This window comes from Thermococcus cleftensis (genome assembly GCF_000265525.1).
Classification (GTDB): Archaea; Methanobacteriota_B; Thermococci; order Thermococcales; family Thermococcaceae; genus Thermococcus; species Thermococcus cleftensis.
This window is the reverse complement of record NC_018015.1, coordinates 435398-488569: the sequence shown is the minus strand read 5'-3', so window position 1 is coordinate 488569 and position 53172 is coordinate 435398. Positions and strand designations below refer to the sequence as shown.

Below are 53172 nucleotides of genomic sequence, written 5' to 3'. Positions count from 1 at the left end.
TTCACATTCACTTTAACAGTCGTCATGCTCTCACCGTGCTCTCTTTTGCTTCTGGGATAGATTAAGGTTTTGGTGTGGAGAATTCTTCCGTTTTCTTCATTTTTCTGGTTCAGTGCTTAAATCCTCCTGGCGAGTAGGGTGAAATTGGGGGATTCACCAAAAATCCCCCGGTGAAATCAGGGGAAAGGTGGTGAGACTGGTGGAGGACGCGAGCGGGAGGAAGCTGTACGTCTGCCTTCGCTGTGGGAACAAGTTCTGGAGCCGTGCTAAAAAGCCTCAGTGTTCAGTCTGCCGTTCTAAGAGGGTGGTCCTATACGAGGAGTTTTTGAAATTGCCGGAGGAGGAGCGTGAGCGGATTCTCGGGAAGAGGAGCGAGAAGAAAGATGAAAAGCCGGCTGAGGAAGCCAAGGAGGTTACGGCGGAGGTTGAGGAGCGGGGAAGTGAGGTGAAGAGCGAGGAGCCGGAGAGGGTGAAACCTGTTGAGGACCGTGAGGGTTCACCCAAAATCACCGGGGTGAAGAAGGGTGAAAAGCCGGGTGAGAAGGTGAAGGGTGAAAGGGTGAAGAAGGGGTTCCGCGTTCCAAGGCCGAGGTTGAGCTGGAAGGCGTGGAGCGTTATCTTTGCGCTGGCGTTCCTGTACTACCTCTATAAGGTCGGCTGGTTCGATGAGATGTTCAGGCAGTTGAAGCGCCTGGCTGGAAAGGACGAGGAGCCGGTGAAGGCTTACGAGGAGAGGCGTTCCCCGATTCTTGGGAAGATTGAGAGCAACCTGAGGGGGTGAGAGTGTGGGAAAGGTCAAGGCTGCTTTGGCGATGATGAACCCGGCCACTCAGGTGAAGATGGGGAGGATTTTCGGCTGGGTTGATGACCTGGTAGAGGCCATTAAGGCGACTGGTATCGAGGTCGGCGAGGTGAACGGTGAGGAGGACCTTCAGGAGGTCCTGCTGAAGCTCATCGGCAAGGCGAAGGTCAGGCATGTGAGGGAGAAGAACGCGCTGGTCCTGGAGCTGGGGAAGGAGAAGAGGTTGAGGCTGACTTTGAGCTTCAAGGAGGTTGAATGATGGGGGACCCGCTTATGGCTGAGAATGCTGCGAAGGCCGTCGTGGACAGCACCATTGACGAGCTGGACGAGAAGGACATCACGAGCCTGGTCGAGGACGTGGAGAGGGACCTTGAGGAGATTGATGAGCTGGTCGAGGAGGAGGAACTGGAGGAGGTTGGCGGGACTGGCGGCCTGATGAGCGAGGAGGAGTTCAACGCGAGGCTTGACGAGTTCCAGGAGCGGGACCACAGCCTGACCATCTTCGCAAACTACTACGTGAAGATGCTGGAGAAGAAGGCGAAGGAAATCGGTGCGGACATTGACTTCTCGATTTGGTGGGACGTTGGGAGGCCGAGCTTCAACGCGGGATTGTGGTACATGGAGAAGGTGGAAGGCCAGAGCCTGCAGGTGAGCGGGAAGTTCGGCCTTCTCATTGGAGCGGGGTCCCTGCTGATGCTGACGTGGATGTACCGGAAGGCGGCGAAGGAGGCGAAGGGGAGGAAGTCAAGCGGGAATAAGGCCGACCTGAGCACTTATGCGGGATGGGGACATTACGGCAAGGATTTAGAGGAGGAGAAAGGGGAGACCGGGGAGAATAAGCCGGTTAAAACCGAGGCCGAGAAGCTTCGCGAGAAGGCGAAGCCAAAGGAGCCTGAGCCGCCGAAGAGCGAGATGCTGGCCAAGATTGCAAAGAACCTCGGCTCTTGACTTTTCTTTTTGGAGGTGAGGCTTATGGGGATCCTGGACATTGACATTCCGGCCTGGAGTATTGACCTCATTTATGGAAACACTGGTTCGGGGAAGAGCTACTTTGCCGGCTGGCTGGTTGAGCAGGCGTGGGAGAGGGGGAGGCGATTCATCGTTCTCGATACCAAGGTGAAGAACCACCTCGGCCTGGTCCAGCTCAAGGGGGTCAGGCTTCTCAAGATTAAGGTGGGGACGCGGTACAACTGGAGGAAGCTTTTGGACTTCGACCAGGTGCTGGTGGTTCCGACGCGGGGGACCATCAACAGGATTGGAGTGGAAGGCCTGGTCGAGCAGTATTACAAGCCTCTCCTTGATGAGATTTTCAGGCGGGACAGGGACCGGATTATCGTGGTGGAGGAGGCGCACAGGTTCAACCCGTCCTCGAGGAGGCCGGGGAAGGAGCTGGAGCAGTTGTTTAGGGAAGGCCGTGACGGGAAGCTCTACACGGTTGCCATAACTCAGTCCATCGCGGACTTCCCGAAGCTTCTCTTCCGCCAGGCGCAGAGGCACTTCATCTTTCAGCATTACGTGCCGAATGATGTCATTTACCTCAACCGTATGGTTCCCGGCTTCTCGGAGCTGAACGACCAGCTGAGGGAGCATGACCTCATCGAGTTCATCCCGCCGGCAAAAACGAGGATCATCAAGCGTGAGCTTGTCGTGAGGAGGACGAGGCACTTCGGGTGATGGCCTTGGCGAGGCTGTACCTCTACGATGATAAGCGCTCGGTGTTCCACACGATCCTTGGCTTTGCCTCGGCCTTCCTCCTTGTTTATGGCCTTCTTGTCCTGGTCATCTACCTGGTCTATGAGGTCCGCGAGAAGGAGTACCCTGTGGCGACGGTGGGTGATGTTGTGGAGTTCCTGGTCGGCTACGTCTGCGGCCTGGCAGTCGTGATCTGGCTGGCGTTATGGTTTTATACTTAGGCGAGAACGAAAAGCGAGGGGGTTTCATGGGAGCGACCAGGAGTGAGATTGTGATTGAGGTCCCACGAGGGACGAGCATTAGCGAGATTCGGAAGATGGTGAGGGAAATCGTCCTCCGTTATCTCCGTGAGAAAGGCGTGAGTGAGGAGGAGCTGAAGAAAGTCAGGGTAAGGGTGGAGGTGCTTGAAAAGTGAAGGTTAGGGTCAGGGTTTACGGGGGTTCAATTCCAGAGAAGGTCCTCGCGAGGGAGATAAAGCGCGCGCTTGAGGTTAAGAAGACTGCGAGAGAGTTGTATGAACTTCTCTCGGAGGAGGAGCTTGATGAAATCGAGAAGGAAGTCTCAAAAAGGAGGCTCTCATTCAGAGAGTTCAAGGATATTGATTGACACGAGCGTTCTAATCGACTTGTACAAGGCCAGAAAGCTTGAAGATTACGCAGGCTCGGCAATTTCAGTGGTTACTCTCTTCGAGTTCGTGAGGGGAATACGCAGTGAGAGAAAGAGAGTAGCGGTTCTAAAACGACTGGAAAAGCTGTTTAGAGTGGAGCCTTTGGACAACGTGGTAATTCTGACAGCCTCAAAGATATATCGCGTGTTAAAGAAAAGGGGAGAACTAATAGAGGATGCTGACATAATCATCGGCGCTACTGCAATTGCAAAGGGTTATATGGTCTGGACTGAGAACACCGGCCATTTTAAGAGAATGTCTGATTTCGGGTTGAAATTGTATAAGCCTCGGAAGAGGTGAGCGGGATGGGTGTTTATCTCGACCGTGAGGCGAGGGAGATAATTCAAACCGTGCGTGAGAAGCTTGCGAGGCAGTTGGGAGTGAGCGAGAAGCACATTTCGGCGAGCATGGTCGTGAAGTACCTGTACTCCCAGAGCAGGTTAAAAATGGAGAATTCTTCCTGATTCTTTCCTTTTCCCCACTTTTCTGGTTCAGTGCTTAAATATTCAAGGTGCTCTATTCTTTACCGAGGCCTCACGGCCTCAAAAGCGAGACAAGGTGAGAGGTGAGGGAGATGGACTGGAAGGAGATCTTTACGGGAGACTTCCTCGTGAACATGCTGAGCGTTCTGGCAGCGCTGTACATCTGGAACAGGTTCCTGGCCAAGAGGGTCTGAAGGCGAGGCAGTAATCAGGAGGTGAGACTGGTGTATAAGGTGAAGGAGACCCTTGATGATGTTTTGACCCTTCAGGTGAAGAGCATTGACGTGCCGAGGAACGGCGTCATTGACAGCATTGCACTCCTTGCTAAAATCACCCTCTCCAACGGGGGGACTTCTGACGCGAGCGTCAGCATGGAGGACGTTCTCAAGGCGATAAATGAGATCCGCGTCGTCAGCAACGGCAACGTTGTCCACTACGCGCTTAGGGGAACTGACATCGCTTACCTGAACGTTTATGACACTCACGGGAAGGCGCTTAGCCTCACAGACACGGTTGCCGTTCCAGCTGGCGGGACGAAGGACGTCAGCTTCCTCATCATGCTTGATGCTGGCCAGATCCATGCACTCATAAAGGACCAGCTGCAGATCAGGGTGGACTGGCAGACCGACCTCGGGAACAGTATTACCGTCAGTGATGCTTCAATCAAGGTGACCCTTGATAAGGAGGTTTACGAGAGCGCCGAGGATTACGTGGCTGCATACAGCGGTGCTGAATATGGTGAGGTCTTCATCGAGGAGCCGAAGGTTTACGCGATTGAGAAGGCCTTTAACGCGCTCGGTGAGCTTACCGAGGTCTTTGAGCTTCCTGTCGGTTCAGTCCTCAAGCGTGCACTCCTCGTCTTCTACGATGACACTGGAGCAAGAGCCGACATTGTGGACAAGTACGCGCTTGTTAGAACCAGACCGGCGAGGATACAGCTTTACAAGATTGACTATGAGACGAGCAGGGAGCTGGACAAGATCCAGTACAAGCTTCCGAGCGTTCCGACCGGCATGACCATGTTCGACTACGATATGGAGGTTGTCGTTGGAGGCCTTGACCTCCGCGAGGAAGCGAGCGGAACCTTCAAGATTGCGCTTAAGACCACTGCCAGCGGCAAGCTTCGCTACATAAGCCACGAGGTTGTTCCTCAGGCAATCAGGCTCTAACCTCTTTCCTTTTCATTGAATCAGTGGGTCAAATCAGCTGCTTAAATCAGTTTTTGAGGTGGTTTAAATGGTCGTCACTCGGACCTACAGGCCTTCGGACGTGAGAGCTGTAGAGATTTTGAATCAGATAAAAGCGCAGCTGGGGATTTCAGGAAAGATAGATACTCTCGAAGAGCGCAGGAAGGCGTACTATTATCTCAAAGGGAAAGGCTGGAACATGAGCATGCTGGCCTGCAACCCTGACGCTTATCCGGGGGACCCTGAAAAGAAGGCGCTTTGCATGTTGTTTAACGAGATGCGTGGGTATCAAATCGAGGAGAGCATAAGGGGAAACGAGGCGCAGTTGAAGAAGTACGGGAGTGCGTTTAGAAGGACCTACGAGAGGAACAGGAAAATACTTGAGGTTCAGAAGAAGGCTGTTGAGAACGCTTACAAGCAGCTCGAGAAGAAGACTGGAGTAAAGACTGTTCCAAGGCCACAGCTGAAGCCAGATGTCATAATTAAGCCGTTACCCTTGCCATCTCCACGTCCTGTACCAGAAAAGATCAGCATAACCTCGACAACTCCAAGGCCACAGCCGAAGCCGGCCACCGTGCACGTTCCACAGGCGAAGAGGGAAGAGTCAGGTAGAAACATCGGCCTCCTCCTCGGCGCAGTGGTGGCTTTCCTGGTTCTCAAGAAGGTTCTGGGGTGGTGAGTATGGCAGTTCCAGCAGTCATCGCGTTCAAGGAGAGGGACAACATCATACAGCTGGCGATGTACGCTTTCTTAGCAATTGTAGTTCTTTACACGCTTTACAAACTCTTCGGCGTGTTCAAGGAAGTCGGGGAGAAGGTGGAGAATTTCATGAACGACCTCAAAAACGACCTTGAGCAGGCGCCTGAGAAGTTCACCCAGACCGGAAAAGACATCTCGACCATAGCAAAGGGGACCCTGACAGGCAAGCAGAACACTGGAGAGTACAACGAAGCCATGACCCGCCTTCACTATGGGGGACCGGAGTGGAAGCCTGGCGGAGGTGGCGAGATAAACAGAAAAACTGGAACCATCAGAAAGTATGGGACTCCCGTGAGACCTGGACAAGAGGTCCTCTTTGACGGTGAGTGGTACGCCAACCGCTTTGTAAACAACCTGGTGAAGTCCCCGGACAGCAATGAATACATCTCTAAGGAAGACGCGCTCGCGAGGAAGTACGGATTCAGCACTTACGCGCAGTTCAACGCATGGCTTTCTGGAGTCAAGGCTGCACTCAAGGCGACAGGAAAAGACCCGAGCCAGATGAGCCTTGACCAGATCGTGAAGTACGGCCGGGAGCTTGAGAGGAAGAAAGAGGAGTGGAAGAAAACCCACAAAGCGACGCCGAGGCTGGAACCCCGCAAAGATGTAAAGCGTCCCTGGCTCAAACCGCTTCCACTTGAAAAACAGGACGAGCTTCTCAAGAAGGTGTACCCGCGCACTCCCGGCGGCGGGGTGATAATCGGAGGAAGCACTCGGGTCCCAGGGTTAAATCCCAAACCAAAACCAATACTCGATCAACCAAAACGCGTTCTTCCTGTGAGAGTACCGATCTTTGCGAGGTGAGAGCATGAAGCTCGACCGCGAGACCCTCTTTCACGGCCTCGTCCTCTTCATTTTGTGGATGGCCTTCCAGATCGAGTTCAAGAAGTTCCTGGACAAGGTGAGGTGAAATGACAGGAACCGAAGTCTGGAGTTCACTCATCACGATCATTGGCACCGCACTCCTGACAGCCTACGCTACCGCTAAAGCAAACGAGCGGGTCCTCAAGACCATCATGGACCGCGTTGACGAGCTTGAGGACAGGATCTTCAACCACGAACAGCGCCTCAGCCGCCTCGAAGGGAAAGTGGCAAAGGAGGCGGGAGCATGAGCAGGAAGAACAGGAACATCTACCTCGGCAGGCGCGTGAAGGACACAGGGAAGAAAGGCCTCGACAACCTCAGGGAAGTTGAAGACATCTGCAAGGCCATACTCGCCGATTACCAGAGAAGAAGAATCTCCTACGCCAAGGCCATGAGACGGCTCGTTTTTCTCCGCACGACCGTCATCAAGCGGAGTGAGAAGCTGGTTGGGAAGAAGCGGAAGGCCTACGCTATCGTGCAGAGGTATGAGGAAAAGCTGAGGAGGATGAAGAAATGAACGGTGTGAACCTCATAGACTTCACAATGCCTTCCCCGGTCCCGGCTCCAGCCGGTGGGAAGGCCAAGACCAGAAACTTAGGAGGAATGAAGCTCGTCCTCCCGAGGAAGAAACCGGAGCAAACCGAGGTCGAGAAAGAGGAACAGGTCAGGAGAAGAAACTGGTGGAAGGCACTCCTACCACTCCTCGGCATCATCATCGTGATTAAGCTCGCCACCTGGTACGCGAGGAGGTATGGAAAATGAGCGAGATGAAGGTGAACGCGTACTTTGAACCTGCTGACAATAAAGTCGTTGAGCTGACCGACGGCGAGAGGAGCCAGGAAGTGGACTTCGGAACGCCGAGCCACATCACGGCCATAAGTGTTAGTCACGGGAACGATGATTACGTCATAATCAGGCTGAGGAAGGTCGAGGACACGAAGCCGTTCTGGTCGGCGAAGTTCTACAAGGGACTGAACGGCCAGGTGTTCATCCAGCCGATTCCCGCCAACCCACTAAGAACGGTCGTGGTTGAAGCCGAGCCTGGCGGGAGCCTCACCGCGATAGGTGACAGCGTCCTCGTTAATATAAGCTACATTCAGGGGTGAGAGCGTGCTGTTGATCAAAGGAGTCGGCGGAGGAATATTACTCGAGGGGAAATTTGTTGCGTATGGGATTGGAAATGAGATGTCAAGCACGTCATTCAACTCAGGTCCAGGGAACTCCCTCAACGCAGTTTCCTTGAGTGTCGGAGCCGGAAACTCCATGACTGGTGTCTCTGTGAGCGTTGGAGTCGGAAACTCCGTACATGGTGTCTCGGTGAGTGTCGGAGTCGGAAACTCATACACCCCGGGGGTGTGATGAATGGCGACGTATAACCTGAACCTTGCATTTGTGAAATACTACGTTGAGAGCGTGCCTGACTACAATCAGAAACTCCCTATCACCATAAACAACCCGAAGGATACTCCCACCTACGTGAAAGCAACGATCCTAAATCAGGGAGCGCTGGGATTCACTTTTGACGATGGGACGACTGAAAAGACTTATACGGTCAATGCAAATAGCTCTTTGAGCGTAACGGAGCTTCTTGTTCCGGCAACGAACCCAGCCGAAACGATGAAGGACAGCATACAAATCAAACTTGAGTATTACAAAGACGACGCTTATACTAAGCTATTTGGCGAGGACGTCCTCAACGTCCAACTGAACTACTATATCGAGAATGCTGACGGGACATGGACGAGTTCAACATACACCGATGAGAACGCATTTATCTGGGACAAGTGGCCAGCCTCTACAATTGCAACAGTCACACTTCAAGACAAAGCGACGGTTCCCGGAGTAAATGGGAAGCCACTGATGGTGAGATATACCGGGGGAGCTTACTCTTCCAGTGCAACCGTAACGTCCGGAGTAATATCCTCTGAGAGCGCATTGTTCTACATAGACCCAACATACCATACAACGGTGGCACTGGGGTTCATGGCAGTTCAGGACGCTAATACTCCAGCACCGGCTGGGTTCTTGGCTACGGTGCTCCGTTATGCTTCAGGAACTAACGCAATGATATATGGGGGATATAACCTCATTACTGGCGCGTTTAATGGGGTGACATGGGATTGGAAGACTTTCGCATCAGTTTCAACCGTTGGAGGCCTGCTAAAGATTGTTGGAATAAACTGGGGAACAGGTGACGTCCCCTTTGCAGGCCTGAAATGGTATGATACACCAGCAGAATTGACCATCGACGACGTTATTTACTTCCTTCCACTACCATAAAATAGAGATGCTAAAGCTCCAGAATCCCCAGCTCTTCTTTTAATTTGTCCACCATGTAATAGTAGATCCTTGCAGCATTCTGCACGTTCCAGCGGTAGTTCCTCCCGCCGACGTTCTTCGGTGCTCTCCCCTGGAGGAACTCAATTAGGTGCATCGCATCGGCCGGTGGGTTTGGAACGGCGCTCATCACGTGGTCGTTCATGAAGTTCTGGAAGAACTTTCTCAGCAACGCGAGGTCCTTCACTTTCTTATAGTCCCTGAACATCTTATGCTTGCTCGAATTGTCCGCCGTTAGCTTGTAGCCTGTGCTCTTAAACCACTCCAGTTCAGGAACCAGCTCGGCAGGGAAGACGGCAACGTAACCCCTTTTCGTCCCGTGTTTCCTGGTCGGGAGCTTCACCCGCTCCATGTCGTAAACTGCGATCTTCTTCCTCCACTCTTCGGGAAGGCCGAAGGCCTTGAAGGTGTCGTCAATAACTCCCGGCTCGAACTGGTTCATCAGCTCTCTAACTTCGTCGCCACGAAGGCCGGTGAAGGCGAGAAGCTTGAGGTAGAGCTTCCGTGCTCTGAGAATTGTCTCGTTCTTCGCCTTGAGCTGGTTGAACATTTCCCTTATGTCCTTGACCGTGATGACTTTCGCAGACTCAGCGCGCGAGGTGGTTTTAATGTTCGGGACGACTGCCTTAAAGTCGATTGCCTCGCTTTTCCTAATCTTCCCCGTATCGACCAGGAAGTTAATGTAACTCCTCACGGCAAGGTAAGCATGGCGGTTTGGGTTCCCGTTCTTCGTCGGTGGGATTGCTTCAACTATACGCCTCAGCTCTTCGGGAGTGTTTGCCTTCTTCCCCCAGAGGAATTTATCAAGCATTGGGATGTACTTCCTCGCCATTGAAGGCGTGCGCCGTTTCAGCCATTCGACGTATTTTTGCCGGTCACGACCATAATGGATTTTGGCTGTTGAGTCCACCAAAGCCTTTCCTGTAAAAACGTTATCGGCGCTCGGCTCTTTATTATCGTCATTCTGACCAGAGAGGCCTTCATTCGGCGAAAAGCGACTATCTTGAGTCCACCGCCTTTGACCAGGCTCGGCAACCCCCGCGCACTGCGGGTCAAGGGAATAACCAGGTTCGAAGTTTATAAATTTATTTGTTCGCTCCGGTGGCACCTGGTAGGGGTAAAAATTGGGTCAGACCCTGATCGGCGCCCCAAAGGCCCTGTCGCCCGCATCGCCGAGGCCGGGCAAAATGTAACCCTTCTCGTTGAGCTCCCTGTCTATCGCTGCAACGAACATCTCAACGTCCGGGTGGGCTTCCTTTATCCGGCTTATCCCTTCCGGCGCTGCCAGAACTCCAACTATGACGTAGCGCTTGGCCTTCCCGTACTTCTTGACCTCGTCGAGAACCCTGATGAGCGTCGAGCCGGTCGCTATCATCGGGTCTGCTATGATGACCGTGTCCTCCGGCTTTACCTGCGGCACCTTGACGTACTTCATCTCTATCTCGAACTTCGGCGCCTTTCCGCGAGATGCAGAGACGATACCCACCCTCGCGTGGTCGAGAACCTTGATGAGGCCCTCCATGAGCGGTATCGCCGCGCGGAGGACGGTTATTATCACGACGTTCCGCCGGTCCTTTATGAGCACCCCCTCCGTCTCCTCGAGGGGCGTCCTGACCGGAACCTTTTCGGTTTCCATCGTCTTGGTCAGCTCGTAGGCCATGTAGCGGCCCAGCTTGACGAGTCCCTTCCTGAACGGTATCGGCCCCGTTCTCTCGTCGCGAAGCTCCGTCAGGATCTCCATAATGAATGGGCTGTCCTCGAAGGAGTAAACACCCTTCCAGCGCCTGTCCTCTATCATTGCTCTCACCGGTGGTGGGTCGGGGAAAGGGTTTATTAGCCTTCCGGCTGTTAAGCAGTGGCTTTCTCGGGGACAGTTTTTGATTTCTCCTCGATTATCCGTTTCATCCATGTGCCGCGCATGAACCAGGCGAGAGCGACCACAGCCGCTATGAAGTTGCTCATCCCCATTCCAAAGAACACTCCCCTGCTCGTGAAGTTGAATATTTCAGCGAGGGGTATCGTGATCCCAAGAACGGTTATCGCTCCCACGTAGCCGAAGGCGTAGCTCAGCGGAATCCTCAGGCCCCAGAGGCGGAATATCCCGAGGGCCATGCTCTTCTTTGTGTGGCCGGCGGAGCTGAAGGTTCTGTTGACGACTATGAAGATTCCGTTGAAGAATGGAACCGAGATGAGGAAGTACTTTAGGACAATCTCGCTCTCCTCAATCACGGCCGGGTCGTTCAGGAAGAAGCGGAATATCTCGACGCGGAAGGCACCTATCACAAGCACCGCGAGGCTCGCTATGGCGAAGTTTATTACCATCGTCCTCTCGGCTATCTTCTTCGCTCTTTCGTAGTTCTCGGCCCCGACGTTCTGGGCTATCATCGTTCCCATCGCCATGCTTATGCCGCGTGATATGCTCGTTAGGAAGTTCACGAGGCGGGTGGTTATGGTGTAGGCCGCGTAGGTGACGTCGCCGAAGCCGAAGATTATCCTGGTGAGTATAACGAAGCCGAAGCTGTTGGCGGACTGGCCTACGCTCGAGGGCAGGCCCACACGGAAGAGCTTTCCGTAGAATTTGAGGTCCGGTTTGAGGCTCTCAAGGCTCAGGCTTATGCCGACCTTTCCTTTGAAGAGCAGGTAGAGGCCGATGAACGCTCCGACGGAGTTCGCTATGACCGTGGCCAGCGCCGCCCCGGCCACTCCAAGCTCCGGAAAGCCCAGCCAGCCAAAGATGAGGAGCGGGTCAAGGATAACGTTTATTGCAACCGTGAGGAGGGTTATTTTTACCGGCGTCTTCGTGTCTCCCGTAGCCCTCACGAGGGCCCCGAAGGCCATGAAGGCGAAGGAGAAGGGAAGGCCGAGGAAGACGACGGTGGCGTAGGTTAGCGAATAGGGATACACGTTCTCGCTGACGCGCATGAAGCGGAGCGCGTAGGGGAGGACCAGGAGGGCCACCACCGCTGTCACCACGGAGAAGAACGTCATGAGTGAGTAGAGTGCCCCGGCGGAACGGTTCGCTTTCTCGTACTCCTCCGCACCGATGTACTGCCCGACGAAGGCGAAACCGGCCGTCGTGAATCCCATGCCGAGCGCCATCAGCGTCCCTATTATCGGCCACACGGTCCCGGGGGCGGAGAGGGCCTCCCTTCCGAGTTTTCCCAGCCAGAAGGTGTCGGTTATGTTGTAGACAACCTGGACTAGGTTGTTCACTATTAACGGGCCTGCCAGTAGGAGAAGGGTCTTCTCTATCGGCCCGCTCAGTATCTGCTCGCGCATCTCCCTGATCCTTCCGTCCCTCATCTGCGATCAGACCGCAATCGAAACGGTGATATATAAAGCTACCCTTTCTCCTCTATGATGCGGCTCATCCAGCTCCCGGTCAGGAACCAGGCGAAGGCCACTATAGCGCCGAGAACGTTGCTCAGGCCCATCCCCAGCCACATCCCGGCGGTGTCCCTGACCAGAACGCCGAGGCCGTAGCTGAGGGGCAGCCTCAATCCCCAGAGGCGGAGCATGCTGAGGAGCATGCTTTTCTTTGTATGCCCCGAGCTCTGGAAGACGTTGTTCACCGCCGAGAATATGCCGAAGAAGGGCAGCGACGCGGAGAAGTACTTGACGACCTTCGCGCTCTCCGCTATTATCGCTGGGTCGTCGATGAAGAAGCTGAAAATCTGAACCCTGAAGAGGACGAACAGGAGCGTTCCTATGCCAAGAATGGCAAAGTTTATCGCCATTGTCTTCTCAGCTATGGCCTTTGCCCTGTCATAGAGCTTCGCCCCAACGGTCTGACCTACCATCGTCCCCATGGCCATGCTTATTCCGTCGGAGAAGGCGAACATGAAGTTGGTAAGCCTGTTGGTTATGCTGTAGGTCGCGAAGGCAACGTCGGCCTCGCCGAACTGGCCGCCGAGGGTGAAGATTATTCTCGTGAGTATGACGAAGCCGAGGGCGGTAGTTGATGAGCCAACGCTCGATGGGATTCCCACGCGGAAGATGCGCTTGTAGAACTCCCAGTCCGGCTTGAGGCTTTCGAGGGTCAGGTGTACCCCCACCCTGCCCTTGAAGAGCAGGTAACCTCCAACGACCGAGCCGAGGCTGTTGGAGAGCATCGTGGCAACGGCCGCTCCAACGACCCCAAGCTCTGGAAACGGCCCCCAGCCGAAGATGAAGAAGGGGTCTAAGACGAGGTTGAGGAGCACGGTCGAGACGTTTATCTTCACCGGCGTTTTGGTGTCCCCTATCGCCCTCAGGAGGAAGTTGAATGCGAAGAGAGTGAAGGCGAAGGGAATCCCGGCGAAGATGACCCTCGTATAGGCCAGGGCGTAGGGATAAACCGTCTCGCTCACGTTCATGAACTTAAGGAGATACGGGGCGGAGATCACGCCGAATATCCCGACTACAATGGCAAAGAGCATCATGAGTGAGTAGAGGGCTCCGGCGGCGCGGTTGGCTTTCTCGTACTCCTTCGCCCCAACGTACTGACTGACGAAGGCGAAGCCGGCAGTGGCGAACCCCATGCCGATGGCCATGAAGAACCAGACGAGGGGCCACGCTGTTCCCGGGGCAGCTAACTCTTCCCTTCCGAGCTTTCCGAGCCAGTAGGTGTCGGTGAGGTTGTAGAGAACCTGAACGAGCTGGTTTATGATTAGGGGATAGGCTAGCACGAGGAGGGTCTTCACTATCGGCCCATTGACAATCTGGTCTCTCATAGCCTCTACTTCGCGCTTCATTGAGATGGATATCGAAACGTTGGTATAAAAGCCTTATCGTGGATAAAGAATCCACGATAAAGAATCCACTGGCTCGGGGCTGCAAAACGGGTAGAAACGAATAGAAAAGGGAAGCGGGGAGGCTTCACTCAAGAAGCCTCTTCCTGGCGGCCTCGAGGAGGATCTTCTGCTCCTCCTGGGCGACGGTCTTCCTGATGAGCTCGACGGCATCGGGGTTGGCCGAGATGCTGTCGATGCCGAGCCTGACAAGTATCCTGGCCATCTTCGGGTCGCTGCCGGCCTGTCCGCAGATGCTGGTCTCGACGCCGTACTTCTTGGCGACCTTGATGACGTTCTCGATGAGCTTGAGCACGGCCGGGTGCTTCTCGTCGTAGAGGTAGGCTATCCTGTCGTTGTCCCTGTCGATGGCGAGGGTGTACTGGGTGAGGTCGTTGGTTCCGAAGCTGACGAAGTCAAGGCCCTCCTTGATGAGGTCCTCGATGATGAGGGCAGCGGCCGGAACCTCGATCATTATTCCCCACTCGACGTCCTTGTGCGGCTCAAGGCCAACTGAGCGGGCTATCTCCTTGGCCTTCCTTATCTGGTCAGGGTTGGCCACGAGCGGGAGCATGACGCCGATGTTGTCGTAGCCCTCCTCGACGACCTTCTTGATGGCCTTGAACTCGGCCTTGAGGAGCTCGGTCTGGTCAAGGCTCCTCCTGATGCCGCGCCAGCCGAGCATCGGGTTCCTCTCGTCCGGCTCGTCCTCTCCACCCGGCATCTCCTTGAACTCGTTGGTCGGAGCGTCGAGGGTCCTGTACCAGACCGGCCTCGGGTAGAAGGCAGCGGCGACGGTCCTGATGCCCTCGGCGAGCTTCTCGACGAGCTCCTCCTCCTTGCCCTCCTTGATGAACTTGACCGGGTGCTGGCCGATGCTGAGTATCATGTGCTCGGCCCTGAGGAGACCGACGCCGTCGGCACCGGTGGCTGCGGCCCTCTCGGCGACCTCGGGCATCGAGACGTTGACCTTGACCTTGGTGGCGGTGACGAGCGGAGCGCCGGCAACGACGACCTGTCCGCCCTCGGCCTTCTCCTCCTTCTTCTCGACGAGGCTCTTGACTATGCCCTTGTAGACGACGCCCCTGGTTCCGTCAACGGTGACGTAGTCGCCAGTCTTGAGCTTCTTGGTGGCCTCCTTGGTTCCGACAACGGCCGGAATACCGAGCTCCCTGCTAACGATGGCGGCGTGGCTGGTCCTTCCACCCTCGTCGGTGACTATCGCTGAGGCCCTCTTCATGGCCGGGACCATGTCCGGGTTGGTCATGGTGGTGACGAGGACGTCGCCCTCCTTGACCTTGTCGATCTCGCTGGCGTCGAAGATGACGACGACCCTGCCGGCACCTATTCCTGGGGAGGCACCGAGACCCTTGAGGATGACCTCCATCTCCTCGGTTCCCTCGACCGCTTCGCTCTCAGCGGAAGCCTCCTTGAGGGTGGTGATCGGCCTGGACTGGACGATGTAGAGCTTGCCGTCGTCCTTGTCGTAGGCCCACTCGATGTCCTGCGGCCAGCCGTAGTGCTCCTCGATCTTGGCGCCGATCTTGGCGACCTCAACGATCTGCTCGTCGGTGAGGACCTGCTTCTCGACCCACTCCGGCCCGAGGTAGTCGGCGACCTTGACGTAGACGGTGCCCTTGTTGGTCTCTGGGTTTCTGACGACCATGACCTCCTTCTTGGCGATGAACTTCTCCTTTATCTTCCAGGTGCCCTTCTCGACGATGTACTCGTCGGGGGTGACGCTTCCGCTGACGACGGCCTCACCGAGGCCCCAGCTGGCGTTTATCATGATCTCGTTCCTGTCGTTGGTGACCGGGTTGGCGGTGAACATGACGCCGCTCTTCTCGCTGTTGACCATCTTCTGGACGACGGCTGAGAGGTAGACCTTGCTGTGGTCGAAGCCCTGCTTGGCCCTGTAGAAGGTAGCCCTGGCGGTCCAGAGTGAGGCCCAGCACTTCTTGACCTTGTCTATGACGTCGTCAACGCCGTAGACGTCGAGGTAGGTCTCCTGCTGGCCGGCGAAGCTGGCCTCGGGGAGGTCCTCGGCGGTAGCGGAGCTCCTAACGGCGACGTAAACCGCTTCCTTGTTGAACCTCTGGGAGAGCTCCTTGTAGGCCCTCTCTATCTCCTCGGCTATCTCGGGGAGCATCGGGAGCTCGATTATCTTCTGCCTGATCTTGGCGGTGTTCTCCTGGAGCTGCTTGGAGTCGTCAACGTTGGTCTGGGCGATGACGTCCATGATCCACTCCTGGAGGGTCTTACCGTCCTCGAGCTTGACGTTCTCGACGAAGTACTTGTAGGCCTCGGCGGTAACACAGAATCCGGGCGGAACCGGAATTCCGGCGTTGGTCATTTCTCCAAGGTTGGCACCCTTTCCGCCGACAAGAGCGACGTCGCCCTTTCCGAGTTCCTCAAACCACTTTATAAACCTGTATTCGCTCATGCGAATCCCTCCGCAACTTTTACTGCGGGTGATATATCGAGGGTTCGTATTTAAAATTAACTATCCAGAGGTGTTCTTCAGCGTACAGAAATGAAAGGAGGGGAAAATGTGTCCATCGGGCGATTAAGGCGCCCTAATTCTCTTTTCTGAGGTATATCTTGAACTTTCCGCCGTAGAACTCCCTGACAAGGACGTAGTTCCCGCTCTCCTCGATGTTCAGATGATTAGCTGGCTCCTGGAGGATTATGAGGTCGTAGTATCCCGACGCTATCCTCCCCCTCACGTCCTGCCTGTCTAGCGCCATGTCCACCTCTGCCCCAGGATAGTAGAAGCCCGCCATGGTATATAGCCTGGGGGAGACCAGGAGCTTTTCCCTTGGATATTCCTCTGATGCATAGCTCAGAACCCGGGACTCATAGTTTCCGAACTTGTCCCATGTTTCCTTTAGAGCGAGGGCTTTTTCCGCCGTCGGGGCGAGGAAAAGGATTGCCAGAACAACCGCGAGAACCTTGTAAGCTGTTGCTCCAGTTGTCCTCTTCCCCAGGACGGAGGCGATACCGTCCCTGATTAGGAGCACCCCCTCCGCTGCAAGAATCGCGACCACCGGTGAGAGGAACGTCACGAACCGGGTCTCCTTGTGGACCACCGTGAGGATCCCCATCAGCCCCATGAAGAGCCAGCTGATTAGCAGCCAACCTTCTTCGTTTTTCTGTATCCGAAGGAATCCCAGAACGGCAAGGAGGGGGAGGAGGACGCCCAGATCCTCAAGCAGCAGTCTGAGATAGTCGGATAGGGAGACAGGCTTGTCCAGCGTGACCACCTTGGAGGCAACGCTGAAGGGCCTCAATGCGCCGCCGTAGTGGAGTTCGCCCAAGTACAGCCAGGGCGCGAGAACGAGGAGCAGGAGCAGTGCTCCGATCCAGTACTCCCTTTTTCTTACCCATTCCCAGTGGTCACTTAGCCAGAGATATGCGAGGAAAACCGCGAGTATCGAGAGGCCTGTGTAGCGGGTCAGGATCGCTGCCCCGGCGGAGATGAACGCCAGGTATATCCTGAGGGGATCTCCCTTCTTCCTTCCGGTGTATAGTAGGTAAACGGCCAGGGTGTAGAAGAAGGTAAACTCGCTGTGAACCAGCTCCCTCGTCCCCATTGTGAAGGCGAGGGGGTTGAAGGTGTAGAACAGGCTGGCGAGGACACCTTTGATCCCCTCCCCGCACATCTCGACGACCAGCAGGTAGGTTAGAACCGCCGTAAAGGCGAAGAAGATCACGGAGATGAGTCTCGCCACGGTCAGCTGACCCGGTGGGTCTTGAACAAAGTGGTAGGCTATTGAAAGCGTGTAAGGGTACAGGGGCGGGCGGTACATCATGTAGATCCCTTGGTACGTGAAGCTTGTCGGATCTTGAGCGAGGTTTCTGGCGATGTCTATGTAGAGGGCCCCATCGTAAGTTAGTGTGTCGTGGGAGGGCATTGTGAGAATGCCAGTCCCCAGGGCGAGCAGGAATAATGCAGCTGGAATCAGCGGTCCTTTTTCCATACGTCCACCTCCACCGACAGGTACGCGAGGAAAGCCATCGCAGATAAGAAGAAGGCGTCTATGCCTATGGGGATCATAAGCGTCATCAGCGTGACGGCCAAAACTGCGGTGGGTCTTCTTCTCTCTGCATCTTGAAGAGCCATTCCCAGGAACGCGGCCTCAATAAGTCCAAAGAGTCCAAAGTCGTAGGCCGGCTGACCGAATATCGTGTACGTGTACCCCACGTTCCGCCCGAACAGCGAACCCACGTATCCCTTTGGGTCGGTCGAAAAGAGTATCCCCCTCTCCCCCCAGGGCATTCCAAGGTGGAAAAGCTTTTCATAGACAGTGTACGTGACCCCTGGCCTGTAGAGCAGGGTTTCGAGGAAGCCCAGCTGCCATTCGGGATACGTTGCCGTCGTGACGTAGTACCTCGCCAGGAACACCCCGATCAGAACCATCGCCGCCGCGGGGAGCATGTATTTCCTTCCTTTAATGTTGTATCCAAGGCCTCTAAGCTGAACAAGCCGGAGGAAGTAAGCCAGGGCAACGGCCAGTCCAATAGTCCGGAACGTGGAAACCAGGGCTATTGCTTCTCCCAGGAGGAAAATCCTGAAGTCCGGCTTCAGGGAAAGAATGACCACCGTGAAATAGCCGGCCGCTAGGTAGAAAAATCTGAACGCGGAGTATCTCGTCTCGGGCCTTAGTATGGGTACGGCACCGCGGAAGATGGGAACCAGGAACAGGACGAGAACGACGGTGGTGAGAATAAGGCGGAGCTCCTTGCGGGCGTTATCTGGGTTCCTCTCGATGTTTCTAGCCTCGTAGTGCACTATAAGCCGGGTCGTCACTATCGTTGCCACTGCAGTAGCGAATCCCCACCAGCCGAGCGGGGAGAGTACAAGGATCATAACCGCTAAGTAAAGGTAACTCTTGTGAAGGCAGTTTATCTTCCAGTCTCGAAGGTAGAATACTGCCATAATCCAAAGAAACGCCAGTGCGTAGACCAGTGGAGCAGCCTCTGGCGGGGGGAGCAGGTCTGAGTAGATGACCTTTGAAATAACGGCGGTAATGATGTAGAGCACCGCCGCCGCCCAGAAAAGAACGCTCGGCCTCATATCCCAACCCCACTCAGCTCTGCCTCCTCAGCTTCCACCCTCGTATAACTATGTAAGCTCCGAGGGCAAAGAGCAGGTAAACCGGGAGGTCGAGTATTCCCGTTTCGACTCCCACAATTCCATAGGCGAGGGTGGAGTAGTAGAGCGCCCTCGTTATCGGGTTCTCAGCGCCTTCTATCACGCCGTAGTACAGGCCGAGGAGGAAACCCTCTATAACAGCGAAGACCCCGAAGTCGAGGTACATTCCCCCGAGGAGGGTGGGGGTTATCGTGACCCCCGTTCTGACGTAGAGGAACTTTGCGACCAGTCCCCTAGGGGAATAACCGCCTAGGAGGTACGACTTTATCCCCGCCCACTGGAGGTAGCCGTGGTAGTGTCCGCTCCAGCCGGCGCGCCAGACTATGATATCCAGGACGGACGTGGAGCTCTGGACCCTCGTCCACAGGCTTTCGATGGCCTCACCACGGAGGAGGGTTATTCCAAGCCCGAGGACGATAATTACTCCAATGGCCGCACCGAGATGCCAGAGCTTGAGCCTTCCTTCACGCTTCATTCCTTCGTAATAGGCGGCGCCCAGGGCAATGAGGCCAACGAGCACAGGGGTTCTGTAAGCGTAGAGGGCAACAGTGAAGGGGTAAATCAGGGCGTATCTCTTACCCCGAAGGAACAGGTAGACGCTCGAGGGCACGCCTAGGAAGTAGGTAAGGGCCGTGAGCCTGGGGTTGAGGCTCGTCCTGATGGCCGGGTGTATGAGGGGAACGTCCCGGAGGATAAGCATCTGGAGAATTATTATTCCAACTGCAACCCAGAAGGCCCAGGTTATGTACTTCTCATCGATGCCAAGCCCCCGGTCTTCCCATTCTATCCGGGAGCCGTGGTATACGCCGAGGACCATTGACACGGCGAAGGCAGTTCCCATCGCGATGGTCTTGGGCTCGGCCAGGCCCAGGGATATGAACGCCATGAAAAGTATTGGAATGAGAAGGGGCAGTTCCCTCATCAAGCCCTCACCTCAACGAGCTTCAACGGAAGGTTCCGCTCCTCGGAGTTCACGTAGAGTATGCCGTACATGTAGACCCGGTAATCTCCGAGGTACTCCTTAAGGAACTCTACCGGCACCATGTTGGTACTTATAACCGCTCCGTTGCTGCTCACTTGGTTTATCGTGACGGAGCCATAGGAGAGGTAGTCAGCCCGGTACTTCAGCATTCCCAGCTTTATGGGGCTTATATCCCCTTCTATGTAGATTATACCGCTGAACCGTTCCGAATATGCATCAACGGTGATGTTATCTATTATCTCCCCCATCGTGCCGAGGCGGGGGGGAAGTTCATATACGTAAACCTTTCCGTGGTAGTCTATCTTAATGAGCTTGGCCCTAAGATCCTCCTTGGTAGCGCTTGGGCCACCTATGCTTAGGACCTTTCCATTCGAAACTATCTTTATGGTCGATCCCTGAACGCTCAGCAGAGTGCCCCTGACGGTTTCCCCATCGACGGTTTCCACGGTTATCGTGACGTTGAATCCTCTGGTTAAGAGTCCGAACGCGTGATTGGCCGCCTCGTATATCTCACCGCCCTGATAGTGCTGGGTGTAGTAGTTGAATGCTAGACCAAAGATGGCCATGAGTGCGATAACGGCAAAAACCTTTCTTCTGTCCATGGTTCTCACCACTGCACCCTCTAAAGTCCCTCAGGATACGGTCGTTTTATAGGTTTTGGTAGATTTCATATCCCTAATGGGCGCGGTATTTCTCAAATTCTGGGGTATAGTGTTATCTCGACTGGAACTGCAGGAGGTGTGGGACAGTCGTTGGTGTTCAAAAATAGCCACCAGCGGTGTTACACAGGTGACTAGGGCCACTAGGTCACTCTGAAGAACGAAATCTTTATATTAATGCGGCATTTACAGTATAGATGACCATTACGATTAGGAGGTGTCAAGATGAATAAAAGGGCCTTGAGCCTTTTGATCGCGGTAGTAATGCTACTCTCTGCGATCCCAGCGGCAGTATCAGTGCCGGCAGTGACGGCGACTCCAGTGCAGCAGGTCGAGAGTCCCCAGCAGGTCGCGGTAGAGAAGTCCAGCAATTTCATACCGGGAGAGGTCCTCCAGAAGGAAATCCAGAAAGTTCTGGAAAGCAGCGGGAAGACGGTGCGCCTCATAGTGGCACCGGATAAGGATCATAAAATAGAGGTTTACAACGCTCTCAAAAGGCTCGGAAAGATCGATCCCATCAGCAAACCCGAGTTCCAATTCATAGTTGTTGAAATGCCGGTTTCGAACGTTGAGAAGCTCGCCGAGATACCTGGAATACTCCACGTCTGGAAGGACGAGATGGTTAAGCTCCAGGAACCCGTTGCCCCTGAGGCTGGAATGGACGATGTCAAGCCCGCAGTTCAGGATCCCAATCTTCCCGATATGTTCATGAGCGTCTTCACGATCCACGCCTACGACACCTGGATTAACTACGGCGTCCTCGGAGACAACGTCACCGTGGCCGTTCTTGACACCGGAATTGACGTTGGCCACCCGTTCCTCCAGGTCACCCTTGACGGAAGGCCGAAGATAATTGACATATACGACGCAAGCGACGAGGGACTTGTTGAGATCTACTACTCCACCAACACCACCTCTGGAGGTTACATAGCCGTCGATCAGAACGTCACCCTCTACTGGGGAGCCTACGCCCCTTACTACGGCCACGAGACCTACACTAATTACACAATGGGAACCTATTACGTCGGAAACATCACCGGTGACGACTACTACCTGGGCCTTCTTCCGGAGAGGTACTTCGATCTCAACAACTTCACTGGGACTCCTTACGATCCGTATAACCTTGGGCTCTTCGGTGACCTCAGCGACGTTTACCCAGTCCTCATAGTGAACCAGAGTGGAAACTTCATTGCGTACATCGACCTCAACCTTGACAACAACTTCACCAACGACCAGCCGATTGGGGTCTTTGACCTCACCCACGACTACGTCACGGTCAATTCCACCAAGGTGAACATTGCCTTCCAGGGCTTCTATGGCGACTTCGCGTACTTCATGTGGGACGCCCACGGACACGGAACCCACGTCAGCGGTACCGTCGCCGGCGTTGGTCTTCCGGACGACCCGGTCTTTGGAGGGGTCTACGGCGTTGCCCCCAACGCCCAGCTTATGGAAGTCAAGGTTCTGCCCGGAGAGCTGGGCTTCGGAAGGACGAGCTGGATTATAAGCGGTATGATATACGCCACCCTCAACGGTGCCGACGTCATAAGCATGTCCCTCGGCGGTGGAGGTGAGATAAACGACGGTATCGAGAGCCCGGAGAACTTCTACGTCAACCTGATCACCGACTGGTTTGGTGTTACATTTGCCATAGCCGCGGGGAACGAGGGTCCGACCACCAACACCGTTCACTCCCCGGGTGACAGCGACCTCGCCATAACCGTCGGCAACTACGTGGACAACGAGAGGGAGTCCTTCTGGTACGGCTTTGACATGGGCATCATCTCCGGCCCGTCGATGAGCTCCAGCAGGGGTCCGAGGGACGACGGTATGCTCGACCCCGACGTCATGGCTCCCGGTACCGACATATTCTCCAGCCTCCCGATGTGGTACACCGTCCTCTACGGCAACCCGTACAGGTACTATGGGATATGGAGCGGTACCTCGATGGCCACCCCGCACGTCAGCGGTGCGGTGGCGCTCCTCATCAGCTACGCCAAGCAGCACAACCTCACCTATGACCCCATAATGATAAAGCGCGCCCTCGAGTTCAGCGCCAAGCCCGTCAACGGAACCCTCATCGACCAGGGATTTGGTCTCATACAGGTGGACAAGGCCATCGAGGAGCTTGAGAAGCTCAGCCAGGAGCCGACCACCTACATCTTCGCTGGAACCACCTACACCGGCTTCAAGAACCCGATAGGCGTTCCGACGATTCCGGTATCCCCTGCTTACGTTGACTTTAACGGCTACTTCCAGAACGTGTTCGGCTTCCCGTACCTCTACAGGGGGGTTTACATAAGGAACGAGTACCCGGGAAGCGTCCCGATATACTTCTCCCCGCTGGTTTACGAGCCCGGCTGGGGACTCTGGTACGTCTTCCAGAACAAGACCTACAGGATAAGCACCAACGTGGACTGGATAATCCCGAACACCACCGAAGTTACCATTAACGGAGCCGATGCTTATGACATAAACGATCTCATTGGGCAGTTCTCCATCAACATCGACTACTCCAAGCTCCAGAAGAGCGGAACCTACGTTGGACTCGTCTACATCGACGATCCCGACACCAGCTACATAGACGGTTACGTGGCTGTCACCGTCGACATTCCTGTGAACCCGAACGGTGAAAGCCACGCCAAGCTCTCCGACACCGAGAAGCCCGGTGAGGCCAAGCACTACTTTGTCAAGGTTCCGCGTGGCACCAAGGAGCTCCGCGTCACCCTCCGCGTTCCGGCCGACGCCGAGGGCAACCCGATGGGCAGGACGACCCTCCTCATCGCCAGGCCGCTCGGTGAGGTCGTTGCCGCCTACGTTCCGGGCTACTACTACGTCGGAGCCAACCCGGCCGGAAACGTCTACGAGTACACCTGGGTTATCCCCAACCCGGTCGAGGGAACCTGGGAGATAACGGCCTACTCGAGCATATTCACCAAGTACTTCAGCGGTTACGACACCTCCCAGTACGAGATTGAGGTCAGCCTGGCCTCGGTCTCCATAGAACCGGAGCTCCTACTCAAGGACGTTGCCCAGCCCTCAAACGTCACCGTCAAGGCCACCGTGACCAACAACTATGGTGACTTCAACGCCACTGCCGTCGGCTACGGTGTCGGAAGGCTTGATGCAGCGTACACCTGGACAAGAAACGTCAGCCAGGACGATTGGGACGTTGTTGGAGCCTTCTACGCAGACCCGACCACGTACTTCATCAGGTTCGGAATCACCCAGCCGGAAGACCCCACCGCTGACCTCGACCTGTACGTGTTCTACTTCCCGACCCTCGAGGACCTCCTCAACTTCGAGAACTACACCGTGTACGACCAGCAGGTTGGCCCGACCAGTGACGAGGTATTCGAGCAGTTCATGCCCAAGTCCGGCTACTACCTCGTTATGGTCTATGGCTGGGACACCGCCGGCTACAACCCGGTGCACTACACATTCTACTTCCAGATGCTCGGTGACAACGGCAACGTGGAGATGCAGACCGGCTCGTTCCTCTTCCAGAACGGTGGCACAGCCGACCTGAAGGCCAGGGTCGAGCTCGAGTCCAGCGGAACCTACCTGGGCGTTCTCAGCCTCATCAACAACAACACCGGAGAAGCCATGACCTACGCCCCGATGATATTCCAGGTGGGAATGCCGGAGATGTCGATAGTGGTCTATCCCGAGGCCACCCTTGGAAAGCCATCAAAGCTCATCATCAAGCTCCTTGACCTCGCCACGATGGAGCCGATAAACAAGTCCGCTACTGTCATGGTAAACGGCAGGGAGTACCACACCGACAACGGACAGGTCGTCGTTGACTACGTCCCGCTCCATCTCGTTGAGACTATCAAGATAAAGGCCACCAGCCCGTACTACCAGGACGCCTGCACAGAGGTCACCGTCAGGGCTAGGGAGCCTGTCGAGACGGAAGTGTACTCGCCGATCACCCTTAAGCCGTACGTGGCGGTTGGAGTCGGTGAGGTCACCGAGGTCACCACCGACAAGACCACGCTCACGATAACCGCCAACGGACCGAGCGGTGCCGAGGACTACATCTTCGTCACCATGCCTGTCGATACTAGCTACATCAAGATAACCGGCGACCACGTCATTGACTACTACACCATCGAGGGCAAGAACGCGCTCTACGCTGTCATCAAGGTCAAGTACGCCTCGCCGGTCACCGTCACCATCGAGTACAGGACTGCCCGCTTCATCGTCAGCACCTGGAACTACGTCTGGTTCATGCTCTACTGGAGGTACGACCAGAAGTTCGACCCGCTCTACCAGAAGGCCGTTGAGCTTGGCGTGGACAACGAGACCCTCCAAGAGGCCCTGATGTACAAGGAGCTCGCCGACAAGTACTACGAGGAGGCCGAGAAGTACCTCACGCCTGGCAGGGACAACCTCGCCATAGCGGCCCTTCCGCACATACGCAAGGCCTACATGAACATCCTCAAGGCCTACAACATACTCGAGAGCGCCATCAAGGAGATCGAGGGCTGACCTCCTTTCTTTTCTCTTGATTTTCCCAACACTTTTAAACCGTCAGGCGTTTCTTCATTCGGTGTCGTTCCATGATATACGTCAAGGTCTACAGGGTTCAGGGGGAGGTCCTTCTCGCTGCCTGCGACGAGGAGCTGCTCGGAAAGACGTTCCGGGAGGGTGAGCTGAAGCTCGAGGTCAAGGAGCGGTTCTACAAGGGCGAACTGGTGGACGAGGATTCCCTCGGGCCACTCCTTGAGGAAGCGACCATAGCGAACCTGACGGGGGAAAGATGCGTCTCAAAGGCAATAGAGCTCGGGTACGTTGATGAAAACAGGGTTCTCCGGATTGAAGGGGTTCCCCACGCCCAAATGGCCCGGCTCTTCCTGTGAGCTACCTTTTTAAACCGCCCCCATTACTCCCCTTCGGTGAGGGAGATGAGCGAGAGATTCTGTTACCGTTGCGGGATAAGCGAGAGCGAGGGCGGTCCGCTCATAAACGGTCTCTGCCAGGTATGCTACCGGAAGGAGAATTCCGTCCTTCTAATCGAAGATGAGGTAAACACCGAACTCTGTCAGAACTGCGGGAGTTACAGGAAGAGGGGCCTCTGGGTGGATCCAATGAGCTATGAGCTGGAGGAGCTCATCTTTGAGGTGGCTGAGAACGCCCTTCTTGAGGAGCTTGAGGATTCCTTCAGCGAGAAAATCAGGGAGTACGAGGTCGTTTTGCCTGAGGAGCTGGATGAAATAGACGACCTCCCCGTTGGCAGGGCTGTTGTTTCCTTTGAGCCCATGGACTTTCACATCGAGCACTTTCCGGCGATAATAACGTATGAAGTCCGCGTCAAGGCCAAGACCCACGAGCTCCAGCGCGAGCTCCACGATGAAGCCAAGAAAGTCACAGTCTACGTTCGCCAAACGGTCTGCCCCCGTTGCCAGAAGTTTCTCGGCGGCTACTTCGAGGCCATACTCCAGGTTCGCGCCGAGGGCAGGCCTTTGAGCGAGGAGGAGAGAAAGGCCATCGGAAGGCTCGTCGAGGAGAAGGTGGACGAGATAATGCGGAAAGATAGAATGGGCTTCATACAGGACACGATAGAGAAGGAGGAGGGTCTGGACTTCTACATGGGCTCGACATCGAGTGCCAGGAAGCTCGCCCAGGCCATACGGGAGCGCTTCGGAGGGACGATAAGCGAGGCCTACGAGCTGGTCGGGGTGGACAGGCAGACGAGCAGGGAAGTATACCGCACGAGCGTGAGCGTGAGGATTCCGAAGTTCCAGCGGGGCGACATCGTGGCCGACAAGCGCGGCAACGTCTACGAGGTGGAGAGGGTTGATGGGAAAGGCGTGAGCCTCAGGAACCTTTCGACCAACGAAAGCGAGCACCGCGACTGGAAGACGGTGAAGAGGGAGGGTATAGACACCGTTGAGCACGAGAGGAGCGAGGCCATGGTGACCAGCATAATGCCGGGGGAGGTTCAGCTCATGGACATGGAGACCTACGAAACCTACGAACTTGAAAGGCCCCCAATGGATCTCAGCGAAGGCGAGATCTATCGCATGGTAGAGGTTAGGGGCAGGAAGTACTTCCTTAACAGGAAGGAGTAACCCGTTTTTGTCCCACCAACCTTTTTAACCGAAGGTTGTGAACCTTCCTTGGTGATGCTCATGAAGAAGACTGTGGTCATAATCGGTGGCGGAGCCGCAGGAATGAGCGCCGCTTCACGCGTCAAGAGACTCAAACCCGAGTGGGACGTCAAGGTCTTCGAGGCAACGGAGTGGGTCAGCCACGCCCCGTGCGGGGTGCCTTACGTTGTTGAGGGCGTCTCGCCGAAGGAGAAGCTCATGCACTACCCGCCCGAGGTCTTCATCAAGAAGCGCGGCATAGACCTTCACCTCAGGGCCGAGGTCGTAGAGGTCGGTCAGGGCTACGTCAGGGTTAGGGAGGAGGGTGGTGAGAGGAGCTACGAGTGGGACTACCTCGTCTTCGCCAACGGTGCCTCTCCGAGAGTTCCCGCGATCCCGGGAACCGAGCTGGAGGGTGTTTTCACGGCAGACCTGCCCCCGGACGCCGTTGCAATAACGAGCTACCTCGAGAAGAACCCCGTCGAGGACGTGGTCATAATCGGTGGAGGTTACATAGGCGTCGAGATGGCCGAGGCCTTCGCGGCCAGGGGAAAGCGCGTCACCCTCATAGAGAGGAACGAAAGGGTGATGGCCAAGGCCTTTGACAGGGAAGTCACCGACGTCCTCGAGGAGGAGATGAGGAAGAGGGTAAACCTCCGCACCCAGGAGATAACCCTGAAGATAGAGGGCAAGGAGAGGGTCGAGAAGGTGGTAACCGACGCGGGCGAGTATAAAGCCGACCTCGTCGTCCTAGCGACGGGCATAAGGCCCAACGTCGAGCTGGCGAAGGAGCTTGGCGTCAGGATCGGGGAGACCGGTGCGATATGGACCAACGAGAAGATGCAGACCAGCGTTGAGAACGTTTATGCAGCAGGCGACGTTGCCGAGACGAGGCACATCATAACCGGCAGGCGCGTCTGGATTCCACTCGCTCCAGCTGGAAACAAGATGGGTTACGTTGCAGGAAGCAACATCGCCGGGAAGGAGGTTCACTTCCCCGGGGTGCTGGGAACCAGCATCACCAAGTTTTTCGATGTGGAGATAGGCAAGACCGGCCTTACTGAGGCCGAGGCCATAAAGGAGGGCTACGACGTCAGGACCGCATTTATCAAAGCGGGCACGAGGCCTCACTACTACCCCGGGGCGAGGCCGATATGGCTGAAGGGCGTGGTGGACAACGAGACCAATAAGCTCCTCGGCGTCCAGGCGGTCGGTGCGGAGATACTGCCGAGGATAGACACCGCCGCCGCGATGCTCACCGCGGGCTTCACAACGAGGGACGCCTTTTTCACCGACCTCGCCTACGCACCGCCCTTTGCCCCGGTCTGGGACCCGCTCATAGTCCTCGCCAGGGTCCTCAAGTTCTGACCCTTTACCTTTTTAGGAGGGCAAGGCTTCCCCCGATGAGGGCCAGTCCGAGGCCAAAGGTGGCCGTGAACCCCGCGGAGGATACGAGCGCCCCGCCGATGGCGCTTCCCGCTATGTAGCCCGCCGAGCTGACGACGTTGTAGGTCCCCATCGCGCTTCCCTTCTCCTTTTCTCCGGCCCTCTCGCTCACTATTGCCGTAGAGGGAAGGCCTATGAAGGCCCAGGAGTAGCCGGCCAGGGTATAGGAGGCGAGAACCATCGGGAGAAGGAGTGGAGAGACCATGATCCCCACCATCACCGCGAGCAGGGCCGCGGCGCGAAGGGCGAGGCCTTTCCTAAGAGTCTTCTCCTTGTTACCACCCATTGTGCTCCCAACGCGCCCGTAGTTGAGAGCCGCGATTGCGGAGTTGGCTATAAGGGCAAGGTACACGACGTCCATTCCGTAGCCACCGCCCGTCAGCAGGACCGGCATCTGGGGGAAGTAAAGTCCAGCGGCTATCCAGAAGAGCAGGAACGCCAGGTAGAACCTCCCGAGGCCATCTGGAAGGCTGAGGTTGAGATGGAGTACAAAGCTCGGGAAGTAGCGTGCCTTCTCGACGACGTAGTTTCCGAAGGCCCTTATGGCACGCCGGTTTATGTAGACCGGCACCTCGCGTATCATTTTCCTTCCCATGAAAACCGACGGAACTCCGAGCAGGGCGAAGGCCACGAAAAGCTGGGGGATCGTGAGGAACCGGGATAGCCCGAAGCCGAGGACTAGGCCGAGAACCCACCCCCAGCCGCTGACCTCATTGAACTTCCCTATGCCGTACTCCCAGCTGTGCTTCCTGACGCTCCTTAAAACCAGGGCTATCGGTACGGATAGGGTGGAGGAAAGGAAGAACGCGTAGGCCGTGTTCACGGCAATCAGCTGGGCCGGGGTTTTGGTGAAAGCCATCGCTGTGAGGAACACCGGGACGCTGGCGAAGCCGAGGAGTATGAAGGGCTTTCTCCTCAGCGTCCTGTCGCTCAGTCTCCCCCAGAACAGCGCGCCGAGCATTGAAGCCAGACTCGCGAGGGCAAAGGCCAGGCCAACCGTTGAAGCGCTGCCCCCGAGCTGGAGGAGGTAGAGGCTCACCAGGGCGGAGCTTCCACCGGTAGCTACTTTGAAGGGCACGAAGGAATAGAACCACCTGGGCATCTTCGGAACGTAGCGGTAGCGGTTGGCGACCGTTGAGTTCCTCACGGCGATGGCCACTCTCTGGCTCACTTTTTCTCACCTTGGAGTGCCGGAGAACAGGGTTTGCTTTAAAAAGGTTCGTGAACCCAGGGGGTAGTCAATGTTCAAATGCGTGCATTTGGATGGAAGGTTTAAAAACGTTGCATGTGTATTATGAACCATGGAGCGGAAGATTGTAATCTCCTTCATACTTTGTGCCCTGTTCGTGGCGTTGCCCTTCGCCGTCAATTATGCGGATGAGAGAATTTCCTCGAGTCCTGCTCAGCCGCCATCATCACCAGCGAACCCAGTTAACGGGGTTTATTATGTGGGCTTTGCCACGTCCCATGAAGGGGACGACATTCTCTACGTTGTTCCGGGGAAAGCGTACGTTGAGAGAGCGGGAACGTTGGTCACAGTCAACGTCACGGTCAAGTTCAGGCATGCACAGCCCTGTCCCTACTCCGACTGGAAAATAACGGTTGAAAACCCAAAGAACGTTGAAGTCGTGAACGAAACGAAGACCGAACTGAAGGACGCGTACACGGCATTCAAGCAGTACACCGTTAAAGTCCTCGGAAACGGAAGCCTGGATGTGGTTTTCCACTACGGCTCTGGCTGTCCCTACGGAACCGAGGAAAGGGTCACGGTTGAGTTCTACGTTGGGACACCCAACGACACTGCCTTGAACCAGAGCACCCCTTCGCCAGAGGAAGTCCTCAACACGACCTCCATCAACGTGACGGGCCCCATAAAGGAAGTCGACCTGGCATTGAGGGCGGTTGTGGTTGAGAACTACACGATTGAGATCAGGGGGCGCTGGACCGGGCCGAACAACGAGAGCTTAACCTGGCGCGACATGCTGGCACTCTTGAAGCCCGGCGAGAGGATTACCATCCTTGCCAGCGAGGAAGACGGCTCCTTAAAGGCGGACGTCATTGTAATCAACGGAAAAACCTACAGGAAGGGATGAGCCATGAAGTGCAACCTGAGAATGTGCGTTTCACTTCTCCTGTTCTTCCTGTGGCTCATCACGGGCATAACGGGGACGGTGCTCCTCATAGGCCCCCTGACGGCAAAGCTTGGTCATCCACTTCCAGTGTCCACCGCGGATACACTCCACATCTACTTCGGCTTCGCCTTCTTCGGCCTTTCAATAGTCCACATTGCTCTGAACTGGAACGCCCTCGTGGCCTACTTCCGGAGGCTGAGGTCTTAAATGGAAAAAGGAGTTCACACCTCCCCTCTGAACTTTTTGTAGTACTCGTCTATGAGCCTTCTGATGGTCTTCCCTATCTTGATGTAGTCTATCTCCCTCAGGTTCGCCAGCGAAACCCTGGCCGAGGGGTGGATGACGTCGAAGCCCTTCCCTGGGAGGAGGACGACCCCTGCCTCAACGGCGAGGCGGACTATGAACTCCTCCACGGGCAGGGTTCTGACGAACCACTCCGCGAACTCCTTTCCGTAAAGCCTCTCGGCCAGCTTCTCGGTATCGAGCAGGGTGTAGTAGTAGGCGTAGCCCGGGCTCTCCTCGGGCTCTATTCCAAGGCCGCGGTAGAGCGCCCTGTAGCGCCTCCTCAGGACGTGCTTCACGGTCTTCTTGTACTTCTCCTCCTCGTCCATGAGGGCGTAGAGGGCGAAGAGAACCATCTGAACCTGCTGGGGTGTGGACAGCCCTGCGGTGTGCCTCAGCGCGACGTTCCTGCTGTCGGCCACGAGCCTGTCTATGAACTTCAGCTCCCTGACGTTCGGCGTTATCGGGGCGTAGCGCTTCTCAAGGATCTCCTGCACCTCCTCCGGGAGACTGGCTATGAGCCTGTCCACGACGTTGTCCCTGTGGAGGGCTATCACGCCAAGGCGCCAGCCGGTCGCCCCGAAGTACTTGGAGAAGGAGTAGACCAGTATCGTATTGTGGGGCAGGACGGAGTACACCGACCTGAAGTCCTCGGCGAAGGTCGCGTAGACGTCGTCCGTGATGATTATCAGGTCGTTCCGATCTTTCTCAACTATTTCGCGAAGGTCTTCTAGGGTTTCCTCCTCAAGCTTCACCGACGTTGGGTTGCCCGGGTTCACGAGGAAGAAGGCCTTTATCTCGGGGTCGCGGAGCTTCTCGAGCTCTTCCCTCGGTATCTGGTAGCCCCTCTCCTCGTCCGCTCTCACCTCGATGACCTCGAGCCTGTAGGTGTCGAGCCTCGGTATCTCCAGGTAGGGGCTGAATATCGGAACGGCCAGCGCTATTTTATCCCCCTCGTTCAGTATCCTGTTGGCCTTCAGGGACTCGAAGAGGTACGCCATCGCCGCGGTTCCGCCCTCCACCGCGAAGAGCTGGGTCTCATCGACCAGGGAGTAGCCGAGGTCGTAGCCGGCCCCCATCTCCTTCATCAGGTACCTCGCGACTATCTTCTCCGCCAGGGGCAGCATCCTCGGGGGCGATGGGTAGTCGCAGCCCAGGTAGCCCTGCACCATCTCGTGGAGGAAGTCCCCCGCAGGGAGGCCCAGGTAGTCCCTGACGTAGCTGACGGCCGAGTTCAGGAAAGCCGTCCCCCTCTCGTTCCAGTGGTTTCTAACGAAGATCTCAAAGCGGGCCTCGATGCCCTCCCTGTCGCTGTGGCCCCCTATGAGGCCACCCATGTAGCCGAAGTGCCTCTCTGCCTCGCTGAGAGCGAACTTCCCGAGCTGGAGGTAGGCGTACCTCGGCGTCAGCGCCAGGAAGTTCGGGTTCCCCCTGCCCGCGTTGAGCATCATCCTCTCCGATTTCCGCCTCGCGAGCTTTATGAGAAGCTCCTTGAACTCGAACGGGCTGAGCTCCTCAAGGTTTCCTATGTTTTTCAGTATCTCCTCAACCTGGGCTTCACCCTCGCCTGACACGTTGAACACCGTACATTGTTGGACCGGAGCGTATAAAAGGGTTGGGCAAACCTTATACGCTTTTAGGCCGACCTAACCCCGGTGGTTTAATGATAGCCTTCGGTCCCGTCCCCTCGAGGAGGCTCGGCAGGAGCCTCGGCGTGAACAACATTCCCGACAAAATCTGCAGTTACGCCTGCCTTTACTGCCAGATAGGAAGAACACTGAAGATGGAGGTGGAGAGGAGGCCCTTCTACGAGCCGGAGTTCATATTCGAGGAAGTTGCCAGAAAGGTCGAGGAAGCCAGGGAAAGGGGCGAAAGGATCGACTACGTAACCTTCGTCCCCGACGGCGAGCCGACGCTTGATGTTAACCTCGGCCTCGAGGTCGAGCTCCTGCGTGAGCTGGAAATTCCCCTCGCGATACTCACGAACTCGTCGCTCGTCTGGAGGGACGACGTCAGGGAAGAACTCCTGAGCTTCGACTTCGTCTCCCTCAAGCTCGATGCTGTCAGCGAGCCCCTCTGGCGGAGAATAGACAGGCCCCACAGGAACCTGAGCCTGGAGAGAATCCTCGAGGGCATGCTGGAATTCAGGGACGACTTCGATGGAACCATCGTCACCGAGACGATGCTGATCAACGTCGACTACGGCGATGAGCTTGAAAGGATAGCGGACTTCCTGGCGGAGCTTAAACCGGACAAGGCCTACATAGCCGTCCCCACGAGGCCTCCAGCCGAGCCCTGGGTGGAGCCGGCGAAGGAAGACATGATAAACCTCGCCTATCAGCTATTCTCCGAGAGGCTCGGGGAGGGCAGGGTTGAATACCTCATCGGCTACGAGGGAAACGCCTTCGCCTCCACCGGAAATGTCGAGGAAGACCTGCTGAGCATCACCGCGGTTCACCCGATGAGGGAAGATGCAGTAAGGGAGCTCCTGAGGAAGGCGGGGGCCGGCTGGGAGACCGTGGAGAGGCTCATTCGGGAGGGGAAGCTCATCGAGCTGGAGTACGACGGGAAGCGCTTCTACATGCGTGCCCTTCCGAGCAGGAGAAAGCCTTAATTATCCGTTGGCGTTAGGTATGTTGAGGGGCCATGTGCGAGTACACCTACGAGAACGGCAAGAAGTGCCGCCTGAAACCCGTTGAGGGGTCGAAGTACTGCCCGCTCCACATTCCCTATGACGAGGGAGAGAGGCTTCTCGGGGAGGAGATAAAGCGGGTCAAGGAAGAGGCGTTTCTACGCAGATTGAAGAGCGGTCATACGTACTTTGAGGGCGTTTACCTCTATGACGTCAAGATAGGTGATTTCATCGCCGAAAAGCCTATAGTCTTCAAGAACTCCCACGTTAGGGCGATTCTCTTTGACTCCGTTAGGGTTCCGGGAATAACTTTCTATAACTCGGCCGTGGGAAGGATAGTGGTCTTTGGAAGCGAAGTGGGGACCTTCACCGTCCACGGCTCCCGTGTCTTTGGCCTCAACCTGCTCAGGGTTAGGTTCTCCAACTCCGTCTACGTCAGAAACTCGAGAGTCAGCTACGTTATGATAAACTCCACGGAGCACACCGGAGGAACGGAGGAAGCGGAGAGGGACTACGGAGAGCGCAGGATCGCTACAGGCAGGATAGAACTCAGCGGGCTCGAGGGCGTCAGGAGGATCGGAATAAACGTTCGCTATCCACTCATGAGGAAGATACTCGAGGAGCACGGCATAAAACCCTCCGAGTCCCGCGAAAGGGCCGTTAGGGCCTCTGCCCTGACAATCAGGAACGTCGAGTTCGACCAGTCGGCGCGCTTCAAGAGACAGGTGAGGCTCAGCATAAGACGCTTCCACGGGAACCTTGTCCTGGAGGATCTGGACATCTTCGGTCACGCCGAGATTCTCGCCAGCTGGCTCAAGAATCCAGAGTTCGTTCACACTCGGGTAATGGGAAACCTAATCTTCAGAAGGGTCTCCTTCAATGGGGACTTCACATGGAACTCCACGGTTCTCCCCAACATTCCGGTGGAGCTGAACGTCGAGGGCTTCATAGACGTCGAAGACTGCAGGTTCAACAGCCACCACGCGGCGGAGGTTCTCTATCGCCTGGCAAGGATAAGCTGGGAGCGGAACGGGGACCTTGAGAGGGCGGACAGGTATTACTACCTCGAAATGGTCTCTAGGAGGCATTCCCGGCTGGCTGGCAGGAGGAGGGGACTTAAAAAGCTTCTCGTTAAAATGGAAACGGCCTTCGAGTGGCTCTTCGCGGATTTGACGTGTAAATACGGCACTGACTGGAAGAGGCCCATACTCATATGGCTTGCCGCGGTGAACATCTTCTTTCCCATTCTGTTCTTCCTGACCCGGAGCGTTGAGGGGGTATCTGGGGGAATGAGCTTCATCGACTACGAGTACTTCAGCGTCGTTACCGCCACAACCCTCGGCTACGGTGACTACCACCCCGTGGGCGTTGGGAGGGTCATAGCGTCGGTTGAGGCGCTGTTCGGAATGTTCATGTGGGCCGTGTTTCTGACGGTCTTTGCGAGGAAGTACATGAGGTGAAACCATGATAGGCCTCATAATCAACCCGATAGCTGGAATGGGGGGAAGAGTGGCCCTCAAGGGCACGGACGGAGTTGTGAAGGAAGCGGTGAAGAGGGGTGCGAGGCCAATCGCCCAAGACCTGGTGAGGCTCTTCTTGGAGGAGCTATCTCACTATGAGGAGGCGGTAGAGGTAAGGTTCCTCACCGGCCCCGGCCCGCTGGGGGAGGACGTTCTGAGGGAGTTCGGCTTTGAGTTTGAGGTTCTGAGGCACAGGGAAATCGGTTACCTGGAAATAGAGGGTGTAAGAATACCTAATACCAGCGGTGAGGATACGAAGGAGCTGGCAAAGGAAATGGTCGGAAACGTTGATTTACTTGTATTCGCAGGCGGGGACGGAACAGCTAGAGACATCGTTGAGGCGGTCGATGAAAAGATTCCAATTCTCGGCATTCCAACCGGCGTCAAGATGTACTCGGGAGTTTTCGCCTATTCCCCCGAGGACGCGGCCAGAGTTCTGGTGGAGTTCCTCAGGGGAAACGCGCGGCTCGAGGAGAGGGAGGTCAGGGATATAGACGAAGATGCATACAGGCACGACGAGGTGAGGGCCAGAACCTACGGAAAGGCCCTCGTTCCGGTTGTTGAGACCCTCGTGCAGGGAAGCAAGGAGAGGATACCCGTGGACGAGGAAGAGGAGCTCGATGCTATCGCCGAAGCAATCGCCGAGGAAATCCTCGAAAACGATGGAATATACTTCCTCGGCTCTGGCTCGACGGTAAAGCGGATAAAGGACAGGCTTGGCATAGATGGAACGCTCCTAGGGGTGGACGTGGTGGAGATCAGGGACGGAAATGTTAAGCTTCTCGTGAAGGACGCGACGGAGAAAGACCTGCTCCGCTTTGCCGATAGAGGCCCTAGGGTAATCGTCACGGTGATAGGGGGCTTAGGTTTCATCTTCGGACGAGGGAACCAGCAGTTCTCGGCCGAGGTGCTGAGGAGAATTCCGAAGGAGAACATAACCGTAGTTGCCACACCATCGAAGCTCGAAAGTGGCCCCTTGAGGATATACACCGGCGATAGAGAGGTGGACGAGAAGCTTAGGGGCTACATCAGGGTTCGCGTGAGTCCCTGGCTGGAGAGAATGGTGAGGGTCGTTTAGACAGCTCTTCCGCTGCAACCCCCGAAACGATAAACGTTGAGTGGGGCGAGATGCCCCCTTAACTCCTTAAACTTTTTACCAGCCCCTCAAGAACCCCAAGGAAGGTCTCGACCTCCTCAAGGCTGTTGTAGACGTGGAACGATGCCCTGACCGTGCCGTTTATTCCGAGCTTCTTCATCACGGGCAGGGCGCAGTGGTGGCCGCTCCGTACCATGATGTTGTTCTCATCAAGTATCGCCGCCACGTCGTGGGGGTGAAGGCCCGGCACGTTGAAGCTCACAACCCCGGCGTGCTTCTTCAGGTTCCTCGGCCCGTACCAGGGAATTCCAAGTTCGTCGAGCCCCTCGGTTATGCGCTTGACGAGCTTCCTCTCCTGTCTCTCGATTTTGTCTATGCCAATCCGCTCGATGTACCTTATCCCGGCGGCTAGACCTATCGCACCGCCTATGTTCGGAGTTCCGGCTTCAAAGCGCTCGGGCGGTTCGGTGAGCTTGTATCCCTCCAGTCCAACGTCCTCTATCGTTCCACCTCCGATGAGGGGCGGCTCGAACACCTCAAAGAACTCTTCGTTTATGTAGAGAACGCCTATCCCCGTCGGTCCCATCGGCCCTTTGTGGCCTGAAAGACCCAGAAAGTCAGCGTGGAGCCTCTTCACGTCCACCTCCATGTGGCCGGCGCTCTGGGCCGCGTCGACAACAAATATCGCCCCCTCCTCCTTCGCCATCTTTCCGAGCTCCTCCACCTCGTGGATAACGCCCAGGGCGTTGGAGACGTGTTGCACAGCCACCAGCTTAGCTCCCCTAATCTTCCTCTCAGCATCGCTCAAATCGAGGTTGCCCTCGTTATCTCCTTCAATGAACTCAAGCCTCAGACCGAGCTTCTTAGCTAACCTCTGCCAGGGGAGCAGGTCGGAGTGGTGCTCGTAGGGCGTCGTTACTATCTTGTCGCCGGGTTTAAATATGTGCTCCAGCCCGAGGGCGACGAGGTTAAGGCTCTCGCTCGTGTTCTTGGTGAAGACCACCTCCTCAAACCTGGCGTTTATAAACTCGGCGACGACCTTCCTGCTCTCCTCGTACTTATGGGTCGCCATCTGCGAGAGCCTGTGGACGCCCCTATGGACGTTGGCGCGGTATCTGAGGTAGTACTCGTCCATCGCCTCTATCACGGGCTTCGGCGTCAGAGAAGTGGCGGTGTTATCGAAGTAGATAACCTCGCCCGTAAGGGGTATGTCCTTCCTCACATCCTCCGGAATCCTCATGAAACCACCTCCAGAACTCCAGCGCAGTCGTATATGATTCGAGCGAGCTCTTCGCCCTTCTTTGCATCCTCAAGGAGCTTGATTATTATCTTACCGCTCGGATAGACGCTCGTCTCGTAGCCCTCCATCTCAATGATGAGCATCATCCCGGGCAGGAGCTTCTTCACCGTGTAGCCCCTCTCCCTCAGGCACTGGGCGGTTCTCGTGAGGTCGAGCTTCACCTTCCTGTCCCAAGAGTAGCCGCTTATGACGATCCCCTTCATCGTGACGCACGGTTTCGCGATTATCATCTCCCTCACCAGTTGAAATTGGAAAAGGGGCCTTATACAGCTTTCTTAAACCGAAGGTTAAGGACAAAAGTGGGAATCGTGGAAAGGGGCTCAGCAGACCCTCGGAACGGGGTCTCCGGCAGGAGGCTCAAGGAAGCGCTTTCCGCCTATTCCTGTCTCAACCAGAACCCTGCCCCTGTAGTTCTCTATGACTTCGCCGATTATCGCCGCGTTCTTCCCCCTCTCTGTGCTCCTCATGGCTTTCAGGGCTTCCTCAGCGTATTCCCTTGGGACGATCATGACCACTTTGCCCTCGTTGGCAACATCGAAGGGGTTTATGCCCAGCATATCGCTTGCCGCCCTGACCTCCGGCCTGACCGGTACGTCGGATTCCCTTATGAGGATTCCCACGTTGGCCTTCTTGGCCATCTCGTTGAGGGCGTTGCTTAAGCCTCCCCTCGTGGGGTCCTTCATGGCGTGTATGTTTTCCCAGCCGATTGCCTTTGCCACTGCCTTGACGACCTCCCATATCGGCGCAACGTCGCTCTCAAGCTCGGTCTCGAAGGCTATGCCCTCGCGGTGGCTCATCAAAGCGATGCCGTGGTCTCCAACGGTTCCGCTGATAAGAACGGCATCGCCCACCTTCGCTCCGGCGTCGCTTATCGGCCTCTCTGCGATTCCTATCCCTGCAGTTATGACGAAGATGCCGATGTCCTCTTCGACGACCTTCGTGTCGCCGGTGACGATTGGAACGGGAACTTCCCTTGCAGTTTCGTCCATAGAGCGAAGGATTCTCTTCAGGTCCTCACCGTCGAAGCCCTCCCCGATTATCATGGAGTTGGCCAGGGCCAGTGGCCTCGCCCCCATCACCGCGAGGTCATTGACCGTCCCACTGACCGCGAGCCTTCCAATGTCCCCTCCGGGGAAGAAGAGCGGCTTGACAGTGTGGCCGTCTATTGTAAACACGAGGTGCTTATCGCCGAGGGGTATCGTTGCGCCGTCGTCGAGTGCGTCCAGCCCTATTCCCCCGGCCGATTTCAGGCTCAGCGTCTTCAGAATAACGTCCCTCAAAAGCTCCTCCATTACTTCCCCGCCTGCTCCGTGTTCGAGCTTTATCTTTTCACCCATCTTCAACCCTCCAAAAGGCCTTTATTCTTCAAGTATGAGCGGGTGAAGTCGAAAAATTCCTCAGCACGCCGTATCTGGGAGAGGGCGTCCTCCTCGCTGAAATGTAGATCAAAGGAATAATCAGCGACCTGTCTAAGCTGGAACGCCAGTCGCAGATACGTGAAAAACCTGTGGGGAACCTCCCCAGTTTTCACGAACTCCCTTCCAAGCAGGGCTATCACCGACGAATGCTTTGAGACTGTTATGCCCTTCGTAAGTAGAATAGCCTCCGCACAGTAGAACATGGCGTAGTACGCCCGCGAGACGGCGAAGGGATACAGCCCGTTCTCCGTCATCAGTTTTGCGGCCTTGAGGCTATCCTCGGCCTTCTCAAGTATTTTGGAGTAAGTGCTCATACCTTTATGCCCTCCCTCTGAACCGAGATTATGAGGGGATCCTCGGCCATACCCGGCCCCTCCACGTAGGGTATCAGGGATATTACTATCCCCCTGTCGATGGCATACTCGTCCGTCGCCCTGGTGATCGCTTCAAGCTCCTCCTCGCTTGGCCACCTTTTCAGGAGCAGCAGAACGTCCACGTCGCTACCTTCGGTAGCATCGCCGCGGGCGTATGAGCCGAAGAGGATGACCTCCACCAGGTTGTCCCCGAGTATTGCCTCAAGCCTCGCCCTGACCTCCCGCAGGATTTCCATGAGCTCTTTCCTCTCAATCGGGGACATCCACCACACCCGTTTACATAGTCGCTTCCCTTGGTTAAATCATTTCCTCACAGCATCAGGTCCTCCCTTGAGAGGTAGCCCTCCAGGTAGAGGCCGCCGAGGAATGCTTGTCCGACGTTTATTCCGTTGTCGCCGCGCGGGACCTTCTCGGTGACGTGGAAGTTCAGACCGTTGCCCTCGACGGCCTTCCTGACGGTCTTGACGATCAGCTCGTTGTAGGCCACGCCGCCGCTCATGACCACGTCCTTTACCCCAAACTCCAGGGCCTTCTCTACAGCAACCTCGGAGAAGGCCCTCGCGAGGGCGAGGTGGACTGAGTAGGCTATGTCCGCCGGCGAAGCCCTGTCGAGGACTTCGAGCGCCTGGGTGAAGAGCCCTTCAACCTTTATCAGCTCGCCTTCAACAGGCACCTCGAACTTCAGGTCGTTCTTGCCCTTCATGGCAAAGCTCTCCAGCTTCATCGCGGGCTCGCCCTCGTAGTGCCTCCTGTAGGCTATGTTGAGGAGCACCGCCAGCGAGTCGAGCACCCTTCCGGTCGAGGAGGCGTAGGCGAGGTTTATCCCCTTGGCGAGCTGGTTCAACGCGACGGAAAACTCGACCTCCCCGTACTTGAGGCTTTCAACGGCCTTTGGACAGCACTTCCTTATTACCCCCTCAAGCTCTTCAACGCCGTAGACCTTGCTGAGGATCCCCATCAAGGCCCTGAGCGGGTAGTAGCTGGCTAAGTCCCCGCCCGGGAGCGGGTAGTAGTCTATGTGGGCCAGCCTCTCGACGTCCTCGTAGCCCAGGTAGAGAACCTCACCGCCCCAGGTGTTGCCGTCTGTTCCGTAACCGACGCCATCAACCGCTATCCCCACCGCAGATTCGAGGTTCTTCTCGGCCAAGACGCTAGCTATGTGGGCGTAGTGGTGCTGAACCTGGAGGAGCTCAACGCCCAGCTCGTTTGCCAGCTCCATGGCGAGCCTCGTCGTGTTGTAGCCTGGGTGGAGGTCGGCTATGATGAGGTCGAAGTCTTTAACGCGGAGAATCCTCTTGAAGTGCCCTATTGCATTCCTCATGAACTCCAGCACCTCAACCTTCGAGGTGTTGCCTATGTACTGGCTGGGATAAACCCTTCCGTTTTTGGCGACGCCGAAGGCGTTCATCAGCTCGGCCCCGACCGCTAAACCGCGGTAGCTGAAGGGTATCTCCACTGGCAGCGGCACAAAGCCCCTGCTCCTCCTTATCACCGCCCTCTTCCCGTCAACGAAGCGAATCACGCTGTCATCGGCACGGTTGAGTATCTTCCTGTTGTGGAGCAGGAGGTAGTCGGCCACATCTCTCAGCTCCTCGAAGGCTTTGTCGTTGTCCTTGACCATCGGCATTCCGGGGTAGTTCGCTGAGGTCATCACGTAGACCTTTGCCCTGCTCCAGTGGAAGAGTATGTAGTGCGTTCCCGCGTAGGGGAGCATGACGCCAATCGTGTGGAGCCCCGGCGCGAGGTTCTCGGGCAGGGGGAAGGGCTCCTTCTTGCGGAGCGTCACTATCGGCCTCCTGTAGCTTGTAAGCTCCTCTTCCTCCTCTCTACTCACGTAGGCGAAGCTTTTGACCGTCTCAAGGCTGTCCGCCATTATGGCGAAGGGCTTCTGGGGCCTGAAGGTTCTCCTCCTGAGTTCAGCGACGACCTCCTCGTTGCTCGCGTCGCAGGCGAGGTGTATTCCGCCGATACCCTTGATGGCCACTATGTACCCCTTGTCTATCAGCTCGGCCGCCTTTTTCAACGGATCGCCAATGATTTCCTTGCCCTCGTTCGTGTAGAGCCTGTAGCTCGGCCCGCAGACAGGACAGCAGACCGGTTCCGCGTGGTAGCGCCTGTTGAGCGGATCCTTATACTCGCTCTCGCAGAAGTCGCACATCGGGAACTCGCGCATCGTGGTGTTGATTCTATCGTAGGGCAGATCCTCGATTATCGTGAACCTTGGCCCGCAGTTGGTGCAGACGATGAAGGGGTACATGTAGCGCTTGTCAGTCGGGTCGAAGAGCTCCCGCAGGCAGTCGTCGCAGATTGCTATGTCAGGGGGGATTATTGAGTCCCCGCCTTCTCCACCCTGGGAGCTCTTCTCGATGTAGAACCTGTCGAAGCCCTGGGGAGGGAGTTCCTTCTTCTTTATCCTGTCTATCCGTGCAAGTGGAGGAAGCTTCTCCCGGAGGTCTCGCAGAAAAGCCGCTATATCCTCCTCCCTGCCCTCGACGACTATCTCAACCCCAGCATCGCCGAGGTTTTTAACGTAACCACGGAGGTTGTGCTCGTGGGCTATCCTGTAGACGAAAGGTCGGAATCCAACGGCCTGAACGATGCCCTGAACGTGAAGCCGGTAAGCTTTCATTCCTCTCACCGGTTTCTTCTTGGCAATCCGGGCCTTTATAGGTTTCTAAAACCAAAAGTTAAAAACCGGAGAGGAGTTTTCAACCTTTGGTGTCAGAACAAAGCTCCGTATTTGTAGAAGATACTGCAGGTTCCTTCGTAAGAGACCATGCACGGCCCTATTGGACTCCTCGGCGTGCAGGTCTTTCCGAAGTGCGGGCATTGCGGCGGTAGGGCAAGTCCGCGAAGTATTGCGCCGCAGAGACACCCTTTCTCAAGGTCGGGAAGCTTTGGAACCTCCGGGTCGTAGTACGTCCTTATCTCCAGCTCCCTCCACTCCTTCCTGAGTTCGAGGCCGCTCTTGGGTATGGTTCCAAGGGCGCGCCACCTGGCGTCCCTGACCTCGAAGAACCTCTCCATGAGCTTCTGGGCAACAACGTTGCCCTCGTACTTTACGACCCTGGTGTACTCGTTGAGTATCTTGACCTCACCTTTCTTTATCATTCTTATCAGGAGCAGTATGCCCATCAGCATGTCCACGGGCTCGAAGCCGGCTATGACCTGCGGTATGCCGTAGTCCCTTGTTATGTACTCCCAGCCCCTTACTCCTATTATGGTCGAAACGTGGCCGGGATCGATAAGTCCGTGGAAGCGCGTTCCGGCCTTCACGAGGGCCTCAACGGCAGGGGGGGTCAGACGGTGAACGGAGTAGATTTTGAAGTTTTCAAGTCCTTCCTCGACGACGGCGTTCAGCATTCCTGCCGCCGGGGCGGTTGTGGTTTCGAAGCCGGGGCTGAAGTGGACGACGGTTCTGTCGGGGTTCTCTTTTGCAATCCTGTAGGTGTCGTAGATTGAGTAGACCACCCTCACGTCGTAGCCCTCGCTCCTCAAGTCTGCAAAGCTCCCGAGCGGGGTGGGTATCTTGTACATGTCCCCGAAGGTGGTCAGGATTATTCTGTCCCCCTCGGCGTAGGCCTCTTTCATAATCTCGCGCATCTTGACGATGTCCTCAACGGGGGTTATGCAGACGGGACAGCCCGGCCCGCTGACTATCTTAATGTTATCCGGTAAAAGTGAGCGTATCCCGGAGCGGGTTACCGTATCTTCGTGCGTCCCGCAGACGTGCATGAAGCGGAGCTCATCGAGGCCCTTCGCCTCCTCCCGTATCTTCCTCACGACCTTCTGGGCCAGTTCCCTGTCCTTGAAGGCGTTCAGGACATCGGTCATCTTCACCCCTCCAGTGCCCTCTCCACCTCTGCCCACGCCTCGAGTATCTCCAGCGCCCTCTCCTCGTCGAGCCTCTCTATTGCGAAGCCTGTGTGGACTATTACGTAATCCCCGATTCCGACCTCCGGAAGCAGGTCGAGGCGGACTTCCCTTCTCACGCCTCCAAAGTCAACAACGGCGGTTTTCCCTTGAATCTCAACTACCTTTCCTGGAACTGCCAGGCACATTTTCTCTCACCTGTGATTAGTTCTCGGGGGTCTTTTTAGGGATTTTTTAAACCTCTGGTTTTCAACCGTCAACCCTAAAAGTCCGGAAATCCAACGGATATCATGCTCGGTGCGATTCTTGCCGGTGGCAGGAGCAGGCGCTTCGGGGACGATAAGCTCCTCTACCGCATCGGTGGAAAGCCCCTTATTCTCCACGCCGTCGAGAGGCTCGAGACGGCAAGGAGAATCGATGAGGTGGTTCTGATTGCCTCAAAGAACAACGCGGAAAAGCTGAGGGGGCTTGGGTACGATGTTCTGGTAGATGAGCTGATGATAGGGCCCATGGGTGGCCTATACATCGCGCTGAGCCTCGGTGATGCCCTCGTGGTGGCTGGCGACATGCCGCTAATCGTCCCGGAATTCGTTGATTACATAATTCGTGAATTCAGGAAAAATGGAAAAGCAGTCTGCGTTCCGCGCTGGGACAACGGCTACCTGGAGCCGCTCCATGCGGCCTATTCTGAAGAATTTAGGGGTTTTCTTGGGGAGAAGATAAAGTCCCGGGATTACGCCCTCAACCGGGCAATAAGGGAGTCGAACCCCTGCTATGTCTCCATAGAGGCCCTTCCAGAGGAATGGCGGGTGAGCTTCTTCAACGTGAACACGCGGGAGGACTTGAGAAGGGTTAGGGGCATTCGGGAGCGTAGATTGGAACGTTGAGGGAGATGCACGGTGGGAGCTTTCTTGTGGTGCTATCCCTTTTGTTGAAAAATGAAAAGAGCACGTTGGTGTCATCACGACGGGGGTTTCCAAAGAAAGCCCTCCTGTGCGTTCCTATTTCCCTGCTTATCTCAGCGAGGTCTTCATCGGTTAGCCCGGAATCCTTGAGGATCTCGTTGAGTTCCATCAACACGGCCAACATCTTCTGTTTAGCAAGGCCCTTTGCAATCTCCACATTGGCTCCTCCAAGATCCTAGTGGCTACCGTCAGCATCTCTCCTCACGCTTTTCTACTCCGGTGTCACGTTTACTGCCCTTTCCCAGAATCTCCATCAGCAGTTCCACGAGTTCCTCCGCCCGCTCCAGTATTAGTGCACTCGGTTCCTGGAAGAGGCCCAGAAATGCGGGCTGACAGCCAATGAGCAGGAACTCGGCGTTGAGGCGGGTTTTGAGATACTCAACGAGCAGCTTAAGGGGCAGGCCGTGGGTTGAAACGGCACTTCCGGTGGTTTTTTCCGGGTCGGCAACTATCATCTCTCCGTGCCTGCCTCCGAAGTCCACCGCATCCACGAAGACAACGAGGTCTGGACTAAAAGAGACTATCTTCCCGGTGTGGCTCTCCGGCATCTCGCCGCAGTTGAGAACTAGAACGTTCGGGTTGTTCATTAGCTTTTTCAGCCTCTCCGCTACGAGAACACCGAAGGCGTCATCTCCGCGAACCTCGTTGCCTATGCCACAGACGACGACCCTCCTGGCTTTCCTGAGTAGTTCAAGGGGTTCCATTGTCCCACCTATGGTGAATTTGATGGGGAAGAAAGAAAGCCCTCGCTAAACTTTTCCGGCGACTTCTCTTATCCTCTCTGCAAACTCCGTCTTGAGGAGCTCGTCCGGCTTTCCAATCTTCTCCTCCAGGTCGCTGTAGAGGGGTATACCTGTCAGGTAGGGCACGTCAAACCTCTTTGCCAGCTCCTCTATGTTCCTTTCATCGTCCAGCTTGAGGTTCTCGACGATTCCAAGAACTCTGTGCTTTCTCTCCTTCAGCAGGGTCAGGAGCTTCCCGACGACGTTCATGGAGAGCTTTGAGGGCGTTGCAACGACCAGGAACTCCCCCCTTCTGAGGAATCTCAGGACATCGAGGAACTGGTCGCCGAGGCCCGGCGGCATGTCTATTATGAGGTAGTCCAGCTCGTCCCAGCGGGTTATGGCGAGAAGCTCTATGAGGGCGTCGCTTATCTCCATACCCCTCATGGGCGTCGGTTTGTCCTCGGAGTAGTAGACGATGCTCATGAACTTTATCCCGTGAACCGTCGGCGGAATTACGCCGTACTCCTCCTCCGGGAACTCCTCTGGCTCGAAGCCGAGGATAACGTGGTCGCTTGCCCCGTGGAAGTCGAGGTCGAGCAGGCCGACCTTATAGCCCTTCTCGGCCAGAACTAGGGCAAGAGTGGTTGAAACCAGCGACTTTCCAACGCCGCCCTTTCCACTGACGACGGGAATGATGCGCTTCACCTTCTCAAGCCTGCCCTCTATGCCCTTGACGCGCGGGTCTATGCTTATCATGCCTCTCCCTCCTTTTCAATCTTTATGCCGCTTATGTAAACCCCCCTGCCCTGCACAACCTCGAAGTCCCTGCTGCCGCACTTCGGACAGGCGAGGAAGGCATGAACGACCTCGGGAATGAAGTGTATATCCTCCTTTATGCGCTCGTCAAAGCTTCCTTTGACCTCCTTCAGCTTCCATTCGTGACCGCAGTCACGGCACTTGAAAACCGCCTCCTCCTCCACGAACTCTATCTCCGCCCCTTCTCCAATGGTGCCCTTGAGAAGCTCCTTCATGGCAAACTCTACTATCTCTGCGTTGACGTCCTGAAGTTCGCCGAGAACCACCCGAATAGCGAGAACCTTGGAGGCCCCCTCATTCCTGGCGTAGTCGAGGGCGGTTCTAACTATTCCATCGGCGAGTGCCCACTCATGCATCTCGATCCCTCCGTTTAAATCTTGATCCCCCACGCTTAAAAATGGGCGGGTTTCAAACCTTGGGTTCACTGCCATTAATTTTCTTCAGCCTCCACGCCAGAAGGGCGAAGGTGGCCACGCCGAGGAACGCTTCACCCATCACACCGTTGAGCTCAAGGATTATGTCGTAGGGCACGAACCAGAAGGCCAGAAAGCCAAGGGCGAGGGCGTAGCGGCCCCTTTCGTCCAGATGGGCCGGTATGGAGTAGAAGTGAAGGGCCACCAGGAGTCCTAAGATGGCGGGCACAATCGGCGGCGCAGAGGAGTGGGGAAAGGCCGTGAAGATGAGGAACAGCGTGAAGGACACCAGGAAGCCGTAGACGAAGGGATGCCCCCTCGGAAGGCCGAGCTTGAAGATGGCTTCCCTCCTCACCCTCCTCGCAAGGAACAGCAGAAGCGCCGTAATGACGATGGTGAGGGAATACTGGACCCCGGGAGGGCGGTATGGAACGAGGAAGGTGAAGAAAACCACCCCCGAGATCAGAAACGAGGCGGACGCAATGATAAGCCCCCTCCTCCCCAGGAGTCTTTCCCCCGAGAACTCGGGATAGAGGGCATCAACGACCATTATCGGCATGGCTATGCTCATCAGGGAGTGGAATATTGTCAGCCAGACGGCCCAGACAGCATTTACTCCCCATACACGCCCGTAAATGCTGAAGACGTCCAGGTCCGGCCAGTCGGGGTTGAACCACGACTTTATCACGAGGCCCTCCTCCACGATGCCGTAGATAAATCCGAGGAGCATGAGCCTTATGTAGTTCCTTCCCCAGCGCACCCAGACCTCTCTGATTAGGAGAACCCCTGCACCGTAGTATGCCCACAGGAACGGGAATGAGAGGGGCTCCGTGAGAACCTCGAGCGGTGGAGTCGAGCCGCTCAGCACCTCGGCGAAGAAAGGTGAGATGAGCGAGAGGATTAAAGCGACCTTGGTTTTGGGGTTCATGTTTGGCCCTCTTCCCGGTTTTAACATCCATCGGATGGAAGGGCTTTTAAATTGAACTGCCCACGGTTTTAGGGTGGCCTAAAATGAATTATCCAGAACTCGCACTGATTGCCTTCGTTCTCAGCATCATCTTCTCAATAGGGGGCGTTGGTTCGGCGATAGCGATAGTCCCGGTGATGGGCTGGCTGGGAGTTCCCCTCATGACCGCAAAGCCCACAGGTTTGTTCATAAACACCCTCTCGATGCTCTCGGCGACGCTCAAGAACCTCAAGGCTGGAAAGCTCGACCACCGCTTCGGCCTGCCGATTTTAATCGTCGCGACTGTCATGGCCCCCCTGGGAGCATACGCGGGCAAGTTCATCCCCCACCGCATCGTGCTCGTGATATTTGTGGCCTTCCTCCTCTACTCCGGGACCATGATGCTATTTTTCAGGCCGAAGGCAAGGAAAGGCGGGAACCACGTAGTCGAGGGTTCTCTCATCGGAGGAATAGCTGGCTTTTTGGGCGGTCTCCTCGGAGTCGGTGGCGGTGGAATAATCAGCCCGGCTTTAATACTCCTCGGCTACGAGCCGAAGAAAGTTGCCTCAACGACGGCTTTGGTCGTTTTCTTCTCCTCGCTGAGCGGGTTCCTGACATACTGGCGGATGGGTGCTCTGAACTGGGAACTGCTCTTCTGGGTCTCGATTCCTGCCATAGCCGGTGGCTGGCTCGGAACTCACCTGATGCACTTCAGGATGAGCTCGGAGCAGGTGAAAAAGGTGATAGGGGTCATAATGTACCTCATAGCCCTCAAGACGCTCCTCGTTGCCCTGGGCCTTTGAGGAGGAAGTTCTTCAGCGTTAGGGCACCTGTAACAAGCCACATCGCAAGGAGGAGCCAGTAGAGGGCAAAGCCGAAGTTGACGATAGCGTTTATCCCGAAGGTCGTCCCCACGTTGAAGGTGGCACTAACGTAGGCACCGAGGGGGAATATGAAGGCCCACCAGGCGAGGCTGTACGGTAAATTGAGCTTTCTGATGTAGTGGAGCGTCATGAGGATCGCCATGACGAGCCACCAGACGCCGAAGCCCCAGAAGAGCAGGCCGAAGGCCAGGAAGGGCTCCTTGACGGATATGAAGTCACTCGCCTTAACCAGGGCGTAGAGCGTGCTCGTTCCCGCGCCGATAGGACCCAGGTTTATCCATATTGACGGGGCTATCCCGCAGGGCATCGGCTCGTGGCGGATGAAGCGGAGCATCACCAGCGCGAACAGAGCGAGGTAGAGGAAGAAGCCGGAGCCCCACGCGAAGAAGTTGATGAAGGCCATGATTTCCCTAGCAGCCCCACTCGTCAGCGTCATCAGCTTGGCGCCGCTTATGGGAATGACTATTAGCCCCACCGGCGGAATGAACCAGGCGGGCGTTATGGCCTTGGTGTCAATTCCCTCGCAGGTGAAGAATAGGTAGGGGATGAGGAAGGCGAAGAAGACCGTGAGTGGAACGCCGCCCAGCCAGAATGCCCACGCGATGGTGGTGTTTTTGAGAACCAGGAGGTAATCAGCGGAGAGAATCAGCATGGCTATCGCGATGGTGCCGTAGAAGTTGCCGAGAACCGGGTGGTGAAGGTCCCTGAGGGCGTCTTCCCTGTATTTCAACCATCTCAGAATCCAGGGGGCCAGCAGGGCGAAGAACAAAACCGTATTGAGGTAAATCAGGAGCTCTGCGAGGTTTCTGAGGAGCGGGAGTTCTCCTGAGTAGGCATTGCTCACGAGGGCCAGGGCGCCGGTTCCCATAACGCTCGCGAACCAGCTCGGCGCGAAGTCTTTGATTCCCATGAGACCACCAAATTAAATGAAAAAAATTTCATTTAAAAACCTTTTCACTGGTGCTTGGTGGCCTCTATCCGCTCTTTCCAGTGTGGGTCAACTTCAAGAACCTGATTGATAAAGGCCTCAACGACGTTTCTGACCTTTCCGTACGCTCCCGTGACAACAGTAATGCCGAGACTGTTGAAGTAGGCGATGGCTCTCTTTCCCATACCGTAGGCAAGGACGACTTCTCCTCCGTGCTCCTTAATGAAGTTTGGAAGGTCGCCCGGACCGTGATCTTCAAATGGCACCTCGACGACTTCGGAGCCTTTGATGGTGTTTTCCTCAACGTCTATGAAGGCAAAGTATCTAGCCCTCCCGAAGTGCTCGCAGACCTCACTTTCGAGGCCTCTCTCATCTTTCAACGGAACCGCTATCCTCATGCTTTCACCGATTATCATGAAAAAGTATTCACATATAAAGATTGTGCATATGCACATGTTAATTTTTCTCTTGAATGCCTCGTCCTTTAGGGGGAAAGGAGGTCAGAAAAAGGCCAAAGGAGGGATCAAAGCTCTGCCTCTCCGAGGAACTCTAGGAGGTCTATTAACCGTTTGTCCTTCACCTTCTCAACCGCTTTGCTGGCTTCCTCCGCCTCAATCTTGCCGTCCTTGTAGAGGGCTATTGCCTTTATTGCCTCGAAGAAGTCCGCCAGCTCTGGCATCGCGTTGGCGAACATGTCCATATGAAGGTATACCATCTCGAACTCGTCGTCAAGCATGAGCTGCCAGATGACGTCTATGAGGGAGTCGAAGGCGACGTCCTGGTACTCTGTGCCCTTCGCGCTCATCGCCGCGTAGAGGCACTCCTGGAGCGCAGCTTCGTAGTTCTCGTCCTCCTCGAATATCTCTTCGAAGGCGAGGTGTATCTCGGCCAGCAGTCTGCTGTTGTTCATGGCCTTGGGAATAACTTTGGCCAGCAGGGCCTTGGCCTTGTACGGCTCGCCGGCTTCGAATATGACGTACGCCCTGTAGACCTCGACGTGGAGGACTTCTTCCTCTTTCCCGAGCTCCTCGTAGACCTCCTTGGCCTTCTCCAGCAGTTCGATGGCCTTCTCGTACTCCTGTATTTCTTCGTGAATGAGGGCCATGTTGTAGTACACCTTTGCCACGTTCTCCATGTTGCCCTTGGCAGTCTCTTCTTCGAGGAGGGCACGGTAGAGGTCGAGGCTCTTCTCCAGCTCTCCGATGAGGTAGTAGAGGTCGGCCAGGTTGAACTTGGCCTCGAAGGTATCCATCTCCTCCGCCAGCTTCTCGAACTCCTTTATCTTGTCCACGTCAAGAAGGGCGTGGAAGTAATAAACGATGAGCTTGTACAGTTCCGGATCCTTACACTCAAGGGCCAGCTTCTCTGCCCTCTCGAGAACCTCTTTGAGATCCTCGTCTGAGAGCTCATCGACCTTGTAGTAGAGAAGGCTTGCCACCTTTTTGCAGTCCTTCTCCTCGATAGCCTTCAGGATTTCTTCCATATCCCAACACCTCATACGGATTAGCCCTCTCGGGTATTTAACGTTTGGCATGCTTAGGTTTTTAATCCCGGAAGGGAACATTAGACCATGCTCGAGGTATTCTTCCTTGGAACCGGTGGGATAATGCCGACGCGCGAGAGGAACGTTCCCGCAATAGCGCTCCGCTACAAGGGCGAGATTATACTCTTCGACGCTGGCGAGGGGACGATGAGACAGATGAACGCGGCAAGGCTCAGCCCGATGAAGGTTGAGAAGATCTTCATAACCCACTTCCACGGCGACCACTACCTCGGTTTAGCTGCGCTGATTCAGACCATGAACCTCTGGGACAGGGAGAAGCCCCTCCACATTTACGGCCCCAAGTACACCTTCGAGTTCGTCCAGCACTTCCTCCAGAGCGGTTTCTTCAGGCCGGGCTTCGAGGTACACGTCCACGAGCTCGGGGAGACGAGGCTTAGGTTCGGGGATTACGAAATCTGGAGCTTCAAGGTCGAGCACGGGATTCCCGCTTTGGGCTACGTCTTTAAGGAGAAGGACAGGCGGGGGAGGTTTCTGCCTGAGAAACTCGCCCAATACGGCCTGAGCGAGGGGCCGGTACTCGGAAGGCTTGAGAGAGAAGGTAAAATCGAGTGGAACGGCAGGATAATCCGCCTCGAGGACGTTACGGGTCCGAGAAGGAAAGGCGTTAAGGTTGTCTACACCGGCGACACCGGGCCAGCCGAAAGAACAAGGCTCTTTGCCGAGAGGGCCGATTTGCTTATACACGACGCCACCTACCTCTCCCAGGGAGATAGGGGAGAGAGCTACCACTCCACCGTCGAGGAGGCCTGTGAAATCGCCAGGAATGCCCGGGTAAAGCTCCTCGCCCTCTTCCACAGGGCCTTCCGCTACACCTACGACGAATACCTACTTGGGGCATCTGAGGTATGCCGGAGGCTCGGCGTGAACTTCATCGTTCCGAGGGACTTTGATGTTCTAACATTCAAATCAGGAAAATGGAAGCTTAGAAACCATCTGGAGGAGGGAGAATGAGCTACCTTCGCTACGTCAAGCTCATAGGCACTATGCACGTGTCACCGAAGAGCAGGGAAGAGGTTATCCGGACGATACTCAATGAGAGGCCCCACGCCGTTGCGATAGAGCTGGACAGGGCGCGCTTCCTGGCCATGAACGAGGAGAGACGCTTGACCCTCGAGGAGTCGCTCCGCTTCGGCAGGAGGGGGCTGATAAACTACGTTCTCGCAAAGGTCGAAGAGAAGCTCGGCGAGGAGTTTGGAATGGCCCCGGGTGAGGAGATGAAAGCAGCTGTAAACGCCGCTCAGGCCCTCGGTGTCCCCCTCTACCTCATAGACGAGGACATAAACGTCATACTCTCCAAGATAGCCGCCGTGCCGGGGAGGGAGAAGCTCCTTATGGGGTTGGAAGTGCTCGGCGTCTTCCTTCCCGTCAAAGCAGGTGATCTCGGCGACCCTATGGAAGAGTACCGGCTAATGATGGTGCAGTTCAAGAGGAGGTACCCCTACCTCTACCGCGTCCTGGTCGAAGAGCGGAACGAGGTCATGGCTAGGAATTTGATTTCAATCGTTGAGAACCTGAAGCTTCAGGGAGTTAAAAGGCCGAAAGTCGTAGCCGTTGTTGGCCTCGGGCACAAGCAGGGGATAGAGCACCTCCTCGACAGGGCGAAGGAGCGGAGGTTCCTCTCACCCTACTGGACGGCCGGGGCGGTTTGATGGGTCGTGCGTTTCACGGGAGTTGATCGAGAGCCCGACCGAGTCGTTACTTTTATATTTGAAACCGCCAGAGCATTCTTGGGGATACACCATGAGGGACAGGCTAGAGAAGATGCTCAACGTTAAGATACTTGAAATCGAGGAGCTTGATGACAGGATAGTTGTCTACGTGCCCGAGGACCAGGTTAGGATAGCTGTCGGAAGCGGGGGCGCCGCGGTTAAGGCGGCCGAGCTGGTCATTGGCAAGAAGATCGAGGTCAAGGGCAGGAGTTGAGGGGCTTTCTGATGCCTTACCGCCCCTGGGACGGCAGAATCCACCGCGGAAGCACCGGGGAAAGGGAGTTTGAAGACCTGATGGTTTCCTTCTTAGTTCTCACTCTGCTGTTTTCAAACTTTGACCTCCGGGCCCTCCCCTACGCCGCCGTTGCAGTTTTTGCCGCCTTCGTCTTCCACGAGCTGGCCCACCGGCAGGTGGCGAGGCACTTCGGCTACAGGGCATACTACCGCAGATGGGACACCGGAATCCTCCTCGCCCTCCTCATTGGACTGGCAACGCGCCTTCTCACTGGCACCGTGTGGATATTCGCCGCCCTCGGCACCGTTCAGGTCTACACGCCCTACGCCGTCGATGAGAGGGAAGCCATAGGGAAGATAGCCCTCGCCGGCCCGCTGACCAACGTTGCCGTTGGAGCACTGACCCTGGCCGCGTTCCACCTCCTCAGCGTCTCGCCGGCGGTTATGGGAGTCCTGTGGGCAACGGCCTCGGTTAACCTGTGGTTGGCCTTCTTTAACCTCCTGCCCTTCCCTCCACTGGACGGCTCGAAGGTCGTTCGCTGGAACGCTGGAGTTTGGGCCATCTCCGTCGGCGCGGCTTACCTCCTCTTCAGGCTAGTGTAACACCCTCGGTGATATAAAAGGGAAAGGTTAAATAGGGGCGGGTGGATTCTTATCCGGTGATGCTTATGGAGTACAAGGCCCCGCTTGGAGTCAAGATTGAGGAGAACGGCGTCATTCCCGGCGCAAAGAAGCTCGTGAGAAGGCTCAGCGACCTGAAGGGCTACTTCCAGGACGAGGAGGCCTACGAGAAGCTTCTCAGGGAAAACCCCGTTGTCTATGAGGTCTACGCGGTCGAGCAGGAGGAGAAGGACGGCGATCTCAACTTTGCAACGACCGTCCTCTACCCCGGCAAGGTGGGCAAGGAGTTCTTCTTCACGAAGGGCCACTTCCACTCAAAGGCCGACAGGGCTGAAATCTACTATGCCATCAAGGGCAGGGGCGGAATGCTCCTCCAGACGCCGGAAGGAAAGGCCGAGTGGGTTCCGATGGAGCCCGGAACGGTCGTCTACGTCCCGCCATACTGGGCCCACAGGACGGTCAATACCGGGGACGAGCCCTTCATATTCCTGGCGATCTATCCGGCCGATGCGGGCCACGACTACGGGAGCATAAAGGAAAAGGGCTTCGCCAAGCTCGTCGTCGAGGAGAACGGGGAAGTCAAGGTCGTGGACAACCCGAAGTGGAAGGAGTGAATCCTTTTCCTTTTCTCACCGCAACCCTTATTAACTTCCGAGAGTTACACCACTCACGGTGATACAATGTCGTGGGGCGCTCTCTACTCATCGGCCTTCGAGAGGGTCAGGGGAAGGATAGGAAAAACCGGTCCCGTTCTGCTGGCGTACAACACCAACATCGACGCCGTGAAGTACCTTGATTCAACCGACCTGGAGCGCAGGGTTGAAGATGCCGAAAAAGAGAACGT

62 protein-coding genes (2 of these 62 only partly in view) are annotated in these 53172 nt (G+C 56.0%); 34 read left to right on the top strand and 28 right to left on the bottom strand.

Features of this window, described 5'->3' with window-relative positions; all coding sequences use genetic code 11:
- A protein-coding gene (locus tag CL1_RS10730; protein ID WP_187287175.1) for a hypothetical protein crosses the window boundary here: on the bottom strand, nucleotides 1-26 show its 5' portion. The gene continues 121 nt to the left of window position 1, outside the view; 26 of the gene's 147 nt are visible here — the first part of the coding sequence; it begins with the start codon at nucleotides 24-26; the stop codon falls past the left edge of the window.
- Between the two features lie 164 nt (nucleotides 27-190).
- On the opposite strand from CL1_RS10730, the gene CL1_RS02720 reads away from it, so the two are divergent.
- The 17 genes from CL1_RS02720 (at nucleotide 191) to CL1_RS02650 (ending at nucleotide 8733) form a co-directional block, all read left to right on the top strand.
- A complete protein-coding gene (locus CL1_RS02720; protein ID WP_014788376.1) occupies nucleotides 191-781 on the top strand; it encodes a hypothetical protein in 591 nt (196 codons plus the stop codon).
- A 4-nt stretch (nucleotides 782-785) separates the two neighbouring features.
- The gene (locus CL1_RS02715) at nucleotides 786-1061 is read left to right on the top strand and encodes a hypothetical protein (RefSeq protein ID WP_237266268.1); all 276 of its coding nucleotides are present in this window, start codon (nucleotides 786-788) and stop codon (nucleotides 1059-1061) included.
- Complete coding sequence (locus CL1_RS02710; RefSeq protein WP_237266267.1) at nucleotides 1058-1750, top strand: hypothetical protein; 693 nt, start codon at nucleotides 1058-1060, stop codon at nucleotides 1748-1750. Before CL1_RS02715 ends, CL1_RS02710 begins: the two co-directional genes overlap by 4 nt.
- Nucleotides 1751-1774: 24 nt before the next feature.
- Nucleotides 1775-2476: an ATP-binding protein gene (locus CL1_RS02705; protein ID WP_014788373.1), complete on the top strand. Its 702-nt coding sequence runs from the start codon at nucleotides 1775-1777 to the stop codon at nucleotides 2474-2476.
- Nucleotides 2476-2715, top strand: coding sequence for a hypothetical protein (locus CL1_RS02700; RefSeq protein WP_014788372.1), 240 nt, complete (start codon nucleotides 2476-2478; stop codon nucleotides 2713-2715). The genes CL1_RS02705 and CL1_RS02700 overlap by 1 nt, the downstream gene beginning before the upstream one ends.
- 26 nt (nucleotides 2716-2741) lie before the next feature.
- On the top strand, nucleotides 2742-2909 hold the full coding sequence (locus tag CL1_RS10635) for a hypothetical protein (RefSeq protein ID WP_014788371.1): 168 nt from the start codon (nucleotides 2742-2744) through the stop codon (nucleotides 2907-2909).
- Complete coding sequence (locus CL1_RS02695) at nucleotides 2906-3100, top strand: hypothetical protein (protein WP_014788370.1); 195 nt, start codon at nucleotides 2906-2908, stop codon at nucleotides 3098-3100. Before CL1_RS10635 ends, CL1_RS02695 begins: the two co-directional genes overlap by 4 nt.
- The gene (locus CL1_RS02690) at nucleotides 3036-3461 is read left to right on the top strand and encodes a type II toxin-antitoxin system VapC family toxin (protein WP_237266266.1); all 426 of its coding nucleotides are present in this window, start codon (nucleotides 3036-3038) and stop codon (nucleotides 3459-3461) included. Before CL1_RS02695 ends, CL1_RS02690 begins: the two co-directional genes overlap by 65 nt.
- A gap of 5 nt (nucleotides 3462-3466) precedes the next feature.
- Nucleotides 3467-3625: a hypothetical protein gene (locus CL1_RS10725; RefSeq protein WP_014788368.1), complete on the top strand. Its 159-nt coding sequence runs from the start codon at nucleotides 3467-3469 to the stop codon at nucleotides 3623-3625.
- A gap of 242 nt (nucleotides 3626-3867) precedes the next feature.
- Nucleotides 3868-4812: a hypothetical protein gene (locus tag CL1_RS02685; protein WP_014788367.1), complete on the top strand. Its 945-nt coding sequence runs from the start codon at nucleotides 3868-3870 to the stop codon at nucleotides 4810-4812.
- A 67-nt stretch (nucleotides 4813-4879) separates the two neighbouring features.
- On the top strand, nucleotides 4880-5509 hold the full coding sequence (locus CL1_RS02680) for a hypothetical protein (protein WP_014788366.1): 630 nt from the start codon (nucleotides 4880-4882) through the stop codon (nucleotides 5507-5509).
- Nucleotides 5506-6393: a hypothetical protein gene (locus CL1_RS02675; protein WP_148267268.1), complete on the top strand. Its 888-nt coding sequence runs from the start codon at nucleotides 5506-5508 to the stop codon at nucleotides 6391-6393. The genes CL1_RS02680 and CL1_RS02675 overlap by 4 nt, the downstream gene beginning before the upstream one ends.
- A 107-nt stretch (nucleotides 6394-6500) precedes the next feature.
- Nucleotides 6501-6701, top strand: coding sequence for a hypothetical protein (locus tag CL1_RS02670; protein ID WP_014788364.1), 201 nt, complete (start codon nucleotides 6501-6503; stop codon nucleotides 6699-6701).
- Nucleotides 6698-6970 (top strand): hypothetical protein, encoded by a 273-nt coding sequence (locus CL1_RS02665; protein ID WP_014788363.1) that lies wholly within the window; start codon nucleotides 6698-6700, stop codon nucleotides 6968-6970. The genes CL1_RS02670 and CL1_RS02665 overlap by 4 nt, the downstream gene beginning before the upstream one ends.
- Complete coding sequence (locus CL1_RS02660; RefSeq protein ID WP_014788362.1) at nucleotides 6967-7215, top strand: hypothetical protein; 249 nt, start codon at nucleotides 6967-6969, stop codon at nucleotides 7213-7215. Before CL1_RS02665 ends, CL1_RS02660 begins: the two co-directional genes overlap by 4 nt.
- A complete protein-coding gene (locus tag CL1_RS02655) occupies nucleotides 7212-7559 on the top strand; it encodes a hypothetical protein (protein ID WP_014788361.1) in 348 nt (115 codons plus the stop codon). The genes CL1_RS02660 and CL1_RS02655 overlap by 4 nt, the downstream gene beginning before the upstream one ends.
- A gap of 256 nt (nucleotides 7560-7815) precedes the next feature.
- Entirely contained in the window at nucleotides 7816-8733 is a 918-nt protein-coding gene (locus CL1_RS02650) for a hypothetical protein (protein ID WP_014788360.1), read from the top strand.
- A gap of 10 nt (nucleotides 8734-8743) precedes the next feature.
- Here CL1_RS02650 and CL1_RS02645 read toward each other — a convergent pair whose 3' ends face one another.
- The 9 genes from CL1_RS02645 to CL1_RS02600 form a co-directional block, all read right to left on the bottom strand.
- Complete coding sequence (locus CL1_RS02645; protein WP_187287174.1) at nucleotides 8744-9601, bottom strand: integrase; 858 nt, start codon at nucleotides 9599-9601, stop codon at nucleotides 8744-8746.
- Between the two features lie 318 nt (nucleotides 9602-9919).
- Nucleotides 9920-10588 carry a uracil phosphoribosyltransferase gene (gene upp / locus CL1_RS02635; RefSeq protein WP_014788358.1) on the bottom strand — a complete coding sequence of 223 codons (669 nt, stop codon included), beginning with the start codon at nucleotides 10586-10588 and terminating at the stop codon, nucleotides 9920-9922.
- Between the two features lie 50 nt (nucleotides 10589-10638).
- Nucleotides 10639-12093 (bottom strand): MATE family efflux transporter, encoded by a 1455-nt coding sequence (locus CL1_RS02630; RefSeq protein ID WP_048151826.1) that lies wholly within the window; start codon nucleotides 12091-12093, stop codon nucleotides 10639-10641.
- 38 nt (nucleotides 12094-12131) lie between these two features.
- A complete protein-coding gene (locus CL1_RS02625; RefSeq protein ID WP_048151823.1) occupies nucleotides 12132-13523 on the bottom strand; it encodes an MATE family efflux transporter in 1392 nt (463 codons plus the stop codon).
- A 124-nt stretch (nucleotides 13524-13647) separates the two neighbouring features.
- Nucleotides 13648-16002: a phosphoenolpyruvate synthase gene (gene ppsA, locus CL1_RS02620; RefSeq protein WP_014788355.1), complete on the bottom strand. Its 2355-nt coding sequence runs from the start codon at nucleotides 16000-16002 to the stop codon at nucleotides 13648-13650.
- 133 nt (nucleotides 16003-16135) lie between these two features.
- Entirely contained in the window at nucleotides 16136-17539 is a 1404-nt protein-coding gene (locus tag CL1_RS02615; protein ID WP_014788354.1) for an ArnT family glycosyltransferase, read from the bottom strand.
- Complete coding sequence (locus CL1_RS02610; protein WP_014788353.1) at nucleotides 17521-18636, bottom strand: hypothetical protein; 1116 nt, start codon at nucleotides 18634-18636, stop codon at nucleotides 17521-17523. Before CL1_RS02610 ends, CL1_RS02615 begins: the two co-directional genes overlap by 19 nt.
- 13 nt (nucleotides 18637-18649) lie before the next feature.
- Nucleotides 18650-19636: a hypothetical protein gene (locus CL1_RS02605; RefSeq protein ID WP_014788352.1), complete on the bottom strand. Its 987-nt coding sequence runs from the start codon at nucleotides 19634-19636 to the stop codon at nucleotides 18650-18652.
- The gene (locus tag CL1_RS02600) at nucleotides 19636-20298 is read right to left on the bottom strand and encodes a phospholipase D-like domain-containing protein (RefSeq protein ID WP_014788351.1); all 663 of its coding nucleotides are present in this window, start codon (nucleotides 20296-20298) and stop codon (nucleotides 19636-19638) included. The genes CL1_RS02605 and CL1_RS02600 overlap by 1 nt, the downstream gene beginning before the upstream one ends.
- A 282-nt stretch (nucleotides 20299-20580) precedes the next feature.
- On the opposite strand from CL1_RS02600, the gene CL1_RS02595 reads away from it, so the two are divergent.
- The 4 genes from CL1_RS02595 to cdr all read left to right on the top strand — a co-directional run bounded on the left by CL1_RS02595 (nucleotide 20581) and on the right by cdr (nucleotide 27818).
- A complete protein-coding gene (locus CL1_RS02595; RefSeq protein WP_014788350.1) occupies nucleotides 20581-24849 on the top strand; it encodes a S8 family peptidase in 4269 nt (1422 codons plus the stop codon).
- A gap of 71 nt (nucleotides 24850-24920) precedes the next feature.
- Nucleotides 24921-25220: a DUF424 domain-containing protein gene (locus CL1_RS02590; protein WP_014788349.1), complete on the top strand. Its 300-nt coding sequence runs from the start codon at nucleotides 24921-24923 to the stop codon at nucleotides 25218-25220.
- Nucleotides 25221-25265: 45 nt separating this feature from the next.
- Nucleotides 25266-26432 (top strand): 60S ribosomal export protein NMD3, encoded by a 1167-nt coding sequence (locus CL1_RS02585; protein ID WP_014788348.1) that lies wholly within the window; start codon nucleotides 25266-25268, stop codon nucleotides 26430-26432.
- Nucleotides 26433-26492: 60 nt separating this feature from the next.
- On the top strand, nucleotides 26493-27818 hold the full coding sequence (gene cdr, locus CL1_RS02580) for a CoA-disulfide reductase (RefSeq protein WP_014788347.1): 1326 nt from the start codon (nucleotides 26493-26495) through the stop codon (nucleotides 27816-27818).
- Nucleotides 27819-27822: 4 nt separating this feature from the next.
- Here cdr and CL1_RS02575 read toward each other — a convergent pair whose 3' ends face one another.
- The gene (locus CL1_RS02575; protein WP_014788346.1) at nucleotides 27823-29067 is read right to left on the bottom strand and encodes an MFS transporter; all 1245 of its coding nucleotides are present in this window, start codon (nucleotides 29065-29067) and stop codon (nucleotides 27823-27825) included.
- Between the two features lie 130 nt (nucleotides 29068-29197).
- On the opposite strand from CL1_RS02575, the gene CL1_RS02570 reads away from it, so the two are divergent.
- On the top strand, nucleotides 29198-29989 hold the full coding sequence (locus CL1_RS02570; RefSeq protein ID WP_148267267.1) for a hypothetical protein: 792 nt from the start codon (nucleotides 29198-29200) through the stop codon (nucleotides 29987-29989).
- A gap of 3 nt (nucleotides 29990-29992) precedes the next feature.
- Entirely contained in the window at nucleotides 29993-30235 is a 243-nt protein-coding gene (locus CL1_RS02565; protein ID WP_014788344.1) for a DUF4405 domain-containing protein, read from the top strand.
- A 14-nt stretch (nucleotides 30236-30249) separates the two neighbouring features.
- Here the strand turns inward: CL1_RS02565 and CL1_RS02560 are convergent, their stop codons facing one another.
- Nucleotides 30250-31893: a bifunctional aspartate transaminase/aspartate 4-decarboxylase gene (locus tag CL1_RS02560; protein ID WP_237266265.1), complete on the bottom strand. Its 1644-nt coding sequence runs from the start codon at nucleotides 31891-31893 to the stop codon at nucleotides 30250-30252.
- An 80-nt stretch (nucleotides 31894-31973) separates the two neighbouring features.
- On the opposite strand from CL1_RS02560, the gene CL1_RS02555 reads away from it, so the two are divergent.
- From CL1_RS02555 to CL1_RS02545, 3 genes are read left to right on the top strand one after another with little or no spacing between them, the layout of a single operon-like run.
- The gene (locus tag CL1_RS02555) at nucleotides 31974-32924 is read left to right on the top strand and encodes a radical SAM protein (RefSeq protein ID WP_014788342.1); all 951 of its coding nucleotides are present in this window, start codon (nucleotides 31974-31976) and stop codon (nucleotides 32922-32924) included.
- Nucleotides 32925-32956: 32 nt separating this feature from the next.
- Complete coding sequence (locus CL1_RS02550) at nucleotides 32957-34402, top strand: potassium channel family protein (protein WP_014788341.1); 1446 nt, start codon at nucleotides 32957-32959, stop codon at nucleotides 34400-34402.
- A gap of 4 nt (nucleotides 34403-34406) precedes the next feature.
- Nucleotides 34407-35540: an ATP-NAD kinase family protein gene (locus CL1_RS02545; protein ID WP_014788340.1), complete on the top strand. Its 1134-nt coding sequence runs from the start codon at nucleotides 34407-34409 to the stop codon at nucleotides 35538-35540.
- A 58-nt stretch (nucleotides 35541-35598) separates the two neighbouring features.
- Here the strand turns inward: CL1_RS02545 and CL1_RS02540 are convergent, their stop codons facing one another.
- The 8 genes from CL1_RS02540 to CL1_RS02505 all read right to left on the bottom strand — a co-directional run bounded on the left by CL1_RS02540 (nucleotide 35599) and on the right by CL1_RS02505 (nucleotide 42711).
- A complete protein-coding gene (locus tag CL1_RS02540) occupies nucleotides 35599-36798 on the bottom strand; it encodes an aminotransferase class V-fold PLP-dependent enzyme (RefSeq protein ID WP_014788339.1) in 1200 nt (399 codons plus the stop codon).
- Nucleotides 36795-37088, bottom strand: coding sequence for a hypothetical protein (locus tag CL1_RS02535; RefSeq protein ID WP_048151819.1), 294 nt, complete (start codon nucleotides 37086-37088; stop codon nucleotides 36795-36797). The genes CL1_RS02540 and CL1_RS02535 overlap by 4 nt, the downstream gene beginning before the upstream one ends.
- A 90-nt stretch (nucleotides 37089-37178) precedes the next feature.
- The gene (hypE, locus tag CL1_RS02530) at nucleotides 37179-38195 is read right to left on the bottom strand and encodes a hydrogenase expression/formation protein HypE (protein WP_014788337.1); all 1017 of its coding nucleotides are present in this window, start codon (nucleotides 38193-38195) and stop codon (nucleotides 37179-37181) included.
- Nucleotides 38196-38197: 2 nt separating this feature from the next.
- Nucleotides 38198-38590: a HEPN domain-containing protein gene (locus tag CL1_RS02525; RefSeq protein ID WP_014788336.1), complete on the bottom strand. Its 393-nt coding sequence runs from the start codon at nucleotides 38588-38590 to the stop codon at nucleotides 38198-38200.
- Complete coding sequence (locus CL1_RS02520) at nucleotides 38587-38913, bottom strand: nucleotidyltransferase domain-containing protein (RefSeq protein WP_014788335.1); 327 nt, start codon at nucleotides 38911-38913, stop codon at nucleotides 38587-38589. The genes CL1_RS02525 and CL1_RS02520 overlap by 4 nt, the downstream gene beginning before the upstream one ends.
- Nucleotides 38914-38960: 47 nt before the next feature.
- Entirely contained in the window at nucleotides 38961-41279 is a 2319-nt protein-coding gene (gene hypF, locus CL1_RS02515) for a carbamoyltransferase HypF (protein WP_014788334.1), read from the bottom strand.
- 92 nt (nucleotides 41280-41371) lie between these two features.
- A complete protein-coding gene (hypD, locus tag CL1_RS02510) occupies nucleotides 41372-42484 on the bottom strand; it encodes a hydrogenase formation protein HypD (protein WP_014788333.1) in 1113 nt (370 codons plus the stop codon).
- Between the two features lie 2 nt (nucleotides 42485-42486).
- A complete protein-coding gene (locus tag CL1_RS02505; protein WP_014788332.1) occupies nucleotides 42487-42711 on the bottom strand; it encodes a HypC/HybG/HupF family hydrogenase formation chaperone in 225 nt (74 codons plus the stop codon).
- 102 nt (nucleotides 42712-42813) lie between these two features.
- Between CL1_RS02505 and mobA the strand changes: the two genes are divergently transcribed.
- Nucleotides 42814-43410: a molybdenum cofactor guanylyltransferase MobA gene (mobA, locus tag CL1_RS02500; protein WP_014788331.1), complete on the top strand. Its 597-nt coding sequence runs from the start codon at nucleotides 42814-42816 to the stop codon at nucleotides 43408-43410.
- Here the strand turns inward: mobA and CL1_RS02495 are convergent.
- From CL1_RS02495 to CL1_RS02475, 5 genes are read right to left on the bottom strand one after another with little or no spacing between them, the layout of a single operon-like run.
- Complete coding sequence (locus CL1_RS02495; RefSeq protein ID WP_048151816.1) at nucleotides 43376-43645, bottom strand: hypothetical protein; 270 nt, start codon at nucleotides 43643-43645, stop codon at nucleotides 43376-43378. The two genes, mobA and CL1_RS02495, sit on opposite strands and share 35 nt — an antisense overlap.
- A 31-nt stretch (nucleotides 43646-43676) precedes the next feature.
- A complete protein-coding gene (locus CL1_RS02490; protein WP_014788330.1) occupies nucleotides 43677-44192 on the bottom strand; it encodes a hydrogenase 3 maturation endopeptidase HyCI in 516 nt (171 codons plus the stop codon).
- A 45-nt stretch (nucleotides 44193-44237) separates the two neighbouring features.
- Entirely contained in the window at nucleotides 44238-44969 is a 732-nt protein-coding gene (locus tag CL1_RS02485) for an Mrp/NBP35 family ATP-binding protein (RefSeq protein WP_014788329.1), read from the bottom strand.
- Nucleotides 44966-45385 carry a hydrogenase nickel incorporation protein HypA gene (hypA, locus tag CL1_RS02480; RefSeq protein ID WP_014788328.1) on the bottom strand — a complete coding sequence of 140 codons (420 nt, stop codon included), beginning with the start codon at nucleotides 45383-45385 and terminating at the stop codon, nucleotides 44966-44968. The genes CL1_RS02485 and hypA overlap by 4 nt, the downstream gene beginning before the upstream one ends.
- 52 nt (nucleotides 45386-45437) lie before the next feature.
- Nucleotides 45438-46370, bottom strand: coding sequence for a hypothetical protein (locus CL1_RS02475; RefSeq protein ID WP_014788327.1), 933 nt, complete (start codon nucleotides 46368-46370; stop codon nucleotides 45438-45440).
- An 83-nt stretch (nucleotides 46371-46453) separates the two neighbouring features.
- Here CL1_RS02475 and CL1_RS02470 point away from each other — a divergent pair, with 83 nt between their 5' ends.
- Entirely contained in the window at nucleotides 46454-47191 is a 738-nt protein-coding gene (locus tag CL1_RS02470) for a sulfite exporter TauE/SafE family protein (protein ID WP_048151813.1), read from the top strand.
- Here the strand turns inward: CL1_RS02470 and tdt are convergent.
- The 3 genes from tdt to CL1_RS02455 all read right to left on the bottom strand — a co-directional run bounded on the left by tdt (nucleotide 47160) and on the right by CL1_RS02455 (nucleotide 49683).
- Nucleotides 47160-48182 carry a TDT family transporter gene (gene tdt / locus CL1_RS02465; protein WP_014788325.1) on the bottom strand — a complete coding sequence of 341 codons (1023 nt, stop codon included), beginning with the start codon at nucleotides 48180-48182 and terminating at the stop codon, nucleotides 47160-47162. The genes CL1_RS02470 and tdt overlap by 32 nt on opposite strands.
- 44 nt (nucleotides 48183-48226) lie before the next feature.
- Nucleotides 48227-48598 (bottom strand): NifB/NifX family molybdenum-iron cluster-binding protein, encoded by a 372-nt coding sequence (locus tag CL1_RS02460; RefSeq protein WP_014788324.1) that lies wholly within the window; start codon nucleotides 48596-48598, stop codon nucleotides 48227-48229.
- Nucleotides 48599-48723: 125 nt separating this feature from the next.
- Nucleotides 48724-49683, bottom strand: coding sequence for a tetratricopeptide repeat protein (locus tag CL1_RS02455; RefSeq protein WP_014788323.1), 960 nt, complete (start codon nucleotides 49681-49683; stop codon nucleotides 48724-48726).
- Nucleotides 49684-49770: 87 nt separating this feature from the next.
- Here CL1_RS02455 and CL1_RS02450 point away from each other — a divergent pair, with 87 nt between their 5' ends.
- The 6 genes from CL1_RS02450 to CL1_RS02425 form a co-directional block, all read left to right on the top strand.
- Nucleotides 49771-50715, top strand: coding sequence for a ribonuclease Z (locus CL1_RS02450; protein ID WP_014788322.1), 945 nt, complete (start codon nucleotides 49771-49773; stop codon nucleotides 50713-50715).
- Nucleotides 50712-51413, top strand: coding sequence for a TraB domain-containing protein (locus tag CL1_RS02445; protein ID WP_014788321.1), 702 nt, complete (start codon nucleotides 50712-50714; stop codon nucleotides 51411-51413). The genes CL1_RS02450 and CL1_RS02445 overlap by 4 nt, the downstream gene beginning before the upstream one ends.
- A 91-nt stretch (nucleotides 51414-51504) precedes the next feature.
- Nucleotides 51505-51687 (top strand): KH domain-containing protein, encoded by a 183-nt coding sequence (locus tag CL1_RS02440; RefSeq protein ID WP_014788320.1) that lies wholly within the window; start codon nucleotides 51505-51507, stop codon nucleotides 51685-51687.
- 11 nt (nucleotides 51688-51698) lie between these two features.
- The gene (locus CL1_RS02435; protein WP_014788319.1) at nucleotides 51699-52310 is read left to right on the top strand and encodes a site-2 protease family protein; all 612 of its coding nucleotides are present in this window, start codon (nucleotides 51699-51701) and stop codon (nucleotides 52308-52310) included.
- A 65-nt stretch (nucleotides 52311-52375) separates the two neighbouring features.
- Nucleotides 52376-52942 carry a glucose-6-phosphate isomerase gene (locus CL1_RS02430; RefSeq protein WP_014788318.1) on the top strand — a complete coding sequence of 189 codons (567 nt, stop codon included), beginning with the start codon at nucleotides 52376-52378 and terminating at the stop codon, nucleotides 52940-52942.
- A gap of 66 nt (nucleotides 52943-53008) precedes the next feature.
- A protein-coding gene (locus CL1_RS02425; RefSeq protein WP_014788317.1) for an ADP-specific glucokinase crosses the window boundary here: on the top strand, nucleotides 53009-53172 show its start. Its footprint extends 1198 nt past the window's final position; the window shows 164 of its 1362 coding nt (coding positions 1-164); its start codon is at nucleotides 53009-53011; the stop codon falls past the right edge of the window.

Excerpts from the sequence above, each read along its gene's own strand:
- hypA (WP_014788328.1), bottom strand. The coding sequence starts at position 45,385 with ATGCATGAGTGGGCACTCGCCGATGGAATAGTTAGAACCGCCCTCGAC.
- CL1_RS10635 (WP_014788371.1), top strand. The coding sequence starts at position 2,742 with ATGGGAGCGACCAGGAGTGAGATTGTGATTGAGGTCCCACGAGGGACG.
- CL1_RS02690 (WP_237266266.1), top strand. The coding sequence starts at position 3,036 with ATGAAATCGAGAAGGAAGTCTCAAAAAGGAGGCTCTCATTCAGAGAGT.
- CL1_RS02590 (WP_014788349.1), top strand. The coding sequence starts at position 24,921 with ATGATATACGTCAAGGTCTACAGGGTTCAGGGGGAGGTCCTTCTCGCT.
- CL1_RS02485 (WP_014788329.1), bottom strand. The coding sequence starts at position 44,969 with ATGATAAGCATAGACCCGCGCGTCAAGGGCATAGAGGGCAGGCTTGAG.
- CL1_RS02445 (WP_014788321.1), top strand. The coding sequence starts at position 50,712 with ATGAGCTACCTTCGCTACGTCAAGCTCATAGGCACTATGCACGTGTCA.
- CL1_RS02660 (WP_014788362.1), top strand. The coding sequence starts at position 6,967 with ATGAACGGTGTGAACCTCATAGACTTCACAATGCCTTCCCCGGTCCCG.
- CL1_RS02630 (WP_048151826.1), bottom strand. The coding sequence starts at position 12,093 with ATGAGGGACGGAAGGATCAGGGAGATGCGCGAGCAGATACTGAGCGGG.
- cdr (WP_014788347.1), top strand. The coding sequence starts at position 26,493 with ATGAAGAAGACTGTGGTCATAATCGGTGGCGGAGCCGCAGGAATGAGC.
- CL1_RS10725 (WP_014788368.1), top strand. The coding sequence starts at position 3,467 with ATGGGTGTTTATCTCGACCGTGAGGCGAGGGAGATAATTCAAACCGTG.
- CL1_RS02455 (WP_014788323.1), bottom strand. The coding sequence starts at position 49,683 with ATGGAAGAAATCCTGAAGGCTATCGAGGAGAAGGACTGCAAAAAGGTG.
- CL1_RS02595 (WP_014788350.1), top strand. The coding sequence starts at position 20,581 with ATGAATAAAAGGGCCTTGAGCCTTTTGATCGCGGTAGTAATGCTACTC.
- CL1_RS02645 (WP_187287174.1), bottom strand. The coding sequence starts at position 9,601 with ATGCTTGATAAATTCCTCTGGGGGAAGAAGGCAAACACTCCCGAAGAG.
- CL1_RS02600 (WP_014788351.1), bottom strand. The coding sequence starts at position 20,298 with ATGGACAGAAGAAAGGTTTTTGCCGTTATCGCACTCATGGCCATCTTT.
- CL1_RS02680 (WP_014788366.1), top strand. The coding sequence starts at position 4,880 with ATGGTCGTCACTCGGACCTACAGGCCTTCGGACGTGAGAGCTGTAGAG.
- CL1_RS02460 (WP_014788324.1), bottom strand. The coding sequence starts at position 48,598 with ATGAGGATAGCGGTTCCGTTGAAAGATGAGAGAGGCCTCGAAAGTGAG.
- CL1_RS02550 (WP_014788341.1), top strand. The coding sequence starts at position 32,957 with ATGTGCGAGTACACCTACGAGAACGGCAAGAAGTGCCGCCTGAAACCC.
- CL1_RS02570 (WP_148267267.1), top strand. The coding sequence starts at position 29,198 with ATGGAGCGGAAGATTGTAATCTCCTTCATACTTTGTGCCCTGTTCGTG.
- CL1_RS02470 (WP_048151813.1), top strand. The coding sequence starts at position 46,454 with ATGAATTATCCAGAACTCGCACTGATTGCCTTCGTTCTCAGCATCATC.
- hypF (WP_014788334.1), bottom strand. The coding sequence starts at position 41,279 with ATGAAAGCTTACCGGCTTCACGTTCAGGGCATCGTTCAGGCCGTTGGA.
- CL1_RS02615 (WP_014788354.1), bottom strand. The coding sequence starts at position 17,539 with ATGGAAAAAGGACCGCTGATTCCAGCTGCATTATTCCTGCTCGCCCTG.
- CL1_RS02475 (WP_014788327.1), bottom strand. The coding sequence starts at position 46,370 with ATGAACCCCAAAACCAAGGTCGCTTTAATCCTCTCGCTCATCTCACCT.
- CL1_RS02700 (WP_014788372.1), top strand. The coding sequence starts at position 2,476 with ATGGCCTTGGCGAGGCTGTACCTCTACGATGATAAGCGCTCGGTGTTC.
- CL1_RS02555 (WP_014788342.1), top strand. The coding sequence starts at position 31,974 with ATGATAGCCTTCGGTCCCGTCCCCTCGAGGAGGCTCGGCAGGAGCCTC.
- CL1_RS02710 (WP_237266267.1), top strand. The coding sequence starts at position 1,058 with ATGATGGGGGACCCGCTTATGGCTGAGAATGCTGCGAAGGCCGTCGTG.
- CL1_RS02535 (WP_048151819.1), bottom strand. The coding sequence starts at position 37,088 with ATGATAATCGCGAAACCGTGCGTCACGATGAAGGGGATCGTCATAAGC.
- CL1_RS02610 (WP_014788353.1), bottom strand. The coding sequence starts at position 18,636 with ATGAGGCCGAGCGTTCTTTTCTGGGCGGCGGCGGTGCTCTACATCATT.
- CL1_RS02670 (WP_014788364.1), top strand. The coding sequence starts at position 6,501 with ATGACAGGAACCGAAGTCTGGAGTTCACTCATCACGATCATTGGCACC.
- CL1_RS02655 (WP_014788361.1), top strand. The coding sequence starts at position 7,212 with ATGAGCGAGATGAAGGTGAACGCGTACTTTGAACCTGCTGACAATAAA.
- CL1_RS02585 (WP_014788348.1), top strand. The coding sequence starts at position 25,266 with ATGAGCGAGAGATTCTGTTACCGTTGCGGGATAAGCGAGAGCGAGGGC.
- CL1_RS02440 (WP_014788320.1), top strand. The coding sequence starts at position 51,505 with ATGAGGGACAGGCTAGAGAAGATGCTCAACGTTAAGATACTTGAAATC.
- CL1_RS02605 (WP_014788352.1), bottom strand. The coding sequence starts at position 19,636 with ATGAGGGAACTGCCCCTTCTCATTCCAATACTTTTCATGGCGTTCATA.
- hypD (WP_014788333.1), bottom strand. The coding sequence starts at position 42,484 with ATGACCGATGTCCTGAACGCCTTCAAGGACAGGGAACTGGCCCAGAAG.
- CL1_RS02430 (WP_014788318.1), top strand. The coding sequence starts at position 52,376 with ATGGAGTACAAGGCCCCGCTTGGAGTCAAGATTGAGGAGAACGGCGTC.
- hypE (WP_014788337.1), bottom strand. The coding sequence starts at position 38,195 with ATGGGTGAAAAGATAAAGCTCGAACACGGAGCAGGCGGGGAAGTAATG.
- CL1_RS02625 (WP_048151823.1), bottom strand. The coding sequence starts at position 13,523 with ATGAAGCGCGAAGTAGAGGCTATGAGAGACCAGATTGTCAATGGGCCG.
- mobA (WP_014788331.1), top strand. The coding sequence starts at position 42,814 with ATGCTCGGTGCGATTCTTGCCGGTGGCAGGAGCAGGCGCTTCGGGGAC.
- CL1_RS02520 (WP_014788335.1), bottom strand. The coding sequence starts at position 38,913 with ATGTCCCCGATTGAGAGGAAAGAGCTCATGGAAATCCTGCGGGAGGTC.
- CL1_RS02435 (WP_014788319.1), top strand. The coding sequence starts at position 51,699 with ATGCCTTACCGCCCCTGGGACGGCAGAATCCACCGCGGAAGCACCGGG.
- ppsA (WP_014788355.1), bottom strand. The coding sequence starts at position 16,002 with ATGAGCGAATACAGGTTTATAAAGTGGTTTGAGGAACTCGGAAAGGGC.
- CL1_RS02705 (WP_014788373.1), top strand. The coding sequence starts at position 1,775 with ATGGGGATCCTGGACATTGACATTCCGGCCTGGAGTATTGACCTCATT.
- CL1_RS02665 (WP_014788363.1), top strand. The coding sequence starts at position 6,698 with ATGAGCAGGAAGAACAGGAACATCTACCTCGGCAGGCGCGTGAAGGAC.
- CL1_RS02490 (WP_014788330.1), bottom strand. The coding sequence starts at position 44,192 with ATGGAACCCCTTGAACTACTCAGGAAAGCCAGGAGGGTCGTCGTCTGT.
- CL1_RS02545 (WP_014788340.1), top strand. The coding sequence starts at position 34,407 with ATGATAGGCCTCATAATCAACCCGATAGCTGGAATGGGGGGAAGAGTG.
- CL1_RS02525 (WP_014788336.1), bottom strand. The coding sequence starts at position 38,590 with ATGAGCACTTACTCCAAAATACTTGAGAAGGCCGAGGATAGCCTCAAG.
- tdt (WP_014788325.1), bottom strand. The coding sequence starts at position 48,182 with ATGGGAATCAAAGACTTCGCGCCGAGCTGGTTCGCGAGCGTTATGGGA.
- CL1_RS02450 (WP_014788322.1), top strand. The coding sequence starts at position 49,771 with ATGCTCGAGGTATTCTTCCTTGGAACCGGTGGGATAATGCCGACGCGC.
- CL1_RS02650 (WP_014788360.1), top strand. The coding sequence starts at position 7,816 with ATGGCGACGTATAACCTGAACCTTGCATTTGTGAAATACTACGTTGAG.
- CL1_RS02505 (WP_014788332.1), bottom strand. The coding sequence starts at position 42,711 with ATGTGCCTGGCAGTTCCAGGAAAGGTAGTTGAGATTCAAGGGAAAACC.
- upp (WP_014788358.1), bottom strand. The coding sequence starts at position 10,588 with ATGATAGAGGACAGGCGCTGGAAGGGTGTTTACTCCTTCGAGGACAGC.
- CL1_RS02540 (WP_014788339.1), bottom strand. The coding sequence starts at position 36,798 with ATGAGGATTCCGGAGGATGTGAGGAAGGACATACCCCTTACGGGCGAG.
- CL1_RS02565 (WP_014788344.1), top strand. The coding sequence starts at position 29,993 with ATGAAGTGCAACCTGAGAATGTGCGTTTCACTTCTCCTGTTCTTCCTG.